At 64.5% G+C, this 40,418-nt stretch carries 33 protein-coding genes and 1 pseudogene; 19 read left to right on the forward strand and 15 right to left on the reverse strand.

The features are described 5' to 3' along the window. Positions 1–194: 194 nt before the first annotated feature. Complete coding sequence (locus NGM28_RS25405) at positions 195–611, forward strand: Spy/CpxP family protein refolding chaperone (RefSeq protein WP_240064354.1); 417 nt, start codon at positions 195–197, stop codon at positions 609–611. A gap of 54 nt (positions 612–665) precedes the next feature. Then, positions 666–2,012, forward strand: a complete 1,347-nt coding sequence (locus NGM28_RS25410) for a sensor histidine kinase (RefSeq protein ID WP_252092054.1) — start codon at positions 666–668, stop codon at positions 2,010–2,012. Positions 2,013–2,134: 122 nt separating this feature from the next. Here the strand turns inward: NGM28_RS25410 and NGM28_RS25415 are convergent, their stop codons facing one another. Further along, positions 2,135–2,692, reverse strand: coding sequence for a nitroreductase family protein (locus NGM28_RS25415; protein WP_252092056.1), 558 nt, complete (start codon positions 2,690–2,692; stop codon positions 2,135–2,137). Positions 2,693–2,860: 168 nt separating this feature from the next. Here NGM28_RS25415 and NGM28_RS25420 point away from each other — a divergent pair, with 168 nt between their 5' ends. Then, the gene (locus tag NGM28_RS25420) at positions 2,861–4,315 is read left to right on the forward strand and encodes a TrkH family potassium uptake protein (protein ID WP_240064357.1); all 1,455 of its coding nucleotides are present in this window, start codon (positions 2,861–2,863) and stop codon (positions 4,313–4,315) included. On the opposite strand, the gene NGM28_RS25425 is transcribed toward NGM28_RS25420, so the two are convergent. Then, positions 4,272–5,318 (reverse strand): AraC family transcriptional regulator, encoded by a 1,047-nt coding sequence (locus tag NGM28_RS25425; protein WP_240064358.1) that lies wholly within the window; start codon positions 5,316–5,318, stop codon positions 4,272–4,274. The two genes, NGM28_RS25420 and NGM28_RS25425, sit on opposite strands and share 44 nt — an antisense overlap. Before the next feature lie 153 nt (positions 5,319–5,471). Between NGM28_RS25425 and NGM28_RS25430 the strand changes: the two genes are divergently transcribed. Together NGM28_RS25430 and NGM28_RS25435 are read left to right on the forward strand one after the other, a co-directional pair. Then, complete coding sequence (locus NGM28_RS25430) at positions 5,472–5,783, forward strand: Mpo1-like protein (RefSeq protein WP_011534996.1); 312 nt, start codon at positions 5,472–5,474, stop codon at positions 5,781–5,783. Positions 5,784–5,882: 99 nt separating this feature from the next. Further along, complete coding sequence (locus tag NGM28_RS25435; protein WP_252092059.1) at positions 5,883–6,455, forward strand: HD domain-containing protein; 573 nt, start codon at positions 5,883–5,885, stop codon at positions 6,453–6,455. A gap of 89 nt (positions 6,456–6,544) precedes the next feature. Here NGM28_RS25435 and NGM28_RS25440 read toward each other — a convergent pair whose 3' ends face one another. Continuing rightward, positions 6,545–7,345 (reverse strand): UDP-2,3-diacylglucosamine diphosphatase, encoded by an 801-nt coding sequence (locus NGM28_RS25440; RefSeq protein ID WP_252092060.1) that lies wholly within the window; start codon positions 7,343–7,345, stop codon positions 6,545–6,547. A gap of 130 nt (positions 7,346–7,475) precedes the next feature. Between NGM28_RS25440 and NGM28_RS25445 the strand changes: the two genes are divergently transcribed. Both NGM28_RS25445 and NGM28_RS25450 read left to right on the forward strand, forming a co-directional pair. Continuing rightward, a complete protein-coding gene (locus NGM28_RS25445; protein ID WP_252092062.1) occupies positions 7,476–8,243 on the forward strand; it encodes an AraC family transcriptional regulator in 768 nt (255 codons plus the stop codon). Between the two features lie 155 nt (positions 8,244–8,398). After that, complete coding sequence (locus tag NGM28_RS25450) at positions 8,399–9,289, forward strand: DMT family transporter (RefSeq protein ID WP_240064362.1); 891 nt, start codon at positions 8,399–8,401, stop codon at positions 9,287–9,289. On the opposite strand, the gene NGM28_RS25455 is transcribed toward NGM28_RS25450, so the two are convergent. After that, positions 9,290–9,571, reverse strand: coding sequence for an Rdx family protein (locus tag NGM28_RS25455; RefSeq protein ID WP_240064363.1), 282 nt, complete (start codon positions 9,569–9,571; stop codon positions 9,290–9,292). A gap of 66 nt (positions 9,572–9,637) precedes the next feature. On the opposite strand from NGM28_RS25455, the gene NGM28_RS25460 reads away from it, so the two are divergent. Next, positions 9,638–11,824 carry a patatin-like phospholipase family protein gene (locus NGM28_RS25460; RefSeq protein ID WP_240064364.1) on the forward strand — a complete coding sequence of 729 codons (2,187 nt, stop codon included), beginning with the start codon at positions 9,638–9,640 and terminating at the stop codon, positions 11,822–11,824. Positions 11,825–12,033: 209 nt separating this feature from the next. On the opposite strand, the gene NGM28_RS25465 is transcribed toward NGM28_RS25460, so the two are convergent. Together NGM28_RS25465 and recQ are read right to left on the reverse strand one after the other, a co-directional pair. Continuing rightward, positions 12,034–12,471, reverse strand: a complete 438-nt coding sequence (locus NGM28_RS25465; RefSeq protein WP_240063609.1) for a MarR family transcriptional regulator — start codon at positions 12,469–12,471, stop codon at positions 12,034–12,036. 138 nt (positions 12,472–12,609) lie between these two features. Next, a complete protein-coding gene (gene recQ / locus NGM28_RS25470) occupies positions 12,610–14,757 on the reverse strand; it encodes a DNA helicase RecQ (RefSeq protein ID WP_252092063.1) in 2,148 nt (715 codons plus the stop codon). A gap of 244 nt (positions 14,758–15,001) precedes the next feature. Here recQ and NGM28_RS25475 point away from each other — a divergent pair, with 244 nt between their 5' ends. Beyond that, complete coding sequence (locus tag NGM28_RS25475; protein WP_011535005.1) at positions 15,002–15,589, forward strand: YecA/YgfB family protein; 588 nt, start codon at positions 15,002–15,004, stop codon at positions 15,587–15,589. A gap of 8 nt (positions 15,590–15,597) precedes the next feature. Then, positions 15,598–15,963 (forward strand): YbaN family protein, encoded by a 366-nt coding sequence (locus NGM28_RS25480; protein ID WP_240063611.1) that lies wholly within the window; start codon positions 15,598–15,600, stop codon positions 15,961–15,963. Positions 15,964–16,034: 71 nt separating this feature from the next. Here NGM28_RS25480 and NGM28_RS25485 read toward each other — a convergent pair whose 3' ends face one another. Beyond that, positions 16,035–23,087 carry a retention module-containing protein gene (locus NGM28_RS25485; protein WP_252092066.1) on the reverse strand — a complete coding sequence of 2,351 codons (7,053 nt, stop codon included), beginning with the start codon at positions 23,085–23,087 and terminating at the stop codon, positions 16,035–16,037. Between the two features lie 485 nt (positions 23,088–23,572). Between NGM28_RS25485 and NGM28_RS25490 the strand changes: the two genes are divergently transcribed. From NGM28_RS25490 to NGM28_RS25500, 3 genes are all read left to right on the forward strand, one after another. Continuing rightward, positions 23,573–24,946, forward strand: a complete 1,374-nt coding sequence (locus NGM28_RS25490) for a TolC family outer membrane protein (protein ID WP_240063613.1) — start codon at positions 23,573–23,575, stop codon at positions 24,944–24,946. Positions 24,947–25,009: 63 nt separating this feature from the next. Continuing rightward, positions 25,010–27,145 carry a type I secretion system permease/ATPase gene (locus NGM28_RS25495; protein WP_240063853.1) on the forward strand — a complete coding sequence of 712 codons (2,136 nt, stop codon included), beginning with the start codon at positions 25,010–25,012 and terminating at the stop codon, positions 27,143–27,145. Positions 27,146–27,274: 129 nt separating this feature from the next. Then, positions 27,275–28,630, forward strand: a complete 1,356-nt coding sequence (locus NGM28_RS25500; protein WP_240063614.1) for an HlyD family type I secretion periplasmic adaptor subunit — start codon at positions 27,275–27,277, stop codon at positions 28,628–28,630. Between the two features lie 101 nt (positions 28,631–28,731). Here the strand turns inward: NGM28_RS25500 and NGM28_RS25505 are convergent, their stop codons facing one another. The 4 genes and pseudogenes from NGM28_RS25505 to NGM28_RS25515 all read right to left on the reverse strand — a co-directional run bounded on the left by NGM28_RS25505 (position 28,732) and on the right by NGM28_RS25515 (position 32,062). After that, positions 28,732–29,325 carry a tRNA-uridine aminocarboxypropyltransferase gene (locus NGM28_RS25505; protein WP_252092068.1) on the reverse strand — a complete coding sequence of 198 codons (594 nt, stop codon included), beginning with the start codon at positions 29,323–29,325 and terminating at the stop codon, positions 28,732–28,734. Positions 29,326–29,462: 137 nt separating this feature from the next. Then, a complete protein-coding gene (locus tag NGM28_RS25510; RefSeq protein ID WP_373694299.1) occupies positions 29,463–30,491 on the reverse strand; it encodes a methyl-accepting chemotaxis protein in 1,029 nt (342 codons plus the stop codon). Positions 30,492–30,725: 234 nt separating this feature from the next. Then, positions 30,726–31,070: pseudogene (locus tag NGM28_RS29090) on the reverse strand (PAS domain-containing protein); the annotation flags it as partial. Positions 31,071–31,168: 98 nt separating this feature from the next. Continuing rightward, positions 31,169–32,062: a LysR family transcriptional regulator gene (locus NGM28_RS25515; protein ID WP_213657813.1), complete on the reverse strand. Its 894-nt coding sequence runs from the start codon at positions 32,060–32,062 to the stop codon at positions 31,169–31,171. 226 nt (positions 32,063–32,288) lie between these two features. Between NGM28_RS25515 and speB the strand changes: the two genes are divergently transcribed. After that, positions 32,289–33,239 carry an agmatinase gene (speB, locus tag NGM28_RS25520; protein ID WP_213657814.1) on the forward strand — a complete coding sequence of 317 codons (951 nt, stop codon included), beginning with the start codon at positions 32,289–32,291 and terminating at the stop codon, positions 33,237–33,239. A gap of 248 nt (positions 33,240–33,487) precedes the next feature. Beyond that, entirely contained in the window at positions 33,488–34,867 is a 1,380-nt protein-coding gene (locus NGM28_RS25525) for a sodium:solute symporter family protein (protein WP_240063617.1), read from the forward strand. Between the two features lie 114 nt (positions 34,868–34,981). Here the strand turns inward: NGM28_RS25525 and NGM28_RS28750 are convergent, their stop codons facing one another. Continuing rightward, positions 34,982–35,110, reverse strand: a complete 129-nt coding sequence (locus tag NGM28_RS28750) for a PA1414 family protein (RefSeq protein WP_256660254.1) — start codon at positions 35,108–35,110, stop codon at positions 34,982–34,984. Between the two features lie 124 nt (positions 35,111–35,234). After that, positions 35,235–36,128, reverse strand: a complete 894-nt coding sequence (ptrR, locus tag NGM28_RS25530) for a putrescine utilization regulator PtrR (RefSeq protein ID WP_252092072.1) — start codon at positions 36,126–36,128, stop codon at positions 35,235–35,237. A gap of 106 nt (positions 36,129–36,234) precedes the next feature. Between ptrR and NGM28_RS25535 the strand changes: the two genes are divergently transcribed. The 3 genes from NGM28_RS25535 (at position 36,235) to NGM28_RS25545 (ending at position 38,079) form a co-directional block, all read left to right on the forward strand. After that, on the forward strand, positions 36,235–37,401 hold the full coding sequence (locus NGM28_RS25535) for an MFS transporter (protein ID WP_252092074.1): 1,167 nt from the start codon (positions 36,235–36,237) through the stop codon (positions 37,399–37,401). Positions 37,402–37,478: 77 nt separating this feature from the next. Next, entirely contained in the window at positions 37,479–37,781 is a 303-nt protein-coding gene (locus tag NGM28_RS25540; RefSeq protein ID WP_252092076.1) for a type II toxin-antitoxin system RelE/ParE family toxin, read from the forward strand. Next, on the forward strand, positions 37,774–38,079 hold the full coding sequence (locus NGM28_RS25545; RefSeq protein ID WP_011535020.1) for an addiction module antidote protein: 306 nt from the start codon (positions 37,774–37,776) through the stop codon (positions 38,077–38,079). The genes NGM28_RS25540 and NGM28_RS25545 overlap by 8 nt, the downstream gene beginning before the upstream one ends. A gap of 73 nt (positions 38,080–38,152) precedes the next feature. Here the strand turns inward: NGM28_RS25545 and NGM28_RS25550 are convergent, their stop codons facing one another. Then, the gene (locus tag NGM28_RS25550) at positions 38,153–39,079 is read right to left on the reverse strand and encodes a DMT family transporter (RefSeq protein WP_252092078.1); all 927 of its coding nucleotides are present in this window, start codon (positions 39,077–39,079) and stop codon (positions 38,153–38,155) included. Between the two features lie 262 nt (positions 39,080–39,341). Next, positions 39,342–39,941 carry a hypothetical protein gene (locus NGM28_RS25555; protein ID WP_252092079.1) on the reverse strand — a complete coding sequence of 200 codons (600 nt, stop codon included), beginning with the start codon at positions 39,939–39,941 and terminating at the stop codon, positions 39,342–39,344. Between the two features lie 197 nt (positions 39,942–40,138). On the opposite strand from NGM28_RS25555, the gene NGM28_RS25560 reads away from it, so the two are divergent. Continuing rightward, a partial coding sequence (locus NGM28_RS25560) for a transposase (protein ID WP_252092080.1) occupies positions 40,139–40,418 on the forward strand: 280 nt, incomplete at its 3' end.

A 40,418-nucleotide genomic window follows, 5' to 3' on the forward strand; every position in this document is an offset into this window, starting at 1 on the left:
TCACTGTAGGAGCCGGCTTGCCGGCGAACCCAGCCACACTGGCCCGGCCTGTTCGCCGGCGAGCCGGCTCCTACAAGGTTCACGTAACCTTCTTGATCTTTACCCAGCCTTTACCCTCGCCTGACCGCCCTTGACCTTGCTTTCCCTAGACTGGGCTCATCCGGTAAACACCGGCCCACGACAGGAGACACACCATGCGCAAGACCCTTATCGCCCTGATGTTCGCCGCCGCCCTGCCGACCGTGGCCATGGCCATGCCTGAAGGCGGCCCGCGTCACGACGGCCCGCATCATCGCGGTGACGCGCCTTTCGCCCAACTGGACCTGAGCCGCGACCAACGCCAGCAGATCGGCAAGCTGATGGGCGAGCAGATGCAACAGCGCCGCGACATCACCGAGCGCTACATCAACAAGTTGCCCGCCGCCGACCAGAAGGCCATGAAGGACGAGATCAAGGCCAGCCACGACAAGACCGAAGGCCAGATCCGCGCCCTGCTCAAGCCCGACCAGCAGAAGAAATTCGACGATCTGCAGAAGGAACGCGCCGCGCGCAAGGCCGAATGGCAGGAGTTCCAGGCCTGGAAAGCTGAAAAAGCCACCAAGGCCCAGTAAGCTGTCCATCCGCAGCCCGGCCCGCAACAGTGCGGGCCGGGCTTTGTTCGTTTCATGGAGGTGCTTGTCGTGCGTTCACTGTTCTGGCGCATCCTGGCCAGCTTCTGGCTGGCCATCACCCTGGTTGCCGGCCTGTCGATCCTGCTCGGCCACATGCTCAACCAGGATGCCTGGATCCTCAGCCGTCATCCGGGCCTGAACAACCTGGCCAGCCACTGGGCCCAGCACTTTGAACAGGAAGGCCTGGAGTCATCCCAGCGCTTCCTGGAACGGCGCAAGCAACGCTACCGGATCGACGTCCAGGTGCTCGACGACAGCGGTGACGCCGTGGTGCCCGGTACCTTCCCGCGCCGCGCCGCCGCCTTCGAGGCGCGCCAGCACAACGACGAACGCCGCCTGCCCTGGCGCCGCCTGACCGAGGAATACACCAGCCCCACCAGCGGTGAAACCTACCTGCTGATCTACCGTATCCCCCACCCGGAATTGGCCGCCTGGCATCGCGAGAGCCTGATCTGGCCACTCAGTGCCCTGGGGATCGCCCTGGTGGTGCTGACCTTGTTCAGCCTGCTGGTCACCCTGTCGATCACCCGCCCGCTCAGCCGCCTGCGCGGCGCCGTGCATGACCTGGGGCAGGCCAGCTACCAGCAGAACAGCCTGGCCCGCCTTGCCGTGCGCCGTGACGAGTTCGGTGTGCTGGCCAACGACTTCAACAAGATGGGTGCCCGCCTGCAGAGCCTGATCGGCAGCCAGCGCCAGCTCCTGCGCGATGTCTCCCACGAGTTGCGTTCACCGCTGGCGCGCCTGCGCATTGCCCTGGCCCTGGCCGAGCGCGCCGAGCCCGAGCAGCGCCAGGCCCTGTGGCCGCGCCTGACCCGTGAATGCGACCGGCTGGAGGACCTGATCAGCGAAATCCTCGTGCTGGCCCGGGTCGATGCCGAGCAGGCCCACGCCGAACCCGTGGATCTCAACGCCCTGCTGGGCAGCGTGCGCAAGGATGCCCAGCTCAGCGCACCGGAGCAGGAAGTGAAACTGGAAGCACAGCCAGGCCTGGTGCTGCAGGGGTGGCCGACCTTGATCGAGCGGGCGGTGGATAACCTGCTGCGCAATGCCTTGCGGTTCAATCCGGCAGGGCAGCCGATCGAGATCCTCGCGCGCCGCGAGCAGGAGCGGATCGTGTTGAGCGTGCGTGATCATGGGCCCGGGGTGGCGGCGGAGTACCTGGCGCAATTGGGGGAGCCGTTTTTCCGCGCGCCGGGACAGGATGCGCCGGGGCATGGCTTGGGGTTGGCGATTGCGCGCAAGGCCGTGGAGCGCCATGGTGGGACGCTGACGTTGAGCAATCACCCGCAGGGTGGGTTTGCCGCAACACTGGAGTTGCCCTGTGACGTCAGCGTGGGTTGAAAGATCCTGGCCCGGCTATGCCGGGCATCGCCAGCAAGGCTGGCTCCTACAGGCCTGCGGTAAGGCCCTGGCCTGTAGGAGCGGGCTTACCCGCGATGGGCTGCGCAGCAGCCCTTGCTGCCTCACTCGCCCCAGGCGCTGACGTACTGGGCGGTCTCCAGCACCGGTGCCGTGCGCGGCTCACCCATCGGCGTCCCCACATACAGGTAGCCGATCACTTCCTCGTTCGCCTCCAGCCCCAGGCCCTTGTGCACATGGGCATCGAAAGCCATGTCGCCGGTGCGCCACACCGCACCGATGCCTTGGGCATGCGCCGCGATCAGAATGCCATGGGCGGCGCAGCCAGCGGCCAGACGCTGTTCGATCTTCGGCACCTTGAAATGGTCCTGCAACCGGGCGACCACCACGATCAGCAACGGCGCGCGCAGCGGCATCGCCCGGGCCTTGTCCAGCGCGGCCGGGGTGGCATCGCCCTTGGCCTGCACCGCTTCGGCGAACAGCTCGCCGAGTTTCTCCCGGCCCTGGCCTTCGATGGTCAGGAAGCGCCAGGGACGCAGCTGGCCATGGTCCGGTGCGCGCAGCGCGGCCTGGAACAGCGCTTCGCGCTGGGCGGCGTTGGGCGCGGGGTCGGTCAGGCGTGGCACGGAAACACGGTTGAGCAATGCGTCGAGAGCCTCCATCGGCTACCCTCCTGGCAAGTTGAAAGTGCGGCCATTCTCAAGCTGCAAGCTTCAAGCTGCAAGCCACAAGAAAACAGCCTGTGCACGCCTCATTGGTGCTTGGCGCTTGCAGCTTGCAACTTGCCGCTTAAAATGGCGCCCTTTCCGTTGCGAGTCAGGGCAGATCACATGGCATTGCCGACCTTAAGGATCATTGGTTTCATCATCGGCATCTTCCTGATCACCCTGGCGGTGAGCATGGTCGTGCCCATGGCGACCCTGGTGGTCTTCGAGCGCACCGGCGACATGCCGTCGTTCCTCTGGTCGAGCCTGATCACCTTCGTTGCAGGGCTCGGCCTGGTCATGCCCGGGCGCCCCGAGCACGTGCACCTGCGCCCCCGCGACATGTACCTGCTGACCGTCAGCAGCTGGCTGGTGGTGTGCGTGTTCGCCGCCCTGCCGTTCCTGCTCACGCAACACATCAGCTACACCGACGCCTTCTTCGAAAGCATGTCCGGCATCACCGCCACCGGCGCCACCGTGCTCAGCGGGCTGGACACCATGTCGCCGGGCATCCTCATGTGGCGCTCGATGCTGCACTGGCTGGGCGGCATCGGTTTCATCGGCATGGCGGTGGCGATCCTGCCGTTGCTGCGCATCGGTGGCATGCGCCTGTTCCAGACCGAATCCTCCGACCGCTCGGAGAAGGTCATGCCGCGCTCGCACATGGTCGCCAAGTCGATCGTGGCGGTGTACGTCGGCATCACCGTGTTCGGCAGCCTGGCCTTCTGGTGGGCGGGCATGAGCCCGTTCGACGCGATCAACCATGCCATGTCGGCGATTTCCACGGGCGGGTTCTCCACCTCCGACCAGTCCCTGGCCAAGTGGGACATCCCGGCGGTGCACTGGGTCGCGGTGGTGGTGATGATCCTGGGCAGCCTGCCGTTCACCCTGTACGTGGCCACCCTGCGTGGGCACCGCAAGGCGCTGATCAAGGACCAGCAGGTGCAGGGCCTGCTCGCCATGCTGGTGGCCACTTGGCTGGTCCTCGGCACCTGGTACTGGGCGACCACCGACCTGCACTGGCTCGATGCCCTGCGCCATGTGGCGTTGAACGTCACCTCGGTGGTCACCACCACCGGCTTCGCCCTGGGCGACTACAGCATGTGGGGCAACTTCTCGCTGATGCTGTTCTTCTATCTCGGTTTTGTCGGCGGCTGCTCCGGCTCCACGGCGGGCGGCATCAAGATCTTCCGCTTCCAGGTCGCCTACATCCTGCTCAAGGCCAACCTCAACCAGCTGATCCATCCGCGCGCGGTGATCAAGCAGAAGTACAACGGCCACCGCCTCGACGAAGAGATCGTGCGTTCGATCCTGACCTTCTCGTTCTTCTTCGCCATCACCATCTGCATCATCGCCCTGCTGCTGTCGCTGCTGGGCGTGGACTGGATGACCGCGCTGACCGGCGCCGCCGGCACGGTCTCGGGCGTGGGCCCCGGCCTGGGCGAGGTGATCGGGCCGGCCGGCAACTATGCCAGCCTGCCGGACGCCGCCAAGTGGATCCTCAGCGCAGGCATGCTGCTCGGCCGCCTGGAGATCATCACGGTGCTGGTGTTGTGCATGCCGGCGTTCTGGCGTCACTGATCACCAGGCGCGCACGGTACTCGCTCGGGGTGGCGTCGAACCAGCGGCGGAACGCACGGTAGAAATTGCTCGGGTCGGCGAACCCCAACAGGTAGGCGGTTTCCAGCAACGTCGTCCCCGGCTGGGCGAGGTACTGCTCGGCCAGCTCCCGACGGGTGTCATCCAGCAGGGTCTGGAAACTGGTGCCCTCGTCCTGCAGACGACGCTGCAAGGTGCGCTGCGACAGGTGCAGCGCCTGCGCCACGGTTTCACGCTTGGGTTCGCCCTGGGGCAGGATACGACACAACACCTGGCGCACCCGGTGTGTCACGCGGCTCTCCGAGAAGCGCGCCAGGTATTCACCGGCAAAACGATCGTGCAACACCGCCATCGCCTCGTTGGCCGTGGGCAGCGGCGCCTCCATGTCGGCACGCTCGAACACCAGCGCGTCGTGGGGCGCGCCGAATACCAGTGGCGCGTGGAACGCCACCTTGTACGGCTCGACATTGCGCGGTTGCGCCCCCTGGATAAGCACCCGGCGTGGCTGTATTGGCCGCCCGCTCAGCCAAGTGCTGAGGGACAGCGCGCAAGCCAGTGAAGCTTCGGCGCTATGCCGGGTCGGCGGCAGGTGATCGCCATGCACCGTGAGCACCAGGGCGTAGCCTTCAGGCCCCAGACGAAAGCTCAGGTCAGAACTTTCAGCGATGATCCGCTGGTAACGCACCAGGCGCTCGAAACCCTCGGCCAGGGTGCGGCTGGACATGAGTGCATAGCCCACCACATGAAAGGAGGCCGGCCGCACCACCCTGGCCATGTTAAGGCCGATGGCCTCGTTGCCGGACAGCTCGACTGCCAGCTGCCACAAGCGCGTCATGGCGTCTTGGGGGAAACGCGCATCGGGGTCGTCCAGCGCAGTGAAATCGAGCCCGAGTTGCTTGAACATGCTCCGGCAATCGAGCCCTTCCAGCTCGAGCGCCTTGACAATCCCTGATGCCCAGCTGGCTGACGTGGTTCTCTCACTCATGACAGGCTTCTTGTGCTGACCGCTCCTGCGGTGAACCGAAAGGATACTCAATTGGCGCTCATTGTCACTGGCCGGGGCCATCAATGACTCTAGACTCGATTCAGGCTCCACGCCGTGTATGCTGTAGGCACCCGCGACTTCCGGAGCACCGCCATGACCAGCACCGCGCAGTTCCGCAGTTTTGCCGAGTTCTACCCCTACTACCTCGGCGAGCACAGCAACGCCGCCTGCCGGCGCCTGCACTTCATCGGCACCAGCCTGGTGATCGCCCTGCTCGCCTACACCCTCGCCAGCGGCAAATGGCTGTTGCTGCTGGCCGTACCGCTGGCCGGCTACGGCTTTGCCTGGGTCGGCCATTTCTTCTTCGAGAAAAATCGCCCGGCCACCTTCACCCATCCCTGGTACAGCCTGGTGGGCGACTTCGCCATGTTCCGCGACATCCTGCTGGGGCGCATCAGCCTCTGATCGGCCCGCTGGGCCAGGTTCGCGTCCCGCCTGGCCACTGCCAAAGCCTGGGGCTTGGCCAACACTGGCAGCATACTTGGCAGCAGTGGCGCTCAGGCAATGAACAAACAAGCCAGCTTCAACCACATGCGCAACGGCACGGCCCAGGACTGGGCGATCATCGCCGACGACTTCCGCGCCTATTCCCGCCAGCTACCGCAACGCATCCTGGCCCACTTGCGCTTGCTGGACGGTGATTTCGGTGGTTTCCCCATCGATCGCCTGAGCCACTCGCTGCAGACCGCCACCCGCGCCTACCGTGACGGGCGCGACGAGGAGTACGTGGTCTGCGCCCTGCTCCACGACATCGGCGACACCCTGGGCAGCTACAACCATCCGGATATCGCCGCGGCCATCCTCAAGCCTTTCGTCAGCACCGAGAACCTGTGGATGGTCGAGCAGCACGGGATTTTCCAGGGCTACTACTTTTTTCACCACCTGGGCATGGATCGGCATCTGCGCGAGCAGTTCAGCGAGCACCCGCAGTATCAGCGGACCATCGAGTTCTGTGCCCGGTATGACGCGGCGGCATTCGACCCGGACTACGCAAGCCTGCCGCTTGTGTTCTTCGAGCCGATGCTGGAACGGGTGTTCGCCCAGCCGCGGCAGTCGGTCTACAAGGCAGCCCTGTAGGAGCGGCTTTAGCCGCGATACGGACATCACGGTATCTGGCACCTGCTTCGCAGGTGATCGCGGCTGAAGCCGCTCCTACAGGGGCAGGATCAAGCCGGCTCGCCCAGCGACGCCAACTGCGCCTGGGCCTCGGCAAACCGATACAGCTCGATCTGCCCGTCCCAGTGCTCGATCAACGCCGTGCAGGACTCCACCCAATCGCCACAGTTGAGATACTCCACCTCCCCCACCCGGCGGATTTCGGCATGGTGGATATGCCCGCACACCACCCCCTGGAAACCTCGCCGGGTGCATTCATGGGCAATCGCATCCTCGAAGTCGCTGATGAAGTTCACCGCGCCCTTGACCTTGTGCTTGAGGTAGGCCGACAGCGACCAGTAGCCGTAACCGTAGCGAGCCCGCCAATGATTGAGCCAGCGATTGAGCACCAGGGTGAACTCGTAGGCCCGGTCGCCAAGGAAGGCCAGCCAACGGTGGTAGCGGGTGATCACATCGAACTGGTCGCCATGCACCACCAGCAGGCGCCGGCCATCCGCGGTCAGGTGCTCGGCCTCGTCCACCAGCTGGATATTGCCGAGGATCAGCTTGGAGTAACGCCGCAGGAACTCGTCATGGTTGCCGGTGACATAGATCACCTCGGTACCGCGCTTGCTCATGGTCAGCAACCGGCGGATGACGTTGGTGTGGGCTTGCGGCCAGTAGATGCCGCTGCGCAGCTTCCAGCCATCGATGATGTCGCCGACCAGATAGATGCGATCGGCCTGGTAGCCCTTGAGAAAGCTCGACAAGTGCTCGGCCTGGCAATCCCGGGTGCCCAGGTGCACATCGGAGATCCACAGGGTGCGCACACGCTGCTTGCGTGACGGGCGGGCGAGTTCGGCATGGGTCATGGGCAGGCTCCGGCACTGTTTGCTGGAGACTGGCAGGCAGGCATGACAGGCCGGTGGCAGTCCCATGACCATCCTGCGTGGGGCCTGGCACTGGGTGTACACTGCCCCCCTGCCCTCGAGGAAATCCCCCATGAGCACCGGCTCGCTGCTTTCGCTGCGCCACTACCGCCACGACCTGATCGCCCACAGCCACGACCACCCGCAGCTGGTGTTCGGTCTGGGTGGTCGCCTGAACTTCGAGGTACAGGGCCGTGGCGCACAGCTGGAGCGCCAGGACCTGATGGTGGTGCCGGCCGGTGCGCATCACACCTGCGGCAGCCCCAGTGGCAGCCATTGCCTGGTGCTGGACGTGCCGGATGAGCACTGGCTCGGTGAACACCTGGGCAGCCACGCCGACAACAGTCGCCGCCTGCTCGACCGCCCCGGCGCCCTGACCCTGGACAACCGTCAGCAACAACTGGTGGATTGGCTGGCGAGCAGCCCGGTGGATGATCCACTGATCGCTCGCCAGGGTGCCGTCCTGCTGCTGGCCAGCTTGACGCCGCAGGCCTGTGCGCCAGTGATCGCCAGCAAGCGCCTGCCCTACGCCGCCTTCGACGCGCATATCGAACGCCATGCCGCCCACCCGCTGCAGGTTGCAGACCTGGCAAGGCTGGCCGGGCTGTCCAGCGCGCGGCTGCATGCGCGGTTCGCCAGCGAGCGCAGCATGACCCCGATGGACTACATTCGCCAGCGGCGGCTGCTCATGGCCCGACGGTTGCTGTGCGAAACGCTGCTGCCAGTGGGCGAGATCGCCGCGCGGGTGGGGTATGGCTCGCAGAGTACGTTCAGTGCGGCAATGCTGCGCGCCTTCGGCAGCTCGCCGCTGGCCTTGCGGCGAGAGTCTGGCGACAACTGACGCGAGGTGCGCGACAGACAGCGTTAGCTGCACCTTTTAGACTGCAGCCAACCTATTCGCCGGCAAGCCGGCTCCTACAGACCAGCACCCTACCCGTAGGAGCCGGCTTGCCGGCGAAAGGGCCTTCGCAAGCCCCCAAAATCCAAAGGACCACCATGAACCACCGCACCGCCCTCGGCGCCCTGCACATTGGCGCGCTGTTCTTCGGCCTCACCGGCGTCTTCGGCAAGCTGGCTGCCAGTGCCAGCCCCGCGATCATCGTCTTCGGCCGTGCCGCCTTCGCCGTGCTCGCCCTGGGACTGTTCGCCGGCCTCGCCCGCCAAGCCTGGCAGCCGCTCCATGGTCGCGACCTGCGCCGTCTGCTGCTCGGCGGCGTGCTGCTGGCGGGGCACTGGGTGAGTTTCTTCATCGCGGTCAAGGTCGGCGGCGTGGCCATCGCCACGCTCGGTTTTGCCAGTTTCCCGGCCTTCACCGTCATCCTCGAGGGCCTGTTGTTCCGCGAGCGCATCCGGCGCAACGAAGCGTTGCTGGTACTGCTGGTGAGCATCGGCCTGGTGCTGGTCACGCCCGCGTTCGACCTGGCCAGCGAAGCCACCGGCGGGCTGCTCTGGGCATTGCTCTCGGGCCTGCTGTTCTCGCTGCTGTCACTCACTAACCGGGCGGGTTCCGGGCGCTTGCCCGCCGTGCAGGCGGCGCTGTGGCAGAACCTGGTGGTGGCCCTGTGCCTGCTACCCGTGGCCACCCCTGGCCTCGCGGCCGTGGCCCCCATGGACTGGTTGTGGATCGCCCTGCTGGGCATCTTCTGCACGGGGGTGGCCCACAGCCTGTTCGTCGCCAGCCTGGCGGTGATCAAGGCGCGCACGGCGGCGGTGGTGTTCGGCATGGAGCCGGTCTATGGCATCGCCGTGGCCTGGGCGGTGTTCGCCGAGAAGCCGACCCCGAGCATGCTCGCCGGTGGCGCGCTGATCATCTTCGCCATCGTGTTGTCCAGCCGCCTGAGTGCCGAACAGCCGGTGAAACAGCGGCCACTCACCGAAGGCGCCTGATCAGCGATCGTTGTGCCCCAGGTCGCGTTGCGGGTCGATCTGGTCCCGTACCCGCTGCTTGAGCACCTTGGCCTCGGGGAAGCCGCCATCGGCCTTGCGCTCCCAGATCTGCACGCCGTCGCAGGTGATGCGGAAGATCCCTCCGGTACCAGGCTCAAGCGCCACTCGGCCAAGATCGTCGCTGAAGGTGCTTAGCAGTTCCTGGGCAAGCCAGGCGGCACGCAGCAGCCATTGGCACTGGGTGCAGTAAGTGATGACGATTTCAGGTTGGCTGTTGGCCATGTGACATATCTCCTCGGAGGGGGCCGCTTATACTAGCGGTCTTTACCCCTTGGTTTGAGACTCACGATGCGCCGCCTGCTGTTCTGCCTTTTGCTGACGCTCACCTCCCTCACCGTGCTGGCCGCCGAACAGGCCCGGCCGAAAATCGGCCTGGTGCTGTCTGGTGGTGCTGCCCGCGGCATTGCCCACATCGGCGTGCTCAAGGCCCTGGAAGAACAAGGTGTGCGCATCGATGCCATCGCCGGCACCAGCATGGGCGCGGTAGTCGGCGGGTTGTACGCCTCCGGCTACAGTGTCGAGGAGCTGGAAAAGCTGGCGACCACCCTGGACTGGCAACAGGCACTCTCGGACGCGCCGCCGCGCAAGGACGTGCCCTTTCGCCGCAAGCAGGACGACCGCGATTTTCTCGTGAAGCAGAAGCTGAGCTTTCGCGACGATGGCAGCCTGGGCCTGCCGCTGGGCGTGATCCAGGGCCAGAACCTGGCGCTGCTGCTGGAAAGCAAGCTGGCCCATACGGCCGACATCCGCGACTTCGACAAACTGCCCATCCCCTTCCGCGCCGTGGCCACCGACATCGCCAGCGGCGAGAAGGTGGTGTTCCGCCGCGGCCACCTGCCGAAGGTGATACGCGCCAGCATGTCGATCCCCGCAGTGTTCGCCCCGGTGGAGCTCGACGGGCGTCTGCTGGTGGATGGCGGCATGACCGACAACATCCCGCTGGACGTGGTGCGCGAAATGGGCGTGGACCTGGCCATCGTCGTCGATATCGGCACCCCGCTGCGCAACCGCAAACAATTGGCCACGGTGGTCGATGTGCTCAACCAGTCGATCACCCTGATGACCCGGCGCAACTCCGAGGAACAACTGGCGAGCCTGCGCCGCGAAGACATCCTGGTGCAACCCTCACTGGCGAGCTTCGGCGTCACCGACTTCGGCCGCGCCCATGACATGATCGATGCCGGCTACCGCGCCACTGCCGCACTGGCGCCACGCCTGGCCGGGCTGCGCCAGCCCGATGCCGACAGCAACCTGGCGATGGCCCGCTCGCCCCGCCAGCGCACCCCGATCATCACCGCGATCAAGGTGGAGAACGATTCCAAGGTCAGCGATGACGTGATCCGCTACTACATACGCCAGCCTATCGGCGAGCCGCTGGAGCTCGACCGCCTGCAGACCGACATGGGCACCCTGTACGGGCTGGATTACTTCGACCAGGTGCAGTACCGCGTGGTGCACAAGGGCGACGACAACACCCTGGTGATCAATGCCAGAGGCCGGCGCGGGGGTACCGACTACCTGCGCCTGGGCCTGAACCTGACCGACGACCTGCGCGGCGACAGCGCCTTCAACCTGGGTGCCAGCTACCGAGTCAACGGCATCAACCGCCTCGGCGCCGAATGGTTGACCCGCGCCCAGATCGGTGACCAGCAGGAGTTGTATACCGAGTTCTACCAGCCGTTGGATGTCGGTTCGCGCTACTTCATTGCGCCCTACCTCGACTTCGGCTCGCAGAACGTCGAGGCCACCCTCGACAACGACCCGGTCGCCGAGTACCGCCTGGAGCGCTATGGGTTCGGCCTCAATGTCGGGCGGCAGATCGGCACCTATGGCGAGGTGCGCCTGGGCGTGGGCAAGGCCTGGGGCGAGGCCGATGTGCGCATCGGCGACCAGGACCTGCCCAAGGTCAGCTTCGACGAAGGGTTCTATGAGCTCAAGTATTCCTTCGACACCTTCGACAACGTCTACTTCCCCCACAGCGGCGAGGACATCGGCCTGACGGTGCGCAAGTACGACAAGTCGCTGGACTCGGACCAGAGCTACCGGCAATGGTTGTTCAACCTGGACAAGGCCTTCAGCAGCGGGCCGAACACCCTGGTGCTGGGCGGCAAGTATGGGCGCACGCTGGATGAAGCGGAGGTGGTCACCTCAAGCTTTGTGTTTGGTGGGGCACGGCAGCTGTCGGGCTTTCGCCAGGACTCGGTCTCCGGGCAGAACATGAGCCTGCTGCGCATGGTCTACTACCGCCGCCTGACGCCACGCGCCTACCTGCCGCTGGACTTCCCGCTGTATATCGGCGGGTCGCTGGAGCGCGGGCGGGCGTGGAACAACGACAACGAGTTCGACAGCGGCTACATCAATGCCGCAAGTGTGTTCCTGGGGCTGGAAACACCGTTGGGGCCGCTGAACCTGAGCTATGGGGCCAACGATGCCCATGAGCGGGCGGTGTACCTGAACCTGGGGCACACCTTCTGAATTCATCGCCGGACGAGCCCACTCCCACGACAGGTGGGAGCAGCTGTCTTGCAAGGTGTTCGAATGACACCACGCCCTGTGTAGGAGCGGCCTTGTGCCGCGAAAGGGCCGCGTAGCGGCCCCAGGGTTCAGTGGCGGGCAAAGATCGCTGGGGCCGCTCTGCGGCCCTTTCGCGGCACAAGGCCGCTCCTACAGGGATCGCGCAAGGGTCAGGACTTCTCGAGATTACCGAGGATCTTCGCATGCACCCGCATGCACACTTCCAGGTCGGCCTCGTCGACACCGGTGAACAGCTCGGCGCGCAAGGCATTGGCGATGGTCTCGATCTGGTCGATCAGCGGCTTGGCCGGCGGGCACAGCACGATCTTCTTGGCACGACGGTCTTCCATCACCGCCTGCCGGCGCACCAGGCCCTGGCCTTCCAGGCTGTCGAGCAGGCGGGCCAGGGTCGGGCCTTCGACGCCGACACTCTGGGCCAGTTCACGCTGGGTGGGCGCCTCGTCGAAGCGCGCCAGGTGCAGCAGCACCAGCCAACGCGCCTGGGAGAGGTTGAGCCCGGCCAGGCGGCGGTCCAGTTCGGCGCGCCAACCCCGGGACATCTGGGCCAGCTGCATGCCGAAGCGGTGTTGGTTGTCGGTCAGGGGCATAAGCAACTCATTGAATAGAACTAATTATTAGTCAGCTAACCATGCCCCAGCCGATCAGGCAACATTCAGCCGAGTGGAAACGTCGGATAATCCGGCCGGGGCATGACAAAGGTCAGCAAATGGCGTAAATGCCGGCTATCAGAGCCCGAACTCCACCGCCAACGCCGCCCTGACGCAATACAAGACACCTTCAGGCACCCGCGGGCCGAACAGCGGCGCCACGGCGGAGACCGGTGGTAACTCGCCCTCGCCATCGAGGAAGGCGTCCTGCACTTCCATCATCAGGTCCTCCGGCAGATCCAGTGCCTGCTCCAGGCCCAGCTCCTGGCGGCCGATGGCTTCGGCGAGCAAGCTGTAGACGTTCTTCTCGCTGCAATTGAGCTGCCCGGCGATCTGCGCTGGGGTCATGCCGGCGCGGGCCAGGCTGACCAGCTCGTGGCGCAGGTCCAGCACCACCTTGGGCGCCTCCTCCGTGCCACCACTGCCATTGAGCACTTCGAGGAATGCCTGGCCGTAGCGCTCCAGCTTGCGCGCGCCGACGCCGCTGACCTGGGCCATGTCGCTGAGGCTGGTGGGCATGCTGCGCAGCATCTCCAGCAGGGTCGAGTCCGGGAAGATGACGTAGGGCGGCACGCTGTGCTCCTCGGCCAGCTTGCGCCGCAGGGTGCGCAACGCCTCCCACAGCTCGCGCTCCTCGGCGCGCACCAGCTGGCTGGCCGGGCTGCCACCACTGCCGCCGGAGGCCTTGGCCACCGTCTGCGGCTTGAGGTCGCGGCGCAGCTGCAGCGTCACTTCGCCACGCAGCAGCGGCCGGCAACTGTCGGACAGGCGCAGGCCGCCGTAGCCTTCCAGGTCGATATCCACCAGGCCGCGCGCCACCAACTGGCGGAACAGCGAGCGCCATTCCGCCTCTGCCAGCGGCTTGCCGACACCGAATACCGACAACTTCTCGTGACCGAAATTGCGTACCTTCTCGGTGTCCTTGCCCAGCAGCACATCGACCAGGTGGCCCACGCCATAGCGCTGGCCGGTGCGGAACACGGTCGACAAGGCCTGGCGCGCAGGCTCGGTGGCGTCCCAGGTCTGTACCTGGTCGACGCAGTTGTCGCAATGGCCGCAGGGCTGCTCCAGCACTTCATCGAAGTAGGCCAGCAGCGACTGGCGACGGCAGCGGGTCTCCTCGCACAGGGCCAGCATGGCGTCGAGCTTGTGCTGCTCGATGCGCTTGTGGCGCTCGTCGCCCTCGGAGTTCTGCAGCATCTGCTTGAGCATCACCATGTCCTGCAGGCCGTAGGCCATCCAGGCGTCCGACGGCAAACCGTCACGGCCGGCGCGGCCGGTTTCCTGGTAGTAGGCCTCGAGCGACTTGGGCAAGTCGAGGTGGGCGACGAAGCGCACGTTGGGCTTGTCGATGCCCATGCCGAAGGCGATGGTGGCAACCATGATCAAGCCTTCCTCGTTGAGGAAGCGATGCTGGTTGGCCGCGCGGGTCTCGGCGGCCAGGCCCGCGTGATACGGCAGCGCCGGGAAGCCCTGCTCGCAGAGGAAGGCGGCGGTCTCGTCGACCTTCTTGCGCGACAGGCAGTAGACGATGCCGGCGTTGCCGCGCCGCTCGCCAAGGAACGCCATCAGCTGCTTGCGCGGCGACTCCTTGGGCACGATGCGATAGAAGATGTTCGGCCGGTCGAAGCTCGACAGGAAGCGCTCGGCGCCCTGCAGGTGCAGGCGCTGGACGATCTCCTCGCGGGTACGCATGTCGGCGGTGGCGGTCAGGGCGATGCGCGGCACGTGGGGGAACAGCTCGGCGAGCTGGCCCAGTTGCAGGTATTCCGGGCGGAAATCGTGGCCCCATTGCGAGACGCAGTGAGCTTCGTCGATGGCGAACAGGGAAACATCGAGGCCGCGCAGGAACTCCAGCATGCGCGGCTGCACCAGGCGCTCCGGCGCCAGGTAGAGCATCTTCACCTCGCCACGGCGCAGGCGCCCGGCCAGGTCGCGCTGCTGATCGGCGCTGAGGGTGGAGTTCAGCGCGGCGGCAGACACGCCCAGTTCGTCGAGGGTGGCAACCTGGTCGTCCATCAGCGCGATCAGCGGTGATACCACCACCGTCAGGCCCGGGCGCAGCAAGCCTGGCACCTGGAAGCACAGCGACTTGCCGCCGCCGGTGGGCATCAGCACCAGGGCGTCGCCGCCCCCTGCCACACATTCGATGATCGCAGCCTGGCGCCCGCGGAAACTGTCGTAACCGAAGACATCCTTGAGGACGCGCTGAGCCTGTTCGAGCATTTGCCACTCCAAAATCGCCGTACCAACCCCGACTCAGGCTGGACGATAAATCCGCCGCGCGCGCAGCGAATGCGTAAGCGGTTTTTGCCGGATGGCGCGAAAACGCCGGCCGACACGAAAAAGCGCGAAGTATACCCGACTGCCGCGCCACCCGGCATGCCCCGGTGACAGACGTTCCCTTTGCCCCCCGAACGCTGCAAGGTGCTAGAATTCACCATCGTTTATTCCCCAAGGTAGCCCTGTAATGTCCTTCGCCGAGCAACTGACCCGCCTGCAAGCCTTCCTCGACGCCGATGAGCTGCACGAAGAAGCGCTGGACTACGTCGCCGCACACGGCTACCTGACCGCGCTGTCGATCTGCTCCGAGGAAGTTCCAGAACGCGAATGGATCGACGCGCTGTTCGCCGAAGAACCTCACTACACCAGTGACGCCCAGCGCACCGAGATCGAAGCCACCCTGGTCGCGCTCAAGGGCCACATCGCCCGCCAGCTCGCCAGCGACGAGGAATTCGACCTGCCCTGCGACCTGGACCTGACCGACGAGCCGGACGATTCCGACCTGCGCGGCTGGTGCATCGGCTTCATGGAGGGCGTGTTCCTGCGTGAAGAGGCCTGGTTCGAGAACGCCGAGGAAGAAGTCAGCGAGATGCTGCTGCCGATCATGGTCGGTTCCGGCCTGTTCGATGAACAGCCGGAGTTCGAGGACATCGCCAAGAACGCCAACCTGCAGGACGACATGATCGTGCAGATCCCCGAGGCGCTGAGTGCGCTGTTCCTGCTGCTGCACGCCCCGGACGAGAAACCCGCCCTGCTCAAGCCGCGCCACCACTGATCGACGTGGTGCGCTACCTGTTGCTGGCCATCGGCTGGCTCAGTGTCGCGCTGGGGGTGGCGGGGATCTTCCTGCCGGTGTTGCCCACCACCCCGTTCCTCCTGCTGGCTGCGGCGTGCTTTGCCCGCAGCTCGCCACGCTTCCATGATTGGCTGGTCAACCACCCCAGGCTTGGCCCGTGGATTCGCGACTACCTCAGTGGCGAAGGCATTCCGCTCAAGGGCAAGGTCTACGCCATCGGCCTGATGTGGGCGAGCATCAGCCTGTCGTGCTACCTGGTGCCGTTGTTCTGGGCGCGGCTGTTCATGCTGACCAGCGCGGTGCTGGTCAGCGCCTACATCCTCAAGCAGAAAACCTTGCACCGGCCGGGTTGAGCACCTTTCGATGCAGGAGCCAGCCTTGCTGGCGAACAGCGGTTCGCCAGCAAGGCTGGCTCCTACAGGCCTCACACGGTATCCACCTTCAGCGAATGATCGTTGAGCATGCCGTTGATGATGGTCGCCGTGTCATGCCCCGAGGCGACCACCCCACCCGCTCCGGCCGTCACCCCGTAATGCTGCGCCAGGTCGACCCCGGCCAGGTCGATGGTCTGGGTCGGTGCCGCGCCGGCGACGCTGCTGACCTCGATGGTCGATACCACGTTGCTGCCGGTGCCGCTGACCTTGAAGTGCAGGTAATCGTCCAGCGAGGCACTGCTGGCGCTCTCGCCCTGCAGCAACTGTGACAGGTCCAGGCGATCGCTGCCCGGCGTGAAGTCGGTCACGGTATCGTGGCCGCTGTCCCCCTTCTGCCAGACGAAGGTATCGTTGCCGCCGCCACCGGTCAGGGTGTCGTCACCTGCACCACCGTTGAGCACATTGTCACCACTGTTGCCGATGAGCGTGTCGTTGTACGCCGAACCAATCAGGTTCTCGATGCTGGTCAGGGTGTCCACGCCAGCACCCACCGTGTTCTGCGCACCGGCATGGCCCAGGTCCACCACCACGCCGGCCCCCGCCTTGGCGAAGCTGACCGTGTCGCTGCCCAGGCCACCGTCCAGCAGGTCGTTGCCCGGCCCGGCGATCAGCAGGTCGTTACCCTCGCCACCGTACAGGTGATCATTGCCAGTTCCCGCCACCAGCACATCGTTGCCGGCGCCACCGTTCAAGGTGTTGTCACCGCTCCCTGCCAGCAGCACATCATCACCTGCCGTACCGTCGAGCACATGACCGGGCTGGTAGGTGATATCGACGTTACCGGTGGCCGTGCCGCCGTGACCGTCGCTGACGGTGTAGGTGTCGTGCACCACATCGTTGACTGCGTTGCTGTAGTCCACCACCAGGCTCAGCTTGTAGTTTTCGGCAGCCTTGCTATTACCCGAGGCGTTGTCGGTGTTGACCACGTGGATGCTGTACACCCCGTCATGGGCGGCGGTAAAGCTGCCGCCATCGGCGATGCCCTGGTAGCTGCCACCAGCCTCCTTCCATTCCATCATCAGGTTGCCGGCGGGGCGGTCATGGTCGAGGGTGAGGGTTTCACCCTTGCGCAAGGTGACGGTCAGCGTGTCCTCATCGTTGGCATTGCTGTTGCTGATCATGCCGAGGTAGCCCGCCACCACCAGCGCCGCGGTCATGGTCCCGGACAGGCTGGTGAACTCGCTGCGCGCCAGGTCGCGGAACTGGTTCTCGGCTTTGTTCGGCGTGCCGTCGAACTGAAGGGTCTGGGCCTGGGTGCCGGCGGTGAAGCCTGCGCCCTTGTCGGCAAAACCGGTGTTGAAGGTGGTTGGCGCGGCGCTCAGCCGATCATGGTCGGCATCACTGTCGTTGGCCAGCAGTGCCTCGGCCGGCACGCTGAGCGTAGCGCCACTGATGTTGGTGATGATGTGATCGGGGGCGGCCACGGGTGCGGCGTTGCCGTTGATGTTCACGGTCAGCGTGGCGCTGCTGCTGTCCCCGTCATTGTCGCTGGCGGTGAAGGTAAACTTCTCCACCTGGCCGGCACCGCCGTCCTTCGGCGGCGTGTAGGTGAATTCGCCGGTATCCATGTTCACCAGCAAGGTGCCACCGAGGCTGGTCTTGATGCCAAGGCTGTTGCCAACCGTGTCGAACACAGCCTTGTCCACGCCGCCGCTGGCGGCATAGCCTCCCTGCCCGGCATTGGCCTTTGGATCGTAGGTATAGGTGGTGCCATCCACCACCAGGGCCTTGATGAAACCGCCATCGGCGCCGAAGTCGCCACCGCTCATGAGGCTGCCGGTGATGGGTGCGCCCTGCACGGTGCCGGAGAGCACCGCGCCCAACTGGTTGAGGTCGGTGACCACCACCGCGTTGGTGTCGGTGTGGCTGCTGCCGTCATAGGCCAGCGGGTCGAGGTTGCCGGCATTCACGCCACTGCCCATGCCGACGGCGAAGGACTTGATGCCGTTGTCGTCGAGGAAGGTTTCCCAGGTGGTTTCGCGGACAGCGGTGATCGAGTGCCCACCGCTGGGCTCGCCGTCCGAGAAGAAGTAGCTGACATTCTGCGCCCCCACCAGCTTGCCCGAGCTGACGAAGGCTTCCTGGGCCTTGGTTGCAGCCGAGTCGTAGTAGGTCGAGCCACTGGCCGTGAGCCCGGCGATCAGGCTCTTGGCCTCGCCGATCGAGACCCAGACCGGGGTCTGCATCGTCGCGCCGGTAGAGAAGGTGACGATCTGCACCTTGATCTCACCCATGTCATCGTACTTGTCGAGCAAGGTGTTGATGGCCTGCTTGGCCAGTTCCAGGCGTGTCAGGCCGGGGACGCCAGACCCCGAGTTCATGCTGCTGGAGACGTCGACCACCAGCAGGATGTTGGAATCCACCTGGCCCGGGGTGATGCTGCGCACCGCGCTTTCGACCTTTGGTACGTCGTCGACGATGTTGATGGCAATTGTGCTGGTAACACTGTTGCCCAGCGCATCGGTGGCCTTGTAGGTGAACTGCTCGACGACCGTATTTGCACCATCATTCGTGCCCCCAGGCGTTTTCGGTGCCGAGGTCAGGGTATAGGTGTAGGAGCCGTCGGCATTCAACTGGATCTGGCCGTATTGGCCCGTGGCGCTGCCCACCAGGCTGTAGGTCAAGGCGCCGAACCCTCCGCTGACCGAACCCACCAGGCTGCCGGAGGCGGTTTCGCCGGTCGAGCCCGGCTCGCTGCCCGTTACGCTGCCAGCTGCCAGGTCATTGCCATCCTTGTGCAGGTCCAGCGCTTTTTCGTAGACCGTGACGTCATTGTCCTGGCTGGCGACCAGTTGGCTGTTCTGCACGCTGATACGGATGACAGCGGTGCTTTCGTCTCCATCGGCATCACGGAGGGTGTAGACGAAACTGTCGGCGGCAAACGGTGGCAACACGCTGTCGGGGTTGGCGTGGTAGGTGGCGTTGCCTTGGGCATCGAGAGTCAGGTAGCCATACAGCCCCGTGATCTGTTCACCCAGATGGCCGCTGGCGGAAGTCGAGGTGTCGTGGCCGAAACGCACACCCACCACGTACTGGCCATCGCCGCGCACATCGGCGCCGATCACATCGTTGGCCAGTACATTGCCGCTGATGTTGCCGCCCTGCTGCACACCGGCGAAATCGTTCTGCGCCCTGGGCACATCGTCGACGATGCCGATGACGATGGTGCTGGTAGAGGTATTGCCCAGCGAATCCTTCACCTGGTAGGTGAAACTTTCGGTCACGGTGTTCGGGCCGTCGTTCACGTGATTGGGCGAATTCGGGGCCGACGTCAGGGTGTAGGTGTAGGAACCGTCCGCATTCAACTGGATCTGGCCGTACTGCCCTACCGCGTTGCCGACCAGGCTGTAGGTCAGGCCGCCCACGCCGCCGCTGACCGACCCCACCAGCGAACCGGAAGCGGTTTCCGCAGTGGAACCCGGCTCGCTGCCGGTGATATGGCCGGCCGCCAGGTCATTGCCATCCTTGTTCAGGTCGAGGGCCTTTTCGAAGACCTTGACCTCATCGTCGACCGTGGCCAGCAACTTGCTGTCCTGCACGTTGATGGTGATGGTGGTGGTGCTTTCGTCGCCATCGGCATCGCGAATGGTGTAGACGAAGTGGTCGGTGGCCCACGGTGGCAACACGCTGTTGGGGTTGGCGTGGTAGGTGCCATTGCCCTGGGCGTCGAGGGTCAGGTAGCCGTACAGGCCCTGGATCGGGTCGCCGACATGGCCGATGGCGGAAGTCGAGGTGTCGTGGCCGAAGCGCACACCCACCACATACTGGCCATCGCTGCGCCCGTCGGCGCCGATCACATCGTTGGCCAGTACATTGCCGCTGGTACTGCCGCCCTGACTGACATCGGCGAAGTCGCAGTGGGCCTTGGGCACATCGTCGACGATGCTGATTACGATGGTGCTGGTGGTGGTGTTGCCGAGTGAGTCCTTCACCTGATAGGTGAAGCTTTCGGTCACGATATTCGGGCCGTCGTTCACATGACTGGGTGAATTCGGTGCCGATGTCAGGGTGTAGGTGTAGGAGCCGTCCGCATTCAGCTGGAGCTGACCGTATTGCCCTACCGCGTTGCCGACCAGGTTGTAGGTCAGGGCACCCACGCCACCGCTGACCGAACCTGCCAGTGAGCCGGATGCCGTTTCTGCGGTCGAACCGGGATTGCTGCCGGTGACCGTGCCCGCAGCCAGGTCATTGCCATCCTTGCTCAGGTCGAGCGCTTTCTCGAAAACCTTCACTTCGTCGTCAACGCCCGCCAGCAACTTGCTGTCTTGCACGTTGATGGTGATGGTGGCGGTGCTCTCGTCACCGTCGGCGTCGCGAATGGTGTAGACGAAGGTGTCGCTGGCCCACTGCGGCAGATCCTGGTTGGCATAGGCGTGGTAGGTGCCCATGCCCTGGGCATCAAGCACCAGGTAACCATACAGGCCCTGGATCTGCTCGCCCACGTGTCCGCTGGCCGAAGTCGAGGTGTCGTGCCCGGCGCGCACGCCGACCACATACTGGCCGTCACTGCGGCCATCGGCGCCGATCACGTCGTTGGCCAGCACGTTGCCGCTGACACTGCCGCCTTCGGTGACATCGGCGAAGTCGCAATGCGCCCTGGGTACATCGTCGACAATGCTCACGTCGAGGGTGCCGCTGGCGCTGCTGCCATCGGTGTCCACGGCACTGACGGTGAACTGCTCGACCAGGCTGTTGGCGCCCTGGCCGCTGGCATGGCCCTCGTTGTCCAGCAACTGGTAGGTGAAGCTCACAACGCCGGTCGCCGGATCATAGCCGGTGATGGTCAGGGTGTTGCCCAATGGTGTGGTGACCGACTGTGGAAAACCTGCGGGAGCGCCGCCACTCACCACTGTGATGCCCGCCACGGTCAGGGTCTGCAGGCCGTCGAGGGCGGTCACGCTGAACGTGCCGCCCTGGGTCAGCGCACTTGGGTTGGGGGCACTGCCGTCGGTGAGGTTTTTCTCATAGACCTTCAGCTCGCCGCCTTCCACACCGAGACCACCCAGGGTCACCGGGTCATTGAGGTTGGTGACGTTCAGGGTCAGGATCGCCGTGCTGCTATCGCCGTCGGCGTCCTTCAACGTGTAGGTGAAGTGCTCCACACCATTGCCGCCGCCGTTCAGGTTCTTGAAGTCGGTGTCATCGGGGTTGAGGGTGTAGGTGTAAGAGCCGTCCGCCGCCAGCACCAGGGTGCCGTAGGTGCCGACGAAGGTGCCGGCCACGACCGGGCCGCTGGGGATGCGGTCGGCGCCCTGGATATCGTTGCCCAGCACGTTGCCGCTCAGTTCCAGGTGCTGTTCGGTGGCGGTCACCGGGTTGCTGTCGTCCACTGCCTTGGGCGCATCGTCGACGATGTTCACGTCCAGGGTACCGTTGGCGCTGCTGCCGTCGGTGTCCGTGGCCATGACGGTGAAATGCTCGCTGAGCCCATTGGCGTCCGAGGCTGCGTGCAAGGTGTAGCTGTAGCTGACCACGCCGGTCGCCGGGTTGTAGCCGGTGATGGTCAGGGTGTTGCCCAGCGCCGTGGTGATCGACTGCGGGAAGCCCGCCGCCACACCACCGCTCACCACGCTGATGCCGCCCACGCTGAGGGTCTGCAGGCCATCCGGCGCGGTAAGCGTGAACGTGCCGCTCTGGGTCAGCGCGCCTGGGTTCGGTGCGCTGCCGTCGGCCAGGTGCTTCTCGAATACCGTCAGCTCGCCACCTTCCACACCGAGGCCCCCCAGGGTCACGGGGTCGTTGAGGTTGGTGACGTTCAGGGACAGGATCGCCGTGCTGCTATCACCGTCGGCGTCCTTCAACGTGTAGGTGAAGTGCTCCACACCATTGCCGCCGCCGTGCAGGTTCTTGAAGTCGGTGTCATCGGGGTTGAGGGTGTAGGTGTAAGAGCCGTCCGCCGCCAGCACCAGGGTGCCGTAGGTGCCGACGAAGGTGCCGGCCACGACCGGGCCGCTGGGGATGCGGTCGGCGCCCTGGATATCGTTGCCCAGCACGTTGCCGCTCAGCTCCAGGTGCTGCTCGGTGGCGGTCACCGGGTTGCTGTCGTCCACTGCCTTGGGGGCGTCGTCACGAATGATCACATCCAGGGAGCCGCTGGCGACATCGCCATCGGTATCGCTAGCCAGCACGGGGAAGTGTTCGCCGACCGTGGCATCGCCATTCGGATGCTGTTCGGCACCTGTCAGGGTGTAGCTGTAGCTGACCACACCGGTCGCCGGGTTGTAGCCGGTGATGGTGAGCAGGTTGCCGAGCCCGGTCACGATAGAGTGGCCCACACCGGTCACGGTGCCTGCCGTGACCACATTGATGCCGCCGACACTGAGGTTGAACACGCCATCCGGCGCCACGACAGTGAAACTGCCGGACTGGGTCAGTGCCGCCGGATTGCTCGCCGAGCCCTGGGGCAGATTGGCTTCGTTCAGGGACAGTTCACCTGGCTGGGCATTCAAGCCATTGAGCGTGACGGGGTTGTCCACCACCTCGGGAACGGGGGTGGGTGACGGAGCGACTGCCGGTGCCCCCTCATCATTGTGCGGGTCCAGTTCGCCAAGGTACCGGTTATCCAGCTCGGGGATGCCATTGAATCCCGCTGTGGGAAAACCGATGTTGGGATCGACACGCGCGGCCACTTCGGTCAGCAGCACGAAACTGTGCCCGCCCCCCAGTTCGCCATTGAAGGCACCATGGTGCCCACCCGCCGCTGGCGCTTCGCCTTCCTTGGTCGGGTCGGCCCCTGCGGCAATGGCCCGTTGCATCCGCTCGACATCACTGAGCAGGGCATCGCTGGGCACCGCATTCGGTGCATGGGCAGGTTGCGAGTGGCTGGCCAACAGTTCCGGGCTCAACGCCAGGCTGCTGTCGCGCCCGAGGGTCAACAAACCGCCGTTCTGCAAACGCACGGACACCGCGCCGGCGGCCCCCGTTTCCAGCTGTTCGCCGGCGAACAGGCGATCGCCCTCCACCACCAGCCGACGATGGCTATCACCCTCCACTGCGAATACCTGGCCGACGACCTTGCTGACCACACCGAGTAACTTAGCCATGAGCGCACGCCTCCCCTGCCGATGGGTTTCTCGCAGTCCAAGGCTGGCGGGTCATGCAGGCAACGCCCGACGCACAGGGCAGCCGGATCGTTGCTGTCACGTGCGTGGGCAATCACGCTCCCTGTGACGACTTCCGCGATAGCGGTACTGGACAGTGGCCATCATTCGATGCCAAATTTTTGTCGCCAAATTCCGCTTTCGCCTTCCTCCCCTGCTTCCTTAGCTGCAAAAAATATGGATCTTTCTCCGAGGCCCGAAAAACGCCTGTCCCAGCCGGTTCCCGTAACCACTTGAATGAAACAATGTCGCGGATTCCTTAGACCGCATAAGTTTTTTTTCGCATATACCTTATGAAAATTTCTTCTTAGCTCGCCTTATAAATGTTCTTAGCTCTGTTGTTACAAACCTGAAACGGTTTGATTCTTATATTTCGTCATTTTATTGGCGATCGCAGGACATTTTTTGAGACCAGGGAGAAGTACCCCATGCGCGTTTTAACCCCCATCACCAGTGCGATTTTGTTGGCCATGGCGTGTGCCAACACTCAGGCGATGTCGATTACCGAGGCCGTCCAGAACGCCGTGGACCAGCATCCTGAAATCAGTGCCAGCCGCAACAGCCGACTGTCCGCCGACGAGGATGTGAAATTCGCCCGCGGGGGGTACTACCCGACCGTCGACCTGGTGGCCGGGTATGGCCGGCAGCGTTCGGACAACACCAATACCCGTGGTTTCAATGCCGATGGCACGCGCAACCACAATAAAGAGACCCTCAGCTACACCCAGTCCGAACTGCGCCTGCGGCAGATGCTGTTCGACGGCTTCAACACCGCCAACGAAGTCGGCCGCACCGAGGCGGTCGCCACGTCGCGCGCCTACTACACCCAGGCCACCGCCGAAACCGTGGCGCTGCGCGCCATCGAGGTCTACCTCGAAGTGCTCAAGCGCCGCGAACTGGTGACCCTGGCCAAGAACAACCTGCAGGCGCACCTGCGGGTCAATGACCAGATCGGCCTGCGCAGCGAGCGCGGCGTGGGCAGCACCGCCGACCTCGACCAGTCCCGCGCCCGTCGCGCCCTGGCCGAGAACAACCTGGACACCGCCGAGGTCGACCTGGCCGATGCCGAAGCCAATTTCTTCAGTGTGATCGGGCGCATGCCCGACGAGCTGGAAGCCCCGGCCACCATCAAGGGCGAAGTCCCGACCGACCTGCAGGGCGCCCGCCAGGGCATGCTGGAGAACAACCCCTACCTCAAGTCGGCCCAGGCCGATGTGCAGTCGGCCGAGCAACAATACGAAGTGGCCAAGTCGCCCTTCTATCCGCGCCTGGATGCGGTGCTGGCCACTGGCGCCAACAACAACATCGGCGGCCAGAAAGGCCACGACAACAACGACTGGCAGGCCGGCGTCGAGCTCAGCTACAACCTGTTCCGCGGCGGCAGCGACAAGGCCCGCCTGCAATCCGACGCGCACAAGATCAACCAGGCCATGGACATCCGCAACAATGCCCTGCGCGAGCTGAACGAAAACCTCAGCCTGGCCTGGAACGCCATGAACAACGCGCGCAAGCAACTGCCGAGCGCGCGCGAATACGCCGAGACCACCCAACGCGTGCGCGCCGCCTACCAGGACCAGTTCGGCCTGGGCCAGCGCACCCTGCTCGATGTGCTCGACAGCGAAAACGAGCTGTACAACGCCAACCGGCGCTACACCGAAGTGCGCTACACCGAAGAGTTCTCCATGTACCGCCTGCTGGCCAACATGGGTGAGCTGCTGAGCAAGCAGCGCATCTCGTTGCCGCCGGAAGCCATTGCCAAGACCGAAGTGCGCAACGAGGCGAGGTTGCCCGACATGCGTTGAGGTCCGCCGCAACAGGCTGCCCGCCAGCGTCCAACGCGACAGGAGTAGGCCATCGTGACCAGTATGCAAAGCGCGCAACCGCGCCTGGATGTGGATGATCCGTTGCTCGATGGCCTGCTGATCCTGTGCAAGCTGCACGGCTGCCCTGCCAGCCGCGCCAGCCTGTGCAGTGGCCTGCCGCTGGCCGACCAGCGCCTGGGCCTGGCCCTGCTGCCGCGCGCGGCCGCCAAGGCCGGTTTGCAGGCACGGCTGCTGCACCGCGAGCTGGACGCCATTTCGGCGCTCAACCTGCCGGTCTTGCTGATGCTCAACGACGGCCGCAGTGCGGTGCTGCAACGTTGGGGCGAAAACGGCCGGGCGCTGCTGCTGCCCTGCGAGGCCGAAGGCGGCGAGCAGTGGGTCGAGCGCGAGGCGCTGGCCGAGGCCTACAGCGGACAGGCTCTGTTCGCCCGTCCGCGCCATTCGTTGGAAGAGGTGCGCGCCCCACTGCTACCGCGGGTCAACGCCTGGTTCCGCGACACCCTGCGCCACTCCCGCTGGCTGTATGGCGATGCCCTGCTGGCCAGCCTGCTGATCAACCTGCTGGGGCTGATGGTGCCCCTGTTCGTGATGCAGACCTACGACCGCGTGGTGCCCAACCAGGCACTGTCGACCCTGTGGGTGCTGGTCGCCGGCCTGTTCATCGGCACCGCCTTCGAACTGGTGCTGCGCATGGTCCGCGCCCACCTGCTCGACCAGGCCGGCAAGAAGACCGACCTGATCCTCTCCGCCACCCTGTTCGAACGCATCACCGGCATGAGCATGAAGGCCCGCCCCGCCACCATCGGTGGCTTCGCGCAAAGCATCCACGACTTCCAGGGCCTGCGCGAATTCCTCACGGCGGTCACCCTGACCAGCATCATCGACCTGCCCTTCGTCGCCCTGATGCTGCTGGTGATCGGCCTGCTCGGCGGCTGGCTGGTGTTGATCCCGTTGATCGCCTTCCCGGTGGCCATGGGCCTGGCGCTGTTCATCCAGGTGCGCCTGCGCGACACCGTGCAGAAGAGCCTGAGCCTGGGCGCGGTGCGCCAGGCCCTGCTGATCGAGACCCTCGGCGGCCTGGAAACCCTCAAGGCCTGCGGTGCCGAAAGCGAGCGCCAGTACCAGTGGGAGCACACCAACGGCGCCATTGCCCGCCTCGATGCCCACGCCCGCAACTTATCTGCGCTGGCCAGCAACGGCACGCTGTTCATCCAGCAGTTCTGCGGCATGGCCACCATCGTCGCCGGGGTGTACAGCATCATTGCCGGCAACCTGAGTGTCGGCGCCCTGGTCGCCAGCTACATGCTCGGCAGCCGTGTGCTCGCGCCGCTGGGGCAGATCGCCGGGCTGATCACCCGCTACCAGCAGGCGCAGTTGACCATGCGCAGCACCGACGCGCTGATGAGCCTGCCCCAGGAGCGCCAACCTGAACACCAGGCGCTGGATCACACCACGCTGCAGGGCGGCGTGAGCATCAGCCATGCCACCTTCCGTTATGCCGGGCAGACCGCGCCAGCGCTCAATGACGTCAACTGCGTCCTCAAGCCTGGCGAACGCATCGGTATCATCGGCCGCAGCGGCTCGGGCAAGAGCACCCTGGCGCGGCTGCTGATGGGCTTCCACCACCCCGACGAAGGCCAGGTGCTGCTGGACAACCTCGACCTGCGCCAGCTGGACATCGCCGACCTGCGCAACCAGCTGGGCTACGTGGCCCACGACCTGCCGCTGCTGGCCGGCAGCCTGCGCGACAACCTCACCCTGGGCGCGCGCCATGTCAGCGATGCGCGCATGCTCGAAGTGGCGGAGCTGACCGGCGTCAGCGAACTGGCCCGCCAGCACCCGCAAGGTTTCGACCGCCCGGTGGGCGAGCGTGGCCAGCTGCTTTCCGGCGGCCAGCGCCAGGCGGTGCTGCTGGCCCGGGCACTGCTGCTGGAGCCGCCGATCCTGATCCTCGACGAACCCACCAGCCACATGGATAACAGCAGTGAAGAGCAACTGCGCCAGCGCCTGCTCGCCTGGGTGCCGGGCAAGACCCTGCTGCTGGTCACCCACCGCACCTCGATGCTCAGCCTGGTGGATCGGTTGCTGGTATTGGACAACGGCAAGATCGTCGCCGATGGGCCGAAGGACGCGGTGATCGATGCGTTGCGCAAAGGCCGTATCGGCGCGGCACTGTGACACGACAACCATCCCTGTAGGAGCGGGCTTGTCCCGCGATGAAGACACCGCGGTGCCTGGCACGGGCCGTGCCCGTGATCGCGGGGCAAGCCCGCTCCTACAGAGGGCCAATTTTCCTGGAGGTGAGACATGCCCCTCAGCCACAGCGTACGCAGCTACCTCCACGGCACCGACAAGCGCGCCGAACGCGACTACATGCCGGAGCTGGCCGGCGCCACCCTGCAGGACGCACCGAGCCTTTCACGCCTGACCGTGTGGCTGACCGCGATCCTGCTGCTGGTGGCGCTGGCCTGGGCCAACTTCGCGGTGCTCGACGAAGTCACCGTCGGCGAGGGCAAAGCCATTCCCTCCAGCAAGGTGCAGGTGATACAGAACCTCGAGGGCGGCATCGTCACCGAGATTTTCGTGCGCGAAGGGCAGATGGTGGACAAAGGCGCCACCCTGCTGCGCCTGGACGACACCCGTTTCAAGTCGAACAAGGGCGAAAGCGAAGCCGACCGCTACGCCCTCACCGCCCAGGTCGAGCGCCTGTCGGCGGAGTCCGAAGGCCGCCCCTTCGCGCTGTCGGATGAAGTACGGGCCAAGGCACCGCAAGTGGCCGAGGACGAAGCCGCCCTGTACGACTCGCGCCAGCGCCGCCTGGCCAGCGAGAAACAAACGCTCAATGAACAGCTGCGGCAGAAGACCCAGGAGCTCGCCGAGTTCCGCTCCAAGGTCGATCAATACCGGTCCGCCTTGGGCCTGCTGCAGCAGGAGCTGGACATGTCCTCGCCGCTGGTGGGCAAGGGCGCCATCTCGCCGGTGGAGATCCTGCGCCTCAAGCAACGCACCGTCGAAGCCCGCGGTCAGCTCAACGCCACCAGCCTGGCGATCCCCCGCGCCGAAGCCGCGGTGGCGGAGATCAGGAGCAAGATCCAGGAGGCCGACGCGGGTTTTCGCTCCGACGCCGCCAAGGAACTCAATGACAAGCGCACCGAGCTTTCGAAGATCACCGCCACCAGCATCGCCATCGACGACCGGGTCAACCGCACCACCGTGGTGTCGCCGGTACGCGGCATCGTCAAGCTGCTCAAGGTCAATACCATCGGCGGGGTGGTGCAGCCCGGCAGCGACCTGGTGGAGATCGTGCCGATCGAGGACAACCTGCTGATCGAGGCCAAGGTGCGGCCACAGGATGTGGCGTTCCTGCACCCGGGACAGACGGCGATGGTCAAGTTCAGTGCCTATGACTACACCATCTACGGTGGGTTGAAAGCCAAGCTGGAACTGATCGGCGCCGACACGGTGACCGATGACAAGGGCAATGCGTTCTACCTGATCCAGGTACGCACCGAGAAAAACCATCTGGGTGGGGATAACAAGCCGCTGCTGATCATCCCGGGGATGGTGGCCACGGTGGATATCATCACCGGGCAGAAGAGCGTGCTGGATTATCTGTTGAAGCCAGTGCTGAAGGCACGAACGGAGGCGTTGCGGGAGCGGTGAGCCCAGCCCCCTGTAGGAGCGGCTTCAGCCGCGATAAAGGCGACGCGGTGTCTGTTACCCGCTTCGCAGGTGATCGCGGCTAAAGCCGCTCCTACAGAGGTCTACCCATGATTGCGCTGGAACGTCTCGGCCCCCATGGCTTCGATCTGCCCCTCGATCAACGCCTCGAATGGGCGCAGCAAGGCATCGAAATCGGTCGGCGCTTCCAGCACCTTCAATGCCTGCACCACCGCCTCCAGCGTCGACAGAGCGCCCGGTTCCGGCGCCTTGCGCAACCGGTAGCGCGATGGCCGAACATCGCCCAGCGTCACCCGCGGCAGCGCCTCCAGCAGCGGGTTCAGGTACAGCATCTTGCGCGCCTTGCGCCAGGTGCCATCGGGGACGATCAGCAGCAGCGGCAGGTTGTCATCGTATCCATAAGCCTGCAGGACTTCGGCCCCCTCTCCAGGGAACAGCAGCGCTGGCCGGTAGCCCGGCGTGGCCAGCAGATCCTGCAGGTCGTCGAACACCTCGCCGATCCGCAGTTCGGCGTTGACCAGGCCAAGGGTCGCCAAACGCGCGGTGTTCAGGGCGTGCGAGGTTTCGCTGGGGTGCTGCAAGACGACCACCCGGGTGCGACTGTCGAGGTGCGGGATCAGTGGGCAGAGGCAATGGGCGAGCGGGCGCTGGCAACGCTCGCAGCGAGGTCTGGACATGAGGGGGCTCCTTCGGGCGCGTAGTTTGCCACAGGGTTGCGGTGAGGCTGCAACCCTGGGGCTGCGGCGCAGCCCATCGCCGGCAAGCCGGCTCCTACACCAGACCGGGTAGGAGCCGGTTTGCCGACGAACAGGCCTCAACGATTGAACCGCTCCGCCAGGCTGTGCAGGTACTCCGCCATGCGCTCCAGGTCCTGGCTGATCTCGGCGCCCTGCTTGGCCTGCCCGGCACTCTCATCACACAGGTGGGCGATGCGCACGATCTGCTGGTTGATATCTTCGGCCACATGACTTTGCTGCTCGGACGCGGTGGCCATCTGCTGGCTCATGCCAGTGATGCGGCTGACCGCCTGGGCGATTCCGGCCAGCGCCTCCTGCACGGCCTCGACACTGTGCACGCTGTCCTGGGAGATCTGCTGGCCGCGGCTGGCGCTGGCCACCGCGCGGTCGGCACCGCTGCGCAGGCTGGCAATGATGTGATGGATCTCCTCGGTCGAGGTGCGAGTACGCTGGGCCAGCGAGCGGACCTCGTCGGCGACCACCGCGAAGCCCCGGCCCTGCTCACCGGCCCGCGCCGCCTCGATGGCGGCGTTGAGCGCCAGCAGGTTGGTCTGTTCGGCAATCGAGGTGATGACATCCACCACGCCGCCGATCGACTGGGTCTGCTCGGCCAGCGCATTGACCGCCTGGCCGATATCGCCGACCGCCTCGCGCATGCTGCCCATCGCCCGCAGGCTCTGCTCGGCCAGCTCGCTGCCCTGCTGGGCGAGGTGGTCGGCGTCGCTGGCGGCATGGGCGGTGCTCTGCACGTTGTGGGTGACCTGCTGGATGGTCGCGGCCATCTGCGCGATGGCCGTGGCCGACTGGTCGGTCTCGCTGCGCTGGCGGTCGAGCATCTGCGCCTGGGCACCGGACAGGTCCGAAGACTGCGCGGCCCGCGACTTGACCCCGACTCCGGCGTCCACCAGGCGAGTCAGCGCGGTCTGCAGGCGTGCCTCCTCACTGATGATGGCCAGGTCGAGCTGGCCCTGCAGGCCGGGGTTGTCGCTGTAGGTCAGGGCCACCAGCGGGCTGGTGAACGCCTTGGGGTGCTCTTCGAGCGTACGGCGTATGGCCTGGTTCTGCCGGTGTTCGACCAGGTACCAGGCCGCCAGCAGGCTGGCCATCAGCACTCCGAGCGCCGCGTACGCGGGTAACCAGAGATAGGCCGCAGCCGACAGCAGGCCAGCGCCGATCAGCGGCCAACCATGCCCGACGCCGTGGCCCAGGCGGGCCGCCAGAGGCACCGGAGAACGGCCGGCGCGCAAGCGCGCATAAAGATGCTCGGCGCGACGGATCTGCTCACGGGTCGGCACCGAGCGCACCGACTCGTAGCCACTGATCCGGCCATTCTCGTAGATCGCCGTGACATAGGCGCTGACCCAGTAGAAATCGCCGTTCTTGGCGCGGTTCTTGACCACGCCCATCCAGGGCTTGCCTTGCTTGATGGTGTCCCACATATGGCCGAAGACCGCCGGCGGCATGTCGGGATGACGCACCAGGTTGTGTGGCTGGCCCACCAGTTCGTCGTAGGTGAAACCGCTGATGGCCACGAATGCGTCGTTGCAGTAGGTGATGCGGCTGTTCAGGTCGGTGGTGGAAATCAGCCGCTGGTGTTGGGGGAAGGTTCTTTCGTGCTCAGTGACGGGCAAATTCATGCGCATCGTTGGCGGTCCCTTGCTTATCCAGATGAGTGGGAAATTCATCAAAGCAAGTAGATGTTTAGCAGAAGGCCATCACGTCAGCGGTCAAGTTTTGTAGGAAATTTACTCGACCTGACGGAATGTGCTGAACACGGCCTGGGTCAGCCCACGTTGAGTTGGCTCTTGAGCAGGTCACGGAATGTCTGGATCAAGGGTTCCCGGCTCCGTCCACGACGAATGATCAGGGAAAACGGCGCCTGGTAACCAAAGGTGGCCGGCGACAATACGCGCAGGTCACCCTTGTCGACCCAGGCCTGGGCATAGTGCTCGGGCAGGTAGCCAATGTAGGCGCCGGAGAGAATCAGAATCAGCTGCGCTTCCATACTCTCCACCGTTGCCGCGCTGTGCTTGAAGCCATGCCGGGCCAGTTCGGCCTGGCTCCAGTAACCACGCCCGACCATGCGTTGCTGGGTGATCACCGGCTCGGGGATGCGCCGCTCGGCGAACAGCGGGTGGCGGCTGCTGCAGTACAGCCAGTGCTGCTCGCGGTACAGCGGCTGGTAGACCAGGCCGCTCATGCGCGAGGAAAAGGCGCCGATGGCCAGGTCCAGGCGGTTGTCCTGCACCCCCAGTTGCAACTCGTAGGGGCTGGAAACCGACAGATGCAAGTGCACCGCCGGGTGCTCCTGGCTATAGGCGCCGATGGCTTCGGCCAACGGCAGGGCGCGGTCGCCGACGGTGGAGTCGATCACCCCCAGGTTCAGGGTGCCGCGCAGCTCGCCCTTGAGCGCCGCCGCGTACTGTTCGAAACCGTCCAGCTCGCCCAGCAGGCGCAGTGTTTCCTGATGGAACAGTTCGCCCTTGCTGGTCAGGCTGAAGCCGCCCCGGCCGCGGTGGCAGAGCACGATGCCCAGGGCGCTTTCCAGCTGGCTCATGTAGGTGCTGATGGCCGAAGTCGACAGGTTGAGGTCACGCTGGGCGTTGGCGAACCCCTGATGGCGCACCACGCTGGCGAAGATCCGCAGCAGTTTCAGGTCGGGCAGCGATGAGGCCATGGGGCGATGGGTCCGCGGGCTGGAAATGGCCAGAGTCTAACTCGCCTGCACGCCGATAGTTCAGAAAATCCTGAAGTAAGTTTTTGTCGGTAGCGATTCTTCCCGGGCACTACCTTGCGCAGACTGCGGCGAAATGTCCCTGTCCGCCGACATGACCCGATCATCCAGGCGCGCGGCGGCACAGGTTCGAACAAACAGAACAATCGACCGACTGATGAGGCCCACCGTGGACAAGATTCTCCACCAACCACTGGGCGGCAACGAAATGCCGCGTTTCGGCGGCATCGCCACCATGCTTCGCCTTCCCCACCTGCAAAGCGCCGCAGGCCTGGACGCCGCCTTCATCGGCGTGCCCCTGGACATCGGCACCTCGCTGCGCTCGGGCACCCGCTTCGGCCCGCGGCAGATCCGCGCCGAATCGGTGATGATCCGCCCGTACAACATGGCCACCGGTGCCGCCCCGTTCGACTCGCTGTCGGTGGCCGACATCGGTGACGTGGCGATCAACACCTTCAACCTGCTGGACGCCGTGCGCATCATCGAGCAAGCCTACGACGAGATCGTCGAGCACAACGTCATCCCGCTGACCCTGGGTGGCGACCACACCATCACCCTGCCGATCCTGCGTGCCCTGCACAAGAAGCACGGCAAGATCGGCCTGGTGCACATCGATGCCCACGCCGACGTCAACGACCACATGTTCGGCGAGAAGATCGCCCACGGCACCACCTTCCGCCGCGCGGTGGAGGAAGGCTTGCTTGACTGCGACCGCGTGGTGCAGATCGGCCTGCGCGCCCAGGGCTACACCGCCGACGACTTCAACTGGAGCCGCCGCCAGGGCTTTCGCGTAGTACAGGCAGAAGAGTGCTGGCACAAGTCGCTGGAACCGCTGATGGCCGAAGTGCGTGAAAAGGTCGGTGGCGGCCCGGTATACCTGTCGTTCGACATCGACGGCATCGACCCGGCCTGGGCGCCTGGCACCGGTACCCCGGAGATCGGCGGCTTGACCACCATCCAGGCGATGGAGATCATCCGCGGCTGTCACGGCCTGGACCTGATCGGCTGTGACCTGGTCGAAGTCTCCCCACCCTACGACACCACCGGCAACACCTCGTTGCTGGGCGCCAACCTGTTGTTCGAAATGCTCTGCGTGCTGCCAGGCGTGGTGCGCCGCTAAGGCGGGCCTCCCCCTGTAGGAGCGGCTTCAGCCGCGATCACCCACGAAGCGGGTGCCAAATGCGGCGGTGCCTGCTTCGCGGCTGAAGCCGCTCCTACAGGTAATGAAAAGCACGCTGAAAGATTGACCCCGGCAGGAGCCATTCGGGAGGGCCACAGAGGCCCGCCAACACACGACAGGACCGCCGGGCGCCTTGCACCGTCCGGACGGCCGATCTCGCCATAATAAAGATAATCGGGAGACCCCCAATGGCCTTGGACATCATCGTTGTACTGATCTATGCCGTCGGCATGCTCGGGCTTGGCTGGTACGGCATGCGCCGGGCGAAGACCCACGAAGACTACCTGGTGGCCGGGCGCAACCTCGGCCCGACCCTGTACATGGGCACCATGGCCACCACCGTGCTCGGCGGTGCCTCGACGGTCGGTACCGTGCGCCTGGGCTATGTCCACGGCATCTCCGGCTTCTGGCTGTGCGCCGCGCTGGGCCTGGGGATCATCGCCCTCAACCTGTTCCTCGCCAAACCCCTGCTGCGCCTGAAGATCTTCACCGTGACCCAGGTGCTGGAGCGCCGCTACAACCCCATGGCGCGCCAGGCCAGCGCGGCGATCATGCTCGCCTATGCGCTGATGATCGGCGTCACCTCGACCCTGGCCATGGGTACCGTGCTGCAGGTGCTGCTCGACGTGCCGTTCTGGATGGCGCTGCTGTTCGGCGGCGGCGTGGTGGTGGTGTACTCGACCATCGGTGGCATGTGGTCGCTGACCCTGACCGATATCGTCCAGTTCATCATCAAGACCGTGGGCCTGATGTTCATCCTGCTGCCGGTGTGCCTGTACAAGGCCGGCGGCTGGGACGCCCTGGTAGCCAAGCTGCCGGCGGCCAGCTTCAGCTGGACCACCATCGGCTGGGACACCATCATCACCTACTTCCTGATCTACTTCTTCGGCATCCTGATCGGCCAGGACATCTGGCAGCGGGTGTTCACCGCCCGTGACGAGAAGGTCTGCCAGCGCGCCGGCACCACCGCGGGTATCTATTGCGTGCTGTATGGTCTGGCCTGCGCCATGATCGGCATGGCCGCCCACGTGCTGATGCCGGACCTGGCCAACCCGAACAACGCCTTCGCCGAGATGATCAAGGGCCAGTTGCCTGAAGGCATCCGTGGCTTGCTGATGGCTGCCGCCCTGGCCGCGATGATGTCCACCGCCAGTGCCGGCCTGCTGGCCGCCTCGACCACCCTGACCGAAGACCTGCTGCCCAAACTGCGCGGCGGCAAGCAATCGAGCCTGGGCATCAACCGCCTGTTCACCCTGCTCACCGGCCTGGTGGTGCTGGGTATCGCCCTGGCGGTGAACGATGTGATCAGCGCCCTGACCCTGGCCTACAACCTGCTGGTCGGCGGCATGCTGATCCCGCTGATGGGGGCGATCTTCTGGAAACGCGCCACCACCGCCGGCGCCATCGCCAGCATGTCGCTGGGCTTCGCCACTGCGCTGTTCTTCATGTTCAAGGATGGCCTGGACGCCAACTCGCCGATCTACTACAGCCTGGCTGTTGGCCTGGTGAGCTTCGTGGTGGTCAGCCTGGCCTCGCGCAAGCCGGTGACGGCAGTCAACCTCGCCTGATGTGTTCGCCGGCAAGCCGGCTCCTACACGAATTCCGTAGGAGCCGGCTTGCCGGCGAACCAGAAACGCAAAAGGCCGCCGCATCGTGCAGATGCGGCGGCCTTTTGCCTGGTTTCAGCGGCGACGCGGCTGGCGCTTGCGCTGTTCTTCGTCGGTTGGAATCGGCACCGGCTGCAGCGGTGGCGGGAGCAAGCCCAGGGCGACGGCGAGGTCGTGGAGCCAGTTATACATGCGTTGGTTCATAATGCCCCCTTGACGGGTCAGCCTCACGGTCAATCGATTCTGCGATGCTTCATACAGATCATAGACCTATGTCCTGTACTGCGCATGCCTACGCTCTTACAGATATGGGCGATTTTGACCCGAATCAAGCGGACGCCGCAGCATCCGACGGCCGGTCAATCGTTTCGCTTTGTTGCAAATCGATCCACGCCTGCAGATTTGCACCGCGCATGCCCTGGCGCCACATCAACCAGGTCACGGCGTGATCGAAGGGTGCCTGCAACCGGTGCGCGCGTACCCGGTCACGCCCAGGCAAGCTGTCGAGCATCGATTGTGCCATCAGCGCCACCCCTGCCCCGGCGATCACGCAGGCCAGCATGCTCTGGTACGACTCGATTTCCATCACCCGGCCCATGGGCGTGTGGGCATGGGCGTACCAGGCCTCCAGGCGCATGCGGTACGAGCAGCCCTGGCGGAAGGTGAACACCGCCTTGCCGGCGACATCCTTGGCGCTGTGCACCGCGGGGTGCTCGGGGCTGGTGATCAGCACCAGCGTCTCGTCGCACAGTGGTATGCCATCCAGGCCAGCCAGGTTGAGCGGGCCGTCCACCAACGCCGCGTCCATCCGGTGGCTCAGCACGCCCTCCAGCAGTTCGCCGCTGGGCGCCGCCTGGACTTGCAGGTTCACCTGCGGATACGCCTGGTGGTAGCGCGCCAGCAGCGCCGGCAAGTGGATAGCCACCGTGCTGTACATGGTGCCGAGCACGAAGTCCCCCGCCGGTTGACCCCCTTGCACTGCCGCCATCGCCTCATCACGCAGGTTGGCCAGGCGGCTGGCGTAGTCCAGCAGCACCTTGCCGGCCGGCGACAACTGCAGGCGCTGGCGTTCACGCAGGAACAGCTCCACCCCCAGTTGCTCTTCGAGCTGGCGCAGGCGCGTGGACAGGTTCGACGGCACCCGGTGCAGGCGCTCGGCGGCGCGGGTGACCGAACCTTCTTCGGCCACGGCCTGGAAGATGCGCAGTTGGCTGAACTCCATGATCTTCTCCAAAACAGAACAACTTGATCATCATTATTCAATTTTATTGAAAGTCAATGCGCCCTACCCTGCCACCCATCGCATCCCTTCGTGCAGGAGACTTTCCATGTCGCCCCTCGTGCAACTGCTGGCCAGCGCCGTGGCGCTGATGATGGCCATGGGCATCGGCCGCTTCGCCCTCACCCCGCAACTGCCCCGGCTGATCGCCGAGGGCCAGTTCGACCTGACCGCCGGTGGCCTGATCGCCGCGGCCAACTACCTTGGCTACTTCCTTGGCGCTGTGGACGGCATGTTCGCCCGCCAACCGGCCCAGGTGCGTCTGCGCCTGCACGGCGGCCTGTGGTTGTGCGTGCTGCTGACCCTGGCCTCCTGGGCCGCCGATGGTTTCTGGAGTCACCTGCTGTTGCGCTTCGGCACGGGAGTGGCCAGTGCCTGGGTACTGGTGATGATCGCCAGCCTCAGCCAGCAGTTGGCCAGTGCCCATGGCCAGCAGCGCCTCGGTGCCCTGGTGTTCGCCGGGCCGGGCGTGGGGATCGCGCTGACGGGCGTCCTGGCCTTGGCTGCGCACCTGCTCGGGCTGAACTCGGCGGCCCTGTGGCTGGTGTATGGTGTCGCCGCGCTAGTGATGCTGCTGGCGGTGCTGCCGTGGCTGCCAAAGGCACTGGAACCCGCCGCCGCAGTCACCGTCGACAGTAGTCAGCGGCGCGTCACCGGCATCGGGCGCCTGGGCCTGGTCTATGCGCTCTACGGGATTGGCTACATCCTGCCGGCCACCTTCCTGTCGCAAATGGCCAGCCAGCAGTTTCACGGGCAATGGCTCGCCGACCTGTTCTGGCCTGCGTTTGGGCTGGCATCGGCGCTGGGGGTACTGCTGGTCAGCCTGCGTCGCTCGGGGCGGACCTCAAGCTGGCTGACGACGACCCTATGGCTGCAAGGGCTGGGTGTACTTGCCTGCCTGCTGGGTGGCGGCATCGGCCTGGCTTTGGGGGTACTGCTGTGCGGTGGGCCATTCCTGGCTTGCATGCAGTTGGTGATGCAGCGCTCGCGGGAATTGGCGCCCCATGCCACGCAGCGCAATGCCGGGCTGTTGACTGCGTGCTTTGCCCTGGGGCAATTGAGCGGGCCGTTGCTGGCGGCCTTGAGCAACCACTACAGCGCCAGCCTGCAGCCTGCATTGATGTTGGCGGCTGCAGGGTTGACCGTGGCGGGCATGCTGGTCATCACGGGAAACCGCCGTTTGCAGGGCTGCCCACCGGGAACCCGAATGGCCTGACAGGGAAAGCCCTGACTGCAAAAGGCAGAAATCATTTGCGGCCGTTCCCGCTGTATTTTATAAACTACATTCACCCGATGAAAACCATCGAATCCAGCAGTTTCAGGCGTTGGCTGATCGGGCTTCGGGATACCACGGCAAGGGCCAGAATCGTCGCTCGAATCAACCGGCTCAAGGAAGGACTAGCGGGTGACGTTTCACCGGTCGGCCATGGCATGAGTGAGCTGAGAGTCCATTATGGCCCAGGCTATCGGGTGTACTTTCACCAATGCGGCGATGCCTTGATCATCCTGCTTTGCGGCGGCGACAAAGGCAGCCAGCAGCGGGACATCAAGGCAGCCCGGCAGATCCTGCAGTCGTGGAGGATGCAAAATGACTGAAACGTTCCATGAATTCGACGCCGCCGCCTATCTGACTTCCCCGGAAGCTATCGCGCAGTTCATGACCGATGCATTGGAGACAGGGGATGCAGCCTACGTGGCAAAAGCCGTGGGCGTGGTAGCTCGCGCCAAGGGCATGAGTGAACTGGCAAAGGAAACAGGCCTGTCTCGCGAACAGCTTTACCGCTCGTTCAGTGAACACGGCAATCCAACGCTCAAGTCGTTCCTGACTGTCATGAAAGCGCTGGGAATAGACATGGCTGCCAGACCTCACCTGGTCCAGCAAGGCGTGGGCTGACCGACAAACGAATTACCTTGCCGACCCCTTGGCGGCTAATGCCGCTCAAGGGCCGGCACTTGCTTCTACCCTGTCATCCCACCAGTTTGCGCAACTGCTGCCGCACCCACGCCTCGGCGCTGACCATGACCACGCCGAGCAATACCATCACCGCGCCGATCACGAAGTTCAGGCTCAGCGGCTCATCCAGCAGCAACACGCCGAAGGTCACCCCGAACAACGGTGTAATGAACGAGAACACCGCCAGGTTCGACGCCAGGTACTTGCGCAGCAACCAGAACCAGGTCAGGTAACTCAGGAAGGACACCACGATCCCCTGAAACAGCACACTGCCCACCGCCAGCGGGGTCAGCGAGTAATCGGCGATCTGCCCGCTGATCAGCGCGATCAGCACCAACCCGACAAACCCCACCGCCAACTGATAGAACAAGGTCAAGGTCACCGGTGCCTCGGACAATCGCGAGCCACGCACCACCACCGTGGTCGCGCCCCAGGCCAGGCCCGCCAGGATCGCCAGGCCATCGCCCAGCAACATGCGGCCATCGAGCTGATCGAGGGAAATACCGCCAGCGAACGCCAGGGCGATCCCGCCGAACGCCAGCAGGATGCCGAACCACTGCAACAGCCGCAGCCGCTCGCTGGGCATCATGAAATGCAACCCGAGCGCTGTGAAGATCGGTGCGGTGTAGAGGAATACCGACATGTGCGCCGCCGAGGTCAACTTCAGCCCCTCGGCGATGAACAGGAACTCCAGGCCGAACAAGCCACCGGCCAGCAGCCCGGCGCGCCAGGTCGTGCCAACCTGCCCCCAGCCACCTTTGAAGCAGACCAGCAGCCCCACCAGCAGGGCGGCTATGCCATTGCGAAACGCCGCCTGCATCACCGGGGCGATATCCACGGCGGCGGACTTGATCAACACTTGCTGGCAGCCCCAGACCAGGCACAGCCCCAGCATGACCTGGAAGGCGAAGGCGTCGGGGTTCTTGCGGGCCACCGTCATGGGCGCCCCCTTTGCAGATTGAACGACATGGCAAGGCTCGGCAGTAGGAATGGATCCTGATTATCAGACGCCAAGCCTTGTCGATACCAGCCTAAAATGCCCCGCCTGCAATTCGTACGTCGACGGGTGACCGATCAAAGGTGTTCTCCTCCAGTGGGCCCCCTGCTGGTCCAGTTCCTGACGAGGGTGCCGACACCAATAGGGGGCCTGCATGGACTTAAGGCATCGCCAAAAAGGCACAAAAGGGAACACTTTTGCCTTTTTAGCACTTATACAGATCGCAGAAATACTCATTGGTACACTTTCCACTCAGCACCCGCGCCGAATCGAAATCCAAAGTTTTCGATACGACGATTCCTGTTCTCAGGGCCTCTGGAAAATCTTCAATTGATGCGTACACTCCAGGCATCAAAAACCTGAAGTAATCCCCCATATTCGTGGAACCATCGAAGCCAACGGGGAAGTCTTCTCCCTCTCGGGAACCTTCAACCGCATGATAGACAAAAAAACCTTTGTTAGAAGCAAGGCTGGCTTCACTATAGATTCCTTGCTCTTCGAGACCACCCAACATTTCATCCAGAACGAAAGCTTTGTCTCTTCCTTGCCAGCGCCATGCCGAATACAAGTCCACCGTAAAGCCACCTTTCTTCAAAGGTGGGTACGACCGAAAGACCTGAGACTCCTCCCACATGAATTCACTGATGGCGTCCAGCATTTCCTCTGCTCCGCTCAGCGCCAAGAGCACTTTTGGAATATCACCAAAACAATTGTTCACCATGACCGCAATTCGACCAACTCTATCCATAGCCAACCACGTATATATAGTGCCGAAGCCAGGCTCCCATTGTTCATCAAGGCTCATTACTGGTTCCCCTTAAGCCATGTCACCGCGCAACTTTCGAAGACTTATATAAGAAACATCGCCTCGTCGCCAGACACCGATCAAAAGGGCAGATTTATTTTCTAGGCTCTGTACGAAATCCCGAGAAACCTAATCGTCGCTCCTCCAGCGCTGAGATTTTGTAGAGTCACGCGCCATTAACGGAAAGGAATTCTGTGATGGCAAGGCGCTACGAACTCACGGACGAGGCCTGGGATGTGGTCTCCGATCTCTTCATCGAAACCCATGGCCGAGGCCGGCCCCGACTAAGCGACCGCCTAATGCTCGATGGCGTGCTGTGGGTGCTCTGCTCGGGTGCTGCATGGCGAGATATGCCTGAGCGCTTCGGCTCATGGTCAACGGTGTATCAACGGTTTCGGGGCTGGCGAAACCAAGGGACTTTCGAGCAGATGCTCAAACGTCTGCACCTGAGATTGAATGAGCAAGGCTTGATCGATC

It is taken from the genome of Pseudomonas sp. MWU13-3659 (genome assembly GCF_023757525.1).
In the GTDB taxonomy this organism is placed as follows: Bacteria; Pseudomonadota; Gammaproteobacteria; order Pseudomonadales; family Pseudomonadaceae; genus Aquipseudomonas; species Aquipseudomonas entomophila_E.

Excerpts from the sequence above, each read along its gene's own strand:
- NGM28_RS25495 (WP_240063853.1), top strand. The coding sequence starts at position 25,010 with ATGCAAAGCGCGCAACCGCGCCTGGATGTGGATGATCCGTTGCTCGAT.
- recQ (WP_252092063.1), bottom strand. The coding sequence starts at position 14,757 with ATGCTCGAACAGGCTCAGCGCGTCCTCAAGGATGTCTTCGGTTACGAC.
- NGM28_RS25465 (WP_240063609.1), bottom strand. The coding sequence starts at position 12,471 with ATGCCCCTGACCGACAACCAACACCGCTTCGGCATGCAGCTGGCCCAG.
- NGM28_RS25540 (WP_252092076.1), top strand. The coding sequence starts at position 37,479 with ATGAAAACCATCGAATCCAGCAGTTTCAGGCGTTGGCTGATCGGGCTT.
- NGM28_RS25425 (WP_240064358.1), bottom strand. The coding sequence starts at position 5,318 with ATGAGTGAGAGAACCACGTCAGCCAGCTGGGCATCAGGGATTGTCAAG.
- NGM28_RS25545 (WP_011535020.1), top strand. The coding sequence starts at position 37,774 with ATGACTGAAACGTTCCATGAATTCGACGCCGCCGCCTATCTGACTTCC.
- NGM28_RS25555 (WP_252092079.1), bottom strand. The coding sequence starts at position 39,941 with ATGAGCCTTGATGAACAATGGGAGCCTGGCTTCGGCACTATATATACG.
- NGM28_RS25450 (WP_240064362.1), top strand. The coding sequence starts at position 8,399 with ATGAACCACCGCACCGCCCTCGGCGCCCTGCACATTGGCGCGCTGTTC.
- NGM28_RS25510 (WP_373694299.1), bottom strand. The coding sequence starts at position 30,491 with ATGGCCAGCCTGCTGGCGGCCTGGTACCTGGTCGAACACCGGCAGAAC.
- ptrR (WP_252092072.1), bottom strand. The coding sequence starts at position 36,128 with ATGGAGTTCAGCCAACTGCGCATCTTCCAGGCCGTGGCCGAAGAAGGT.
- NGM28_RS25490 (WP_240063613.1), top strand. The coding sequence starts at position 23,573 with ATGCGCGTTTTAACCCCCATCACCAGTGCGATTTTGTTGGCCATGGCG.
- NGM28_RS25430 (WP_011534996.1), top strand. The coding sequence starts at position 5,472 with ATGACCAGCACCGCGCAGTTCCGCAGTTTTGCCGAGTTCTACCCCTAC.
- NGM28_RS25435 (WP_252092059.1), top strand. The coding sequence starts at position 5,883 with ATGAACAAACAAGCCAGCTTCAACCACATGCGCAACGGCACGGCCCAG.
- NGM28_RS25455 (WP_240064363.1), bottom strand. The coding sequence starts at position 9,571 with ATGGCCAACAGCCAACCTGAAATCGTCATCACTTACTGCACCCAGTGC.
- NGM28_RS25445 (WP_252092062.1), top strand. The coding sequence starts at position 7,476 with ATGAGCACCGGCTCGCTGCTTTCGCTGCGCCACTACCGCCACGACCTG.
- NGM28_RS25460 (WP_240064364.1), top strand. The coding sequence starts at position 9,638 with ATGCGCCGCCTGCTGTTCTGCCTTTTGCTGACGCTCACCTCCCTCACC.
- NGM28_RS25405 (WP_240064354.1), top strand. The coding sequence starts at position 195 with ATGCGCAAGACCCTTATCGCCCTGATGTTCGCCGCCGCCCTGCCGACC.
- NGM28_RS25500 (WP_240063614.1), top strand. The coding sequence starts at position 27,275 with ATGCCCCTCAGCCACAGCGTACGCAGCTACCTCCACGGCACCGACAAG.
- NGM28_RS25410 (WP_252092054.1), top strand. The coding sequence starts at position 666 with ATGGAGGTGCTTGTCGTGCGTTCACTGTTCTGGCGCATCCTGGCCAGC.
- NGM28_RS25485 (WP_252092066.1), bottom strand. The coding sequence starts at position 23,087 with ATGGCTAAGTTACTCGGTGTGGTCAGCAAGGTCGTCGGCCAGGTATTC.
- NGM28_RS25525 (WP_240063617.1), top strand. The coding sequence starts at position 33,488 with ATGGCCTTGGACATCATCGTTGTACTGATCTATGCCGTCGGCATGCTC.
- NGM28_RS25550 (WP_252092078.1), bottom strand. The coding sequence starts at position 39,079 with ATGACGGTGGCCCGCAAGAACCCCGACGCCTTCGCCTTCCAGGTCATG.
- NGM28_RS25420 (WP_240064357.1), top strand. The coding sequence starts at position 2,861 with ATGGCATTGCCGACCTTAAGGATCATTGGTTTCATCATCGGCATCTTC.
- NGM28_RS25475 (WP_011535005.1), top strand. The coding sequence starts at position 15,002 with ATGTCCTTCGCCGAGCAACTGACCCGCCTGCAAGCCTTCCTCGACGCC.
- NGM28_RS25505 (WP_252092068.1), bottom strand. The coding sequence starts at position 29,325 with ATGTCCAGACCTCGCTGCGAGCGTTGCCAGCGCCCGCTCGCCCATTGC.
- NGM28_RS25535 (WP_252092074.1), top strand. The coding sequence starts at position 36,235 with ATGTCGCCCCTCGTGCAACTGCTGGCCAGCGCCGTGGCGCTGATGATG.
- NGM28_RS28750 (WP_256660254.1), bottom strand. The coding sequence starts at position 35,110 with ATGAACCAACGCATGTATAACTGGCTCCACGACCTCGCCGTCGCCCTG.
- NGM28_RS25515 (WP_213657813.1), bottom strand. The coding sequence starts at position 32,062 with ATGGCCTCATCGCTGCCCGACCTGAAACTGCTGCGGATCTTCGCCAGC.
- NGM28_RS25440 (WP_252092060.1), bottom strand. The coding sequence starts at position 7,345 with ATGACCCATGCCGAACTCGCCCGCCCGTCACGCAAGCAGCGTGTGCGC.
- NGM28_RS25415 (WP_252092056.1), bottom strand. The coding sequence starts at position 2,692 with ATGGAGGCTCTCGACGCATTGCTCAACCGTGTTTCCGTGCCACGCCTG.